Origin of the sequence: Sphingobium fluviale, from assembly GCF_004122115.1 — a bacterium.
Taxonomy (GTDB): Bacteria; Pseudomonadota; Alphaproteobacteria; order Sphingomonadales; family Sphingomonadaceae; genus Sphingobium; species Sphingobium fluviale.
Genome location: NZ_SBKP01000018.1, coordinates 1 through 43,511, shown reverse-complemented (window position 1 = coordinate 43,511; position 43,511 = coordinate 1). Strand labels below are relative to the sequence as shown.

The 43,511-nt window shown below is 62.2% G+C and carries 46 protein-coding genes, 1 tRNA gene and 2 pseudogenes; 24 read left to right on the top strand and 25 right to left on the bottom strand.

Annotation, left to right across the window (positions count from 1 at the left end; genetic code table 11):
* Positions 1–109: pseudogene (locus tag EQG66_RS15670) on the top strand (IS110 family transposase); the annotation flags it as partial.
* Positions 110–112: 3 nt separating this feature from the next.
* Here the strand turns inward: EQG66_RS15670 and EQG66_RS13755 are convergent.
* Genes EQG66_RS13755 through EQG66_RS13745 form a run of 3 tightly spaced genes read right to left on the bottom strand, consistent with a single transcriptional unit; the run spans position 113 to position 3,109 of the window.
* Positions 113–877 carry an alpha/beta hydrolase gene (locus tag EQG66_RS13755; RefSeq protein WP_129405124.1) on the bottom strand — a complete coding sequence of 255 codons (765 nt, stop codon included), beginning with the start codon at positions 875–877 and terminating at the stop codon, positions 113–115.
* 30 nt (positions 878–907) lie between these two features.
* A complete protein-coding gene (locus EQG66_RS13750) occupies positions 908–2,023 on the bottom strand; it encodes a M48 family metallopeptidase (protein ID WP_129405123.1) in 1,116 nt (371 codons plus the stop codon).
* Positions 2,024–2,029: 6 nt separating this feature from the next.
* Positions 2,030–3,109: a YjgN family protein gene (locus EQG66_RS13745; protein ID WP_129405122.1), complete on the bottom strand. Its 1,080-nt coding sequence runs from the start codon at positions 3,107–3,109 to the stop codon at positions 2,030–2,032.
* A 162-nt stretch (positions 3,110–3,271) separates the two neighbouring features.
* Between EQG66_RS13745 and thrS the strand changes: the two genes are divergently transcribed.
* From thrS to EQG66_RS13730, 3 genes are all read left to right on the top strand, one after another.
* A complete protein-coding gene (gene thrS / locus EQG66_RS13740; protein ID WP_129405121.1) occupies positions 3,272–5,269 on the top strand; it encodes a threonine--tRNA ligase in 1,998 nt (665 codons plus the stop codon).
* 133 nt (positions 5,270–5,402) lie between these two features.
* Positions 5,403–5,936, top strand: coding sequence for a translation initiation factor IF-3 (infC, locus tag EQG66_RS13735; protein ID WP_129405120.1), 534 nt, complete (start codon positions 5,403–5,405; stop codon positions 5,934–5,936).
* Complete coding sequence (locus EQG66_RS13730; RefSeq protein WP_220428672.1) at positions 5,933–6,562, top strand: alpha-ketoglutarate-dependent dioxygenase AlkB family protein; 630 nt, start codon at positions 5,933–5,935, stop codon at positions 6,560–6,562. Before infC ends, EQG66_RS13730 begins: the two co-directional genes overlap by 4 nt.
* Here the strand turns inward: EQG66_RS13730 and EQG66_RS13725 are convergent.
* The 3 genes from EQG66_RS13725 to pabB all read right to left on the bottom strand — a co-directional run bounded on the left by EQG66_RS13725 (position 6,555) and on the right by pabB (position 9,648).
* On the bottom strand, positions 6,555–7,757 hold the full coding sequence (locus EQG66_RS13725) for a pyridoxal phosphate-dependent aminotransferase (protein ID WP_129405119.1): 1,203 nt from the start codon (positions 7,755–7,757) through the stop codon (positions 6,555–6,557). The genes EQG66_RS13730 and EQG66_RS13725 overlap by 8 nt on opposite strands.
* Positions 7,758–7,847: 90 nt before the next feature.
* Entirely contained in the window at positions 7,848–8,474 is a 627-nt protein-coding gene (locus EQG66_RS13720; RefSeq protein ID WP_129405118.1) for an aminotransferase class IV, read from the bottom strand.
* Positions 8,461–9,648, bottom strand: coding sequence for an aminodeoxychorismate synthase component I (gene pabB / locus EQG66_RS13715; protein ID WP_129405117.1), 1,188 nt, complete (start codon positions 9,646–9,648; stop codon positions 8,461–8,463). Before pabB ends, EQG66_RS13720 begins: the two co-directional genes overlap by 14 nt.
* 107 nt (positions 9,649–9,755) lie before the next feature.
* On the opposite strand from pabB, the gene EQG66_RS13710 reads away from it, so the two are divergent.
* Entirely contained in the window at positions 9,756–10,139 is a 384-nt protein-coding gene (locus EQG66_RS13710; RefSeq protein ID WP_129405116.1) for a DUF983 domain-containing protein, read from the top strand.
* A gap of 34 nt (positions 10,140–10,173) precedes the next feature.
* On the opposite strand, the gene EQG66_RS13705 is transcribed toward EQG66_RS13710, so the two are convergent.
* Positions 10,174–10,800, bottom strand: a complete 627-nt coding sequence (locus EQG66_RS13705; RefSeq protein WP_129405115.1) for an ankyrin repeat domain-containing protein — start codon at positions 10,798–10,800, stop codon at positions 10,174–10,176.
* A gap of 75 nt (positions 10,801–10,875) precedes the next feature.
* Between EQG66_RS13705 and EQG66_RS13700 the strand changes: the two genes are divergently transcribed.
* Genes EQG66_RS13700 through EQG66_RS13690 form a run of 3 tightly spaced genes read left to right on the top strand, consistent with a single transcriptional unit; the run spans position 10,876 to position 12,666 of the window.
* Complete coding sequence (locus tag EQG66_RS13700; RefSeq protein WP_129405128.1) at positions 10,876–11,514, top strand: SCO family protein; 639 nt, start codon at positions 10,876–10,878, stop codon at positions 11,512–11,514.
* Positions 11,515–11,519: 5 nt separating this feature from the next.
* Positions 11,520–11,963, top strand: a complete 444-nt coding sequence (locus EQG66_RS13695) for a YcgN family cysteine cluster protein (protein WP_129405114.1) — start codon at positions 11,520–11,522, stop codon at positions 11,961–11,963.
* A gap of 16 nt (positions 11,964–11,979) precedes the next feature.
* Positions 11,980–12,666, top strand: a complete 687-nt coding sequence (locus EQG66_RS13690) for a M48 family metallopeptidase (RefSeq protein WP_129405113.1) — start codon at positions 11,980–11,982, stop codon at positions 12,664–12,666.
* 5 nt (positions 12,667–12,671) lie between these two features.
* Here EQG66_RS13690 and EQG66_RS13685 read toward each other — a convergent pair whose 3' ends face one another.
* The 6 genes from EQG66_RS13685 to EQG66_RS13660 form a co-directional block, all read right to left on the bottom strand.
* Entirely contained in the window at positions 12,672–14,693 is a 2,022-nt protein-coding gene (locus EQG66_RS13685) for a transglycosylase domain-containing protein (RefSeq protein WP_129405112.1), read from the bottom strand.
* An 81-nt stretch (positions 14,694–14,774) separates the two neighbouring features.
* Entirely contained in the window at positions 14,775–15,167 is a 393-nt protein-coding gene (msrB, locus tag EQG66_RS13680; RefSeq protein ID WP_129405111.1) for a peptide-methionine (R)-S-oxide reductase MsrB, read from the bottom strand.
* Between the two features lie 46 nt (positions 15,168–15,213).
* Positions 15,214–16,239 carry a DNA polymerase III subunit delta gene (gene holA / locus EQG66_RS13675; protein ID WP_129405110.1) on the bottom strand — a complete coding sequence of 342 codons (1,026 nt, stop codon included), beginning with the start codon at positions 16,237–16,239 and terminating at the stop codon, positions 15,214–15,216.
* Positions 16,236–16,775, bottom strand: a complete 540-nt coding sequence (gene lptE, locus EQG66_RS13670; RefSeq protein WP_129405109.1) for an LPS assembly lipoprotein LptE — start codon at positions 16,773–16,775, stop codon at positions 16,236–16,238. Before lptE ends, holA begins: the two co-directional genes overlap by 4 nt.
* Positions 16,772–19,288 carry a leucine--tRNA ligase gene (gene leuS / locus EQG66_RS13665; protein WP_129405108.1) on the bottom strand — a complete coding sequence of 839 codons (2,517 nt, stop codon included), beginning with the start codon at positions 19,286–19,288 and terminating at the stop codon, positions 16,772–16,774. Before leuS ends, lptE begins: the two co-directional genes overlap by 4 nt.
* A 76-nt stretch (positions 19,289–19,364) precedes the next feature.
* Entirely contained in the window at positions 19,365–19,811 is a 447-nt protein-coding gene (locus tag EQG66_RS13660) for a DUF3576 domain-containing protein (RefSeq protein WP_129405107.1), read from the bottom strand.
* Positions 19,812–20,016: 205 nt separating this feature from the next.
* On the opposite strand from EQG66_RS13660, the gene EQG66_RS13655 reads away from it, so the two are divergent.
* Complete coding sequence (locus EQG66_RS13655; RefSeq protein ID WP_129405106.1) at positions 20,017–20,733, top strand: hypothetical protein; 717 nt, start codon at positions 20,017–20,019, stop codon at positions 20,731–20,733.
* 151 nt (positions 20,734–20,884) lie between these two features.
* Here EQG66_RS13655 and EQG66_RS13650 read toward each other — a convergent pair whose 3' ends face one another.
* Positions 20,885–21,484, bottom strand: coding sequence for a thiamine phosphate synthase (locus tag EQG66_RS13650; RefSeq protein ID WP_245988100.1), 600 nt, complete (start codon positions 21,482–21,484; stop codon positions 20,885–20,887).
* Here EQG66_RS13650 and EQG66_RS13645 point away from each other — a divergent pair.
* On the top strand, positions 21,483–22,163 hold the full coding sequence (locus EQG66_RS13645) for a YggS family pyridoxal phosphate-dependent enzyme (protein ID WP_129405105.1): 681 nt from the start codon (positions 21,483–21,485) through the stop codon (positions 22,161–22,163). The two genes, EQG66_RS13650 and EQG66_RS13645, sit on opposite strands and share 2 nt — an antisense overlap.
* 63 nt (positions 22,164–22,226) lie before the next feature.
* Here EQG66_RS13645 and EQG66_RS13640 read toward each other — a convergent pair whose 3' ends face one another.
* The gene (locus EQG66_RS13640; RefSeq protein WP_129405104.1) at positions 22,227–25,022 is read right to left on the bottom strand and encodes a TonB-dependent receptor; all 2,796 of its coding nucleotides are present in this window, start codon (positions 25,020–25,022) and stop codon (positions 22,227–22,229) included.
* 203 nt (positions 25,023–25,225) lie between these two features.
* On the opposite strand from EQG66_RS13640, the gene trhO reads away from it, so the two are divergent.
* Entirely contained in the window at positions 25,226–26,104 is an 879-nt protein-coding gene (gene trhO, locus EQG66_RS13635; RefSeq protein WP_129405103.1) for an oxygen-dependent tRNA uridine(34) hydroxylase TrhO, read from the top strand.
* A 227-nt stretch (positions 26,105–26,331) separates the two neighbouring features.
* Here trhO and pgmG read toward each other — a convergent pair whose 3' ends face one another.
* From pgmG to EQG66_RS13620, 3 genes are read right to left on the bottom strand one after another with little or no spacing between them, the layout of a single operon-like run.
* Entirely contained in the window at positions 26,332–27,714 is a 1,383-nt protein-coding gene (pgmG, locus tag EQG66_RS13630; protein ID WP_129405102.1) for a phosphoglucomutase/phosphomannomutase PgmG, read from the bottom strand.
* A gap of 57 nt (positions 27,715–27,771) precedes the next feature.
* A complete protein-coding gene (locus tag EQG66_RS13625) occupies positions 27,772–28,209 on the bottom strand; it encodes a J domain-containing protein (protein WP_129405101.1) in 438 nt (145 codons plus the stop codon).
* A complete protein-coding gene (locus tag EQG66_RS13620; protein ID WP_129405100.1) occupies positions 28,209–29,012 on the bottom strand; it encodes a division plane positioning ATPase MipZ in 804 nt (267 codons plus the stop codon). Before EQG66_RS13620 ends, EQG66_RS13625 begins: the two co-directional genes overlap by 1 nt.
* Before the next feature lie 79 nt (positions 29,013–29,091).
* On the opposite strand from EQG66_RS13620, the gene panC reads away from it, so the two are divergent.
* Together panC and EQG66_RS13610 are read left to right on the top strand one after the other, a co-directional pair.
* Complete coding sequence (gene panC / locus EQG66_RS13615) at positions 29,092–29,940, top strand: pantoate--beta-alanine ligase (RefSeq protein ID WP_129405099.1); 849 nt, start codon at positions 29,092–29,094, stop codon at positions 29,938–29,940.
* Between the two features lie 96 nt (positions 29,941–30,036).
* Positions 30,037–30,339: an SEL1-like repeat protein gene (locus EQG66_RS13610; RefSeq protein WP_129405098.1), complete on the top strand. Its 303-nt coding sequence runs from the start codon at positions 30,037–30,039 to the stop codon at positions 30,337–30,339.
* Here EQG66_RS13610 and EQG66_RS13605 read toward each other — a convergent pair whose 3' ends face one another.
* Genes EQG66_RS13605 through EQG66_RS13595 form a run of 4 tightly spaced genes read right to left on the bottom strand, consistent with a single transcriptional unit; the run spans position 30,340 to position 33,134 of the window.
* Positions 30,340–31,506, bottom strand: a complete 1,167-nt coding sequence (locus EQG66_RS13605; protein WP_129405126.1) for a GNAT family N-acetyltransferase — start codon at positions 31,504–31,506, stop codon at positions 30,340–30,342. It abuts the gene before it with no gap.
* Complete coding sequence (locus EQG66_RS13600; RefSeq protein WP_245988099.1) at positions 31,499–32,236, bottom strand: glycerophosphodiester phosphodiesterase family protein; 738 nt, start codon at positions 32,234–32,236, stop codon at positions 31,499–31,501. The genes EQG66_RS13605 and EQG66_RS13600 overlap by 8 nt, the downstream gene beginning before the upstream one ends.
* Positions 32,233–32,859, bottom strand: coding sequence for an HAD family hydrolase (locus EQG66_RS15665; RefSeq protein WP_245988098.1), 627 nt, complete (start codon positions 32,857–32,859; stop codon positions 32,233–32,235). The genes EQG66_RS13600 and EQG66_RS15665 overlap by 4 nt, the downstream gene beginning before the upstream one ends.
* On the bottom strand, positions 32,856–33,134 hold the full coding sequence (locus tag EQG66_RS13595; protein ID WP_129405096.1) for a DUF3572 family protein: 279 nt from the start codon (positions 33,132–33,134) through the stop codon (positions 32,856–32,858). The genes EQG66_RS15665 and EQG66_RS13595 overlap by 4 nt, the downstream gene beginning before the upstream one ends.
* 59 nt (positions 33,135–33,193) lie before the next feature.
* Between EQG66_RS13595 and EQG66_RS13590 the strand changes: the two genes are divergently transcribed.
* On the top strand, positions 33,194–33,571 hold the full coding sequence (locus EQG66_RS13590; protein WP_164975691.1) for a response regulator: 378 nt from the start codon (positions 33,194–33,196) through the stop codon (positions 33,569–33,571).
* 53 nt (positions 33,572–33,624) lie between these two features.
* Here the strand turns inward: EQG66_RS13590 and rpmG are convergent, their stop codons facing one another.
* Positions 33,625–33,792: a 50S ribosomal protein L33 gene (rpmG, locus tag EQG66_RS13585; RefSeq protein ID WP_129405095.1), complete on the bottom strand. Its 168-nt coding sequence runs from the start codon at positions 33,790–33,792 to the stop codon at positions 33,625–33,627.
* A gap of 222 nt (positions 33,793–34,014) precedes the next feature.
* Here rpmG and EQG66_RS13580 point away from each other — a divergent pair, with 222 nt between their 5' ends.
* The 3 genes from EQG66_RS13580 to EQG66_RS13570 all read left to right on the top strand — a co-directional run bounded on the left by EQG66_RS13580 (position 34,015) and on the right by EQG66_RS13570 (position 35,563).
* Positions 34,015–34,338 carry a hypothetical protein gene (locus EQG66_RS13580; protein ID WP_129405094.1) on the top strand — a complete coding sequence of 108 codons (324 nt, stop codon included), beginning with the start codon at positions 34,015–34,017 and terminating at the stop codon, positions 34,336–34,338.
* Between the two features lie 33 nt (positions 34,339–34,371).
* Positions 34,372–34,938 carry a hypothetical protein gene (locus tag EQG66_RS13575; RefSeq protein WP_129405093.1) on the top strand — a complete coding sequence of 189 codons (567 nt, stop codon included), beginning with the start codon at positions 34,372–34,374 and terminating at the stop codon, positions 34,936–34,938.
* A 112-nt stretch (positions 34,939–35,050) separates the two neighbouring features.
* Complete coding sequence (locus tag EQG66_RS13570) at positions 35,051–35,563, top strand: Dps family protein (protein ID WP_129405092.1); 513 nt, start codon at positions 35,051–35,053, stop codon at positions 35,561–35,563.
* A gap of 93 nt (positions 35,564–35,656) precedes the next feature.
* Here the strand turns inward: EQG66_RS13570 and EQG66_RS15730 are convergent, their stop codons facing one another.
* Both EQG66_RS15730 and EQG66_RS13560 read right to left on the bottom strand, forming a co-directional pair.
* On the bottom strand, positions 35,657–36,442 hold the full coding sequence (locus EQG66_RS15730) for a cold-shock protein (RefSeq protein ID WP_129405091.1): 786 nt from the start codon (positions 36,440–36,442) through the stop codon (positions 35,657–35,659).
* Between the two features lie 165 nt (positions 36,443–36,607).
* Positions 36,608–37,873 carry a glutamate-5-semialdehyde dehydrogenase gene (locus EQG66_RS13560; RefSeq protein ID WP_129405090.1) on the bottom strand — a complete coding sequence of 422 codons (1,266 nt, stop codon included), beginning with the start codon at positions 37,871–37,873 and terminating at the stop codon, positions 36,608–36,610.
* A 119-nt stretch (positions 37,874–37,992) separates the two neighbouring features.
* Here EQG66_RS13560 and EQG66_RS13555 point away from each other — a divergent pair, with 119 nt between their 5' ends.
* The 7 genes and pseudogenes from EQG66_RS13555 to EQG66_RS13525 all read left to right on the top strand — a co-directional run bounded on the left by EQG66_RS13555 (position 37,993) and on the right by EQG66_RS13525 (position 43,169).
* Positions 37,993–38,610, top strand: a complete 618-nt coding sequence (locus tag EQG66_RS13555) for a ribonuclease D (RefSeq protein WP_129405089.1) — start codon at positions 37,993–37,995, stop codon at positions 38,608–38,610.
* Between the two features lie 7 nt (positions 38,611–38,617).
* A complete protein-coding gene (gene lptC, locus EQG66_RS13550; protein WP_129405088.1) occupies positions 38,618–39,262 on the top strand; it encodes an LPS export ABC transporter periplasmic protein LptC in 645 nt (214 codons plus the stop codon).
* A gap of 2 nt (positions 39,263–39,264) precedes the next feature.
* A complete protein-coding gene (locus EQG66_RS13545; protein ID WP_129405087.1) occupies positions 39,265–39,825 on the top strand; it encodes an LptA/OstA family protein in 561 nt (186 codons plus the stop codon).
* 143 nt (positions 39,826–39,968) lie between these two features.
* Positions 39,969–40,760: an LPS export ABC transporter ATP-binding protein gene (gene lptB / locus EQG66_RS13540; RefSeq protein ID WP_129405086.1), complete on the top strand. Its 792-nt coding sequence runs from the start codon at positions 39,969–39,971 to the stop codon at positions 40,758–40,760.
* Between the two features lie 21 nt (positions 40,761–40,781).
* Entirely contained in the window at positions 40,782–42,302 is a 1,521-nt protein-coding gene (rpoN, locus tag EQG66_RS13535) for an RNA polymerase factor sigma-54 (RefSeq protein WP_129405085.1), read from the top strand.
* A gap of 154 nt (positions 42,303–42,456) precedes the next feature.
* Positions 42,457–42,547, top strand: a tRNA-Ser gene (locus tag EQG66_RS13530).
* Positions 42,530–43,169, top strand: a pseudogene (locus tag EQG66_RS13525) (IS6 family transposase). The gene EQG66_RS13530 and the pseudogene EQG66_RS13525 overlap by 18 nt, the downstream one beginning before the upstream one ends.
* Positions 43,170–43,511: the final 342 nt, after the last annotated feature.

Below are 43,511 nucleotides of genomic sequence, written 5' to 3'. Positions count from 1 at the left end.
TGCCGGAAAACCCGCCAAAATCGCCATCACAGCCATCATGCGAAAGCTCATCGTCACCGCAAATGCGCTACTCAGGGCAGATCGTCTCTGGACCACAGCATGCGCTTGACCATCACGGATACTCTAAAGCCAGAACGCCATCGACCAATCCGAGCAGCAGCATGATGTCGGCCTCGCGCGAAAGGCGGTGGTCACCCTCTTTCACCAGCAACAGCTGAACATCCCCAGAGCGCAGACGCGCCGCCACTTTTACCGCGATCTCCCATGGCACAACATCGTCTGCCTGCCCATGCAGCAAGCGCACCGGGCAATCGAGCGCGATCTCACTTCGCAAAAGCCGGTTCGCCTCGCCCGATTCCCAGAAGGCCAGCGTTGTCACCATGCCGCCACCCTCATATTCCGATGGCTCTATGATGCGGCCATGGCGGCGCAGCGCGGCTTTCTGCGTCTCCGTAAAGCCCCAATCGGTAAAATCCGGCGCGGCGGCGATGCCGATCAGGCCTGCCGCACGCTCTGGCATTTGCAAGGCCAACAACAGCGCCAGCCACCCGCCCATCGAGGAACCGATAGGGATGATATCACCTTCCGGCCAGACATGGCGGATCAGCGCCAGCGCGTCGTCGCGCCATATATCCAGCGTACCGTCCTCGAATCGGCCTCCGCTCGATCCGCAGCCCGAATAATCGAGTAGCAGGCACGCCCGCCCGCCCGCGCGCGCATGAGCGAACACCGCCTGCGCCTTGCCGCCTTCCATGTCGGAGCGGTAGCCAGGCAGAAATACCAGCAGCGGCCCTTCGCCCTGTGCATAGCGATAGGCGAGCCTGATCCCGTCGGCGCGGGTGAAAAACGATGGGGCAGCAATCTGGGATTCTGTCATATCATATCTATGACGGGAGCCACCCCGACCTTACAAGCCCATTCCCATCGCAGGTTTCACATTTCGGTCACGCTTGCACATTGTCTTCAGCGCCTGCCACTGGACTGAGTCAAGAGCAGGCGTATAGGCGCGCCCCTTGACGTGCGCTTTGGTGAACAACTCCGCCCGGCTGCGCGATGTCGGATGACTGCCAAACCAGTTTGCGGCTTCTACGGCTTCAGATTCCACCGACCCGTCTTTGCCCGCTTTTTTATCGTCGCGCCTGTCGTCATCCAGAGGATCGAGGCGTTGAAAGAAATCAGCGGTGGGCAGTGGCGAGATGTTTGCCGCCTTCATTCTTTCAATAGCACTCAGGTCAGCAGAATGTTCCGCCTCCCGCCCATAGCTCAGACTGAGTAGCGCGTTGAGGTTGGAGCCCGCCGTTCCGTTCATCCCGCCAAGCAGCACCGAAAGACCCAGCTGCCGCAACAAGGCGGCCATCGTATCGCGATGTTCGACATGGCCCATCTCATGCCCCAGCACCCCGGCCACTTCATCGGGCGATTTGGCCTCCGCAATCAGGCCATCGAAAAGGATGATCCGGTGGCCGGGAAGAGCAATCGCGTTGACCATAGGAATATTCGCGATTTCGATTGTGCGGGCCTGCCCTTCAGGATCGACCTTGGCGATGAGCGCGTTGAGCGCAGCGTCCCCTTCCGGTGTGCGGCAGATCCGCCCCCCGAAATCACCGACCATTGCATCGCCCAAACCGTCTTCCCAGCTCTGCGGCACAAGCGGAGCGATCCACCCTGGCGCCTTCAGTCCGACAAACAGCGCCGCAGCCGCAACCGCAGCAAACGCCATGCTGGCCTTGCCCAGCCCAATGCGGTCGATAAATCCACCATAGCGAGCACGCTGCGGCAACAGCGGCACGATGTCCGCCGGGATCACGCCATCGGCAAAGCCGATGCGCCACCCCGGCTCGGTGGCATGGCCGAACACGGCATCCCGCCCGGCAATATCGAGCGCACGGAGATCGACCCATGCCCACGGCCCGCTCTCCCACCCCTCGCCGATCAGGCGAAAGGATGCCGCATCGCCGACAAGGCGCGGGTGCCAGCGATTGGCGTTGCGGCCATCATAATGCCAGACTGCGGTCTCGATCATGACAGCTCAGAACGCGCCGACATCCATTGCATCGAGCAAGCCCTCGCCATGCCTGGATTCGCGTGTGCTCGATTGCGTAAGGGCATCAAGGTCTATCTCGCCATAGGCTTCGAGGTGGGTGATGAAGAACTTCCAGTGGCGATATTGGAGGAAAAGCCAACCAACACCCAGTGTTGCGACTACAAGCAATATATCTCCGAAAAACAGCTTCAGCCAGTCGTCGGTCGTCGCCTCAAAGCGAAAGTCAATATTTTCCAGCCTGAGCGCCCCTATCCCTTCCCGCAGGAACGCGGCGTAATAAGCAAGCGCTATCAGACCAAGCAAGGCGTAGACGCCCAGAATGATCACCAACATCGCAATGAAGGCAATGGCTGGCGGATAATTCGTATGCAGAAATGTCGAACCAACCCACGTGCCCCGCGTCGCGAGCACCGCGAAGACACCCAGAGCGAGAAGGAAAGGGGCAAGGTAAAACAAGAGAAATCGCATGAATACAGGACGTACTTTTGCTTCAGCTATAAAACCGTGAGGCCCAAAAGACATCTTGTTCCAGCGTTCGTTCCACAGCGAGATCATCGACCATGGGACCATCAGATAGAGGGGCACCATCCCGCATATAGTCTTCCAGATATACGACCAGCCATATTTCCAGCCGCCATCATCCGCGCCGCCGCGGATGCCATGCCAGTATGTGCGGCTGAGACGATAGCGCAGCGCCCGGAATCTGGCGACGCCGCCGAGATAGAAGATCAGGAACACAGCGCTAACTGCTAGCGCACCTGCTACCCCGCCCATGCCACGGATCACCAGCGCCTGCACGCCGAACTGGAGGAATAGAAACGGCAAGCCGATCAGCGCCAGCACCATCAGGAAACCCTTGAACAGCTCTAGCCCCGTGCCGGTCCATTCCAGACTATCGTCAATGAAACGGGTGCGGGACCATAAATAGCGCCGTGTGCGGGTGGTCGCCCAAAACCGATAAAAGCCCAAAGTCACGATCGTCAGCAACAGGTTGCTGAATGCTATCGGCGCATATTCCTTCCAGCTGCCTTCAAACGCGAAGGCGCTGCCGCTGTGCTCGTCCATCCTTACCCCCCGGTATATGTGTGGGCGGAGTGAACTGCGCCTTGCCCCCTTAGTCAAGCAATAACGGGTCGCGGGCCGGCGAGGGGCTGCTTTATATTGACACTAGCCCGTGTCCGCTTAAGGACCGCGATGGACCAACCCCGCATTTGCAAGCGATACATCATGACCGCGCTCATCACGATCACCCTGCCCGATGGTTCCTCCCGCGAAGTAGCGCCGGGCACAACCCCGGCGGATATTGCCGCGGCCATCGGCCCCGGCCTTGCCAAGGCGGCGCTGGCGGCGCGCGTGGACGGCGCGCTGGTGGACATCACCCTGCCGCTGGAGCGCGACGCAAGCCTTGCGCTCGTCACCGCGCGGGATGAGGCCGATGCACTGGAGCTGGCGCGGCACGACTATGCGCACGTGCTGGCGGAAGCCGTGCAGGCACTGTGGCCCGATACGCAGATCACCTTCGGCCCTTCGACCGACGATGGCTTTTACTATGACTTCGCGCCGGGTGCGCACGGCCCGTTCACAGAGGATGATCTACCGGTCATAGAAGCGAAAATGCGCGAGATCATCGCGGCGGACAAGCCTCTGCGCCGCGAGGTTGTGGCGCGCGACGATCTCATCGCCAAATGGCGCGCGGCGGGCGAGATGTTCAAAGCCGAATGGGCGGAGGAATTGCCGCAGGATGAGGAACTGAGCATCTACTGGTCTGGCGACAATTGGTCCGACATGTGCCGTGGCCCGCATCTCGCCTCCACCGGCAAGCTCGATCCCGCCGCCTTCAAGCTGATGCGCGTATCGGGCGCATATTGGCGCGGCGACCAGAAGAATGCCCAGCTCTCGCGTATATATGGCACCGGCTGGCTCAACAAAAAGCAGCTCGATGCGCATCTGACGCGCCTTGAGGAGGCCGCGAAGCGCGACCACCGCCGGCTGGGGCAGGATATGAACCTGTTTCACCTCCAGTCCGAGGCGCATGGCAGCGTGTTCTGGCATCCGAAGGGCTTCGTGATCTATCGCGAGCTGGAAGCCTATATGCGCCGCGCGATTGATGGCGCGGGCTACAAGGAAGTCAAAACCCCGCAGGTGATGGACGCGCGCCAGTGGGAGCAGTCGGGCCACTGGGGCAAATATCGCGAGAATATGTTCGTCATCCCTGACGAGGTTCCGAACACCGAGGACGAAGGGCCGATCATCTCCGGCGATGCCGACTGGATGGCGCTGAAGCCGATGAACTGCCCCGCGCATGTGCTGATCTTCCGGCAGGGCATCAAGAGCTATCGCGATCTGCCGCTGCGGCTCTACGAAAACGGCTGTTGCCACCGCAATGAGCCGCATGGCGCGCTCCATGGCCTGATGCGCGTGCGTCAGTTCACGCAGGACGATGCGCATATCTTTTGCCGCGAGGACCAGATTGTCGAGGAAGTGCGCGCCTTCTGTGCGCTGGCGGATCGGATCTATCAGGATTTCGGTTTCAGCTATTCGATCAAGCTGGCGCTGCGGCCAGAGCAGCGCTTCGGCACCGAAGAAATGTGGGATAAGGCCGAAAGCGAGCTGCGCGAGGCAGTGCGCTCCGCTGGCCTCGCCAGTGCCGAGCATGGCTGGGAAGAGCTGCCCGGGGAAGGCGCTTTTTATGCGCCCAAGCTCGAATGGCACCTGACCGACGCGATTGGCCGCACCTGGCAGGTCGGCACCATCCAGTCGGACCGGGTGCTACCCGACCGGCTCGACGCCGCTTATGTGGGCGAGGATGGCGACAAGCATCGCCCGGTGATGCTCCACCGCGCGATTTTCGGCAGTTATGAGCGGTTTATCGGCATATTGATCGAGCATTATGCGGGCAAGCTGCCGCTGTGGCTCGCGCCGGTGCAGGCTGTGGTCGCGACCATCGTGTCTGACGCGGACGACTATGCGCAGCACGTGGTAGAGTGCCTGAAAGCGGCAGGCATCCGCACCGAGATCGATCTGCGCAACGAGAAGATCAACTACAAGGTGCGCGAACACAGCCTCGCCAAGGTGCCCAATCTGCTGGTGGTAGGCAAGCGTGAGGCCGAGGAAGGCAAGGTTGCGCTGCGCGTGCTCGGCGCTGATCAGCCGCAGCAGATCATGACGCTGGATGAGGCGGTCACAGCCCTTGCTAACGAGGCATTGGCACCCGATATGCGCTAAGGCGATGATGCGCGGCAGCAACAGCCGCGCTTTTCCGGTGTGCCAAAGTGCATGCCCCCTTTCCGTATGCGCGGAAAGGCGCTAAAAGCTGGCTTTCGTAACCACAGGAGACACTGCTATACCACCCCCGACGATGCGCCGCCCGCTGGCGCCGCCCCCACCCAAATCTGGCCCCCGCTATAACGAGTTCATCACCGTCCCCAAGGTACGCGTGATAGACGAAAACGGCGAAAATCTGGGTATTCTCTACACCCGCGAAGCGATTGAGCAGGCCGCAGAAGTGGGCCTGGATCTGGTTGAGGTGTCCCCCACGGCAGACCCGCCGGTCTGCAAGTTTCTCGATATCGGCAAGTTCAAGTACGAGGCGCAGAAGAAGGCGAATCTCGCGCGCAAGACCCAGCGGACGCAGGAGATCAAAGAGATCAAGATGCGCCCGAACATCGATGATCATGATTATGACACCAAAATGCGGTCGGTCGTGAAGTTTCTCGGCGAGGGTGACAAGGTGAAGGTGACGCTGCGTTTTCGCGGGCGTGAGCTGTCTCACCAGCAACTTGGCATGGCGCTTCTTCAGCGTGTGGCGGAAGAAACGGCCGAAACCGCCAAGGTAGAGGCTTATCCGCGCATGGAAGGCCGACAGATGCTGATGGTGCTATCACCTAAGTGAGCGAACTTTGGGGCGGCTTTGCCTTGCCGGACACCGCCCCCCATCTTCCTCCCGATGATTTCCTGATGCTCCGATACCCAAAATCGGGCGCGCTGCTACGCGAGCTGTTTGTGCGCCTTGCGGCTGAGATTCCCTGGCGGCAGGAAAGCATTATCCTCTACGGCAAATGTCACATGCAGCCGCGCCTGTTATGCTGGATGGGTGATCCTGAATGTGCTTATCGGTATTCTGGGATTCTGCACAAGCCCCAGCCATGGCATCCGCTGGTGAGCGGCATACGCGCGCATGTGGAGGCGCTGGCCGGCGCGCGCTTCAACTGCGTACTGCTCAACCACTATCGCGACGGGCAGGACAGCATGGGTTTTCATGCCGATGATGAGCCGGAACTGGGCGCGCAGCCGGTGATCGCCTCCTTGAGCCTCGGTGCGGCGCGCGCAATGCACCTGCGGCATCGGCGGGACCGAGCGCTGCCAACGCAGAAACTCGTTCTAGCCGATGGTGACCTGCTTGTCATGCGCGGCAACAGCCAGTGCGACTGGAAACACGCCATCCCGAAGTCGCGCAAGGCTTTAGGGCCGCGGATCAACCTGACCTTTCGGCTGATCCGCTTCCCGTCCCTTACTTGAGGGCGGAGCAAGCTTCCTGGATGCGGGTGCAGGCCTTTTTCAATACCTCTTCCGACGTTGCATAGCTGATGCGGAAGGCGGGCGAGAGGCCGAAGGCTCCGCCATGCACTGCCGCGACCCGCGCCTCGTCCAGGAAATAGCCGATCAGCTCTTCGTCGGTGGTAATCTTCTGCCCCTTGGGCGTGGTCTTGCCCATGAGGCCGCTGGCATCGGGATATACATAAAACGCGCCCTCCGGCACCGGGCAATCCAGGCCAGGTGCGTCGTTCAACATCGCTACCACAATGTCGCGCCGCTTCTTGAAGGCCGCATTGCGCTCTTCAAGAAAATCCTGATCGCCGGTCAGCGCCGCAACCGCCGCTGCCTGGCTGATCGAGCAAGGGTTGGAGGTGGACTGAGACTGAAGCTTGCTCATCGCCTTGATGATCCACTCCGGTCCGCCCGCAAAGCCGATGCGCCAGCCGGTCATCGCAAACGCCTTGGAGCAGCCGTTGACGGTGAGCGTGCGCTCATACAGATCAGGGCATACCTGCGCGATCGTGGCGAAAGGGGTCTGCGCGTACCAGACATGCTCATACATATCATCTGTCATCACCAGCACATGCGGGTGGCGGAGCAGCACCGCGCCCAGTTCTCTCAGTTCCTCAGCGCTATAGGCCGCGCCCGACGGGTTGGATGGAGAGTTCAGCAGCACCCATTTTGTGCGCGGGGTGATCGCCGCCTCAAGCTGGGCCGGGGTGATCTTGTAGCCCTGGCTCGCCGGGCCTTCTATGAACACCGGGGTGCCGCCCGCGAAGTTCACGATGTCTGGATAGCTCACCCAATAGGGCGCAGGGATGATAACCTCGTCACCCGCGTCAACAGTGGCCACCAGCGCGTTGAACAGCGTGTGCTTGCCGCCAGCGTTCACGCTGATCTGGTTCCGGGCATAGACGAGGCCATTGTCTCGCTTGAACTTGTGAGCAACCGCATCCTTGGCTTCAGCCGTGCCGTCGACATCGGTATATTTCGTCTGCCCACCACGGATCGCGGCAATCGCCGCATCCTTGACGAAATCGGGCGTGTCGAAATCCGGCTCGCCCTGAGAGAGACCTATAACGTCGACACCCTCGCTTTTCAGCTTGTTGACCCGCGCACTCATCACGAGCGTCGCGGAGGGTTGGATACGGCCGAGTGCGGCGGAGGTCCGGGTCATTATGGGGCTTTCTCTATGGAAGTGCTAATGATGCTGCGCCCTTTAGCGCCGGTTGGCGGCGGGAGCAACCATGCTGCGTCTGCGAAAGTGTCAGCGCAGGAGTTGGGCGGAGACCATCCCCCGTGCGGCATTGCCGATAAAGAAGCCTCGCTCCAGATCATAGGGCCGTAAATCACCCTCTACCGCCTCTCCCAGCGCGATCAGGCTGGCGCGCAACACGCCGGGCAACAATCCTCGCGCAAGCGGCGGCGTCACCAGTCGGTCGCCACGCTCAACAAAAATATTGGTGAAGCTGCCCTCTGTCAGATAGCCCTCATCATCAGTCAGCACCACTTCATAGGTGCCACCGATGGCCAGCGCGTCACGATAGGGACCACGCTCGGTCGTCTTATGTCTCAACCTCCAGTCACCGGCGGGGACGGGGCGCTTTACCAGCGCCACTTGCATGATTGGCTGGGGCCAGGTGAGATGCCTGCGCACCTCTGTCGAAAGCGCGCCGCCGCGTGAGGCGAGCAGGCGGACCCGGCTCCGTTCGCGTAGGCGGAAGGTTGCTGCCTGAAGCTCGTTGCGCGCACCATGCCTGTCAAAGGCGAAACCCAGTTCATCGGCGCTGCGCTTGATTCGGGCAAGATGATGCTCCAGCAGCGGCATGCCCTCGGCGGGGTCGAAAGCGATGGTCTCCACCAGGTCAAACGGGACGGATTCAGCCTCTGTCATTCACGCCCCCGGTGAGGAACCGCGACTTGTCCAGACATTCTTGCCACTCACTTTCCGCTTCGGAGTCTGCAACCAGGCCCGACCCAAGCCCGATCACCCCCTGCTTTGCTCCCTTTTTGACGCAAATCGTACGGATGGCAACATTGAAGGAGGCATTTCCGGCCTGATCAATCACGCCGATCGTCCCGGTATAGGGGCCGCGTGCGCAAGTTTCGGTCGCGTGGATAATCTCCATCGCCCTGATCTTGGGCGCGCCGGTGATCGAGCCGCACGGGAAAAGGGCGATAAGCGCGTCCACCGCACCCAGCCCGCCGCGAATCTGCGCTGTAACGGCGGAGGTCATCTGGTGCACTGTGGGATAGCTCTCGATAGTGAACAATTCAGGCACGGCAACGCTGCCCGGAGCAGCGATGCGGGAAAGGTCGTTGCGCAGCAGGTCGACAATCATCAGGTTCTCAGCGCGTTGCTTGGGGTCTGCCTGCAGCGCAGCGGCATTGGCGGCGTCTCTTGTGGGGTCGACGTTACGCAGCGCGGTGCCCTTCATCGGGCGGGTGACGAGATGCTCCCCCTCCAGCGCAAAAAACCGCTCCGGTGAGAAGCTTAAGAGCCAGTGATCTCCGGTGAACAGGAGTGCGCCATGCCCCGCTGCCGCCTGGGGGCGGATCGCGCTATAGAGAGCTGCCGGGTCGTCTCCCACATCCACTCGGCAGGGAAAGGTGAGGTTCGCCTGATAGATGTCGCCCGCGATGATGCTGTCCCGGATTGCGGCGAAGGCGGTAGCATAATCTGCGTACGCCAGCAGCGGCGCCGCTGTTGCCGGCGTGCTGGCCGCTTGTGCAGAAAAGAGCGCTGGAACATGCTCTGGCGCGATGTCTTCGACCCGTGAGAACAATCCGAACCACAAGAGCGGCGGGTCATCTTTTCTCCGGCGCGTACTCAGCCCGGCAAGGCGCGGTTCGAGCGCATAGCCCGCTTCATAGCCCATAAAACCTGCCGCATGCAGACCCTCCCCTTGCGCCGCGCGCAGACGCTCCAGCGCCGGGGCGACATCTGCTATCCGCTCCGCGCGCACGATGGCCGCCGGATCGGTATAGAGCCGCGCCGGACGAGTGGCGCTGCCGGGGCGGGCGTCATCGAGCAGTACGAACGGCGTGGAAGGAAGGCGCGAACCCATATATTGCCCTATCGCAGGCCACTCCCTGCCATTCCAGCATTATTTGCCCTGCTCTCTGGCCCCCGCCAGGCCTTGCCTAGCCGCACGCACCAGCCTATCGCGGGGGCATGTCTTCTGACGAGCCAAAGCCTGCCCGCCCCTTGTGGCCTGCCCTCAGGCATGGGCTTGCCGGTCGGTGCCCCGCATGCGGTGAAGGCCGGTTGTTCGCGCGCTTCCTAAAGCCCGTAGCGGCTTGCCCTCGCTGCGCAGAGGCACTGGAGGGTCATCAGGCCGATGATTTTCCTGCCTATATCGTCATCATCCTGCTCGGCCATATCCTGGTGCCGACGATGATTGAAGTGAACTATCTGTTCGCGATCCCGCTGGGTTGGCAGGCGGCAATCTGGCCCACACTTACCGCCGTGCTGGCGCTGGCCATGATTCAGCCGGTGAAGGGCGGCGTCATCGCCTATCAGTGGGCGCGACGCATGCACGGATTTGCGCGTGGCTGAACGGCGAACCCCATAATCATATTAGAGGCTGACCCTAAAAGCTCGGTCCCTGTACCGCGCCAGAGGGGGACTTCCTGGGCTGCGCGCTCTTGAAAATGTCGAGGATCGCGGGGCTGCGGCCATCGCGCACCGCATATTCGCGGGCTGACAAGCCCGCCATCAGGTCTTTCTTGTCCGGGTTCGCGCCCTTGGATACGAGCAGGCGCACCAGCGCTACGTCGTTAAGGTGAACCGCACGGATCAGCGGGGTCTCGCCGCTGCTGTTTGCCTTGTCTACTTGCGCGCCCTTGTCCAGCAGTGCCTGCGCGCCTTCCGCGAAACGAAGCTGTGCCGCAATCATCAGCGGCGTTGCTCCGCCGCCATCGGTAAGATTGGGGTTCGCGCCCTTCGCCAGCAGAAACTCGATCCAGCCTAGATCCCTGCGGGCAGTAACGATATGCAGCGCCGTCTGGTTGGTGCTCACATCGCGCGTGTTGATGATGGTGGAGCCGGGCTTGCCGAGATATTCCATCACCTTGCCGCCGTCCTGATCGCGCACGGCCTTGAGGAAATTATAGCTGTCCGAAAACTGCGCCTGCGCCAGCGCGGGCCAGATCAGCAACGATACGAGCACAGCAAGAAATATATTGCGCAGGGCGAAGGGAGCGAGCTTGGTGGCCATGGATCAGTTATGCCGCTTTTGATGCACGATTGGCAATTGCCAATTGCACCGTGACATTGCAAGGCTGGCTGCATGATGAACAAACCGATTTTACTCGCAGGGATTGGTAGCGCACTTTTACTGGCCGGGTGTAATCCGCCGGACGGAGGCTCTAATACGATGACCGCCGCGCCCGCCGAGACGGACCTGCGCGGCGCCAGCATCGGTGGGCCGTTCACCCTCACCGATCAGGATGGCAAGCCGCGCAGCTGGACCGATTTCAAAGGGCAGTACCGCATCGTCTATTTCGGCTATATTTATTGCCCCGATGTCTGCCCGGTGGATTTGCAGCGCATAGCCCAGGGCTTAAAGCTGTTCGAACAAAAGGCGCCGGAGCGCGCGGCGAAGGTGCAGCCGATCTTCATTTCGGTGGACCCGGAACGGGACACGCCTGAAACGATGAAGACCTATGTGGCGGCCTTCCATCCGCGTCTCATCGGCCTCACGGGCACGCCCGACCAGATTGCCGCTGTCGCGAAGCAGTACGTCACGGTCTACAGCAAGGTCGAACAAAAAGGCACCTCCGGCTATCTTATCAGCCACACGCGCACACCCGCGCTGTTTAGCCCCGATGGCGCGCCGCTCGTCATGTTGCCGGTGGACGACACCACCACATCGCAGGCGGAAGGCACGCCGCAGCAGATAGCCGACGGGCTCGATCGCTGGGTGAAATAGCGCAGATGAGCGCAGCCCTGCGCCCCCGCTTCTGGGAGTTGCCGCTTGATGCGCTCTCCAGTGCGGAGTGGGAGGCGCTGTGTGACGGGTGCGGCAAATGCTGCCTGCACAAGGCGGAGGATGAGGACACCGGGCGGGTCTATTTCAGCGATATTCGTTGCAAGATGCTGGATGGCGACTGTGGGCGCTGTACAGACTATGCGCACCGGCACGCGCATGTGCCCGATTGCGTGACGCTGACGCCAGAGACCGTTGGGGAGATCGTCTGGCTGCCGCGCACCTGCGCATACAGGCTGCGGCACGAGGGGACGGCACTGCCTCCATGGCACTATCTTCTCTGTGGAGACAGGGAGGCGGTGCATACGGTGGGCGAATCGGTGCGCGGCTGGACCGTGGCCGAGGCGGAAGGGCAGGACATTGAGGATCATCTCGTTTCGCGCCCGATCTGAAGGGGCTACTCCGCCTATGCTTGATGTCGCGGGGCGGGCAATGCCCATCATCGTGCGGCGCCATGTGCAGGCCAAGGGATACAGGCTGCGCTATGATGCGGCGCGGGAGGAGCTGCGCCTCACCATGCCCGCGCGTGGGCGGCTGCGCGCGGCGCTTGACTGGGCGGCGACCCAGAAAGGGTGGATAGCGGCTCAGATAGACACCTCGCCGCAGCCCGTGCAGCTGGCTGCGGGCGTGACCGTGCCGGTGGAGGGGCTGGAGCGGGAGATCATCTGGAACAGCGCACGCCCGCGCGCGCCAAGGCTGGAGGAGGGGTGCATCATACTCGGTGGGCCGGAGGACACGGTTGGCCCGCGCGTCGTCCGCTGGCTCAAGGTCTGTGCGCTGGAGCGGCTGCGCGCTGAAACCTATGACATGGCAGAGGGGGCGGGACTGACGGTGGCGTCCGTCTCGGTCGGCGATCCGCGCGGGCGCTGGGGCAGCTGCGCGTCATCAGGCGCGATCCGCTATAGCTGGCGGCTGATCCTCGCTCCGCCCGATGTGCGCCGTGCCACGGTGGCGCATGAGGTGGCGCATCGGCTGCACATGGATCACAGCCCCGCCTTCCACGCCGCGCATCGCGACCTTCTGGGCGAAGACCCCGCGCCCGCGCGGCAATGGCTTCGCGAGCATGGCCGGGCGCTGCACCGGTTTATCGGATAACTCGTTTACGGCTTCGGCTGGCGTGGCCTGCCCAGCACATCGTCGATCCAGCGCTGATCGAGCTTGCCTTGCCGCGGTTCGTCGACAGGATCGAGGTTGCCATCCGGGTCATTCGGATAGCGGTCTTGCGGGCCGTTGGGCAGCGGATTGCCGTCCTCGTCAGCATAGCTCACGTCGTCCGCATTGCCGTAATACGCCTCGTTGTCCGGCTCCAGCTGCCATTCCGGTAATGTCACCTCGGTCTCGAACTGCTCGACCGGGCGCTTCGCCACCGCCGCGCGCATGAACTGTGCGAAGGCGCGGGCCGGGGCCGCGCCGCCCTGAAGGCCAGGGATGGCCTTCGCCTTGTCGTTGCCCATCCATACGCCAGTGGTGATCCCGCTGGAAAAGCCGAGGAACCAGCCGTCCTTGTTGCTTGTCGTCGTTCCGGTCTTGCCCGCCACGGGGCGGCCGATCTGCGCTGCGCGGCCGGTGCCGATGTTGACCGCGGTTTGCAGCAGGTCCGTGATCCCCGCCGCCACCCAAGGCGCGACAAGCACGCGGCTGGTGTCGTCCTTGTGGGTGTAGAGCAGGCGCCCGTCCGCCGTCGTCACCTTCGTGATGCCATAGGGCGCTACCGCAATGCCCTTGCGCGCGACCGAGGCGAAGGCGCGGGTCATGTCGATAAGCCGCGCGTCTGACGAGCCGAGCACCATCGAGGGATGGGTGTTGACCTCGGTGCTGATGCCAAACCGCCGCGCCATGTCCGCGATGGTGCCGAAGCCCACCTCTTGCCCCAGCTTGGCGGCGACCGTGTTGATCGAATAGGCAAAGGCGGTGCGCACGTCGATCTCGCCCGCGTTCTTGCCGTTGCTGTTGCGCGGGGTCCAGCCGTCGATCTCGACCGGCTCGTCCACCACATGGGTATCCGGGCTGTATCCGCCCTCCAGCGCAGCGAGATAGACGAACAGCTTGAAGGCGGAGCCGGGCTGGCGCACGGCGGTCGTCGCGCGGTTATAGTTGGAGCTGACATAATCCAGCCCGCCGACCATGGCACGCACGGCGCCATCCCGGTCCAGCGCGACAAGCGCCGCCTGCGCGTTTTTGGGCGCGTTGCGGGTGAGGGACTGGGTGGCCGCGCGCTGCATGTTGAGGTCTATCGTGGTATAAACCTCCAGCGGCTCGATCGGCTCGTCGATCAGCATATCGAGCTGGGGCAGCGCCCAGTCGGTGAAATAGCGCACGCTGTTTTGCGGGGCTTCGGGCGCGAGCGAGACATGATCGAGCTTTGCCGCCTCCAGCTCGCGCTGAGAGATGACGCCGTTCTTGCGCATCACATCGAGCACGACCGAGGCGCGACCAATCGCCGCCTTGGCGTCTGCCGTGGGGCTATAGTTGGACGGTGCCTTGACCAGACCGGCGATGATCGCGGCTTCGGGCAGGCTCAAGGATGTGCCCGGATGGCCGAAGAACTTGCGGCTCGCAGCATCCACACCATAAGCCCCGCCGCCGAAATAGACCTTGTTGAGATACATCTCAAGAATCTGGTCCTTGGAGAATTTGCGCTCCATCGCGAGCGCGAGAATCATCTCCCGCGCCTTGCGGCCAAAGGAATAGCTGTTGTTGAGGAAGATGTTGCGCGTGAGCTGCTGTGTGATCGTCGATGCGCCCTGAAGCCGCCGCCCGGTGCCGCGATGCTGGACCGCGAACCAGCCCGCCCGCGCCATGCCGATGGGATCGACGCCGGGGTGATAATAGAAACGCTTGTCCTCGACGCTGACCATCGCGTCTTTCATGACATGCGGGATCTGATCGATGCTGAGCCAGCGGCCAAAGCTGGGGCCGAGCGAGACGATGACGGTGCCGTCGGCTGCATGGACGCGGATCATCTGGCCATTGGGCGAGGATTTGAGGCTCTCGAAACTGGGGAGAGACTGCATCGCCACCAGCACCGCCGCCACCAGCGCGATAAGGCCGGCAACTGCTGAAATTACGCCAATTTTCAGGAGGCGGACCAGCCATATCTTCACACGCTGTGCCTTCGCCATGCCCATCCGTCTCGCGTCATCTTACTCAATGCGGCTTACTCTTTCACTGAATCCGCCGCAAGCGAGATATGGGCCGCTTGCTTAACCCGGCTTGAACTCTAAAGCACCGCTGTTGATGCAATAGCGCAAGCCGTTCTCGCCTGGCCCATCGGGAAAGACATGGCCAAGATGTCCGTCGCAGCGCGAACAGCGCACCTCTACGCGGCGCATGCCGTGGCTGGTGTCCTCGTAATTGTCGATCGCCTCGTCCGCTATCGGCGCGGTGAAGGCGGGCCAGCCGCAGCCGCTGTTATATTTCTCGCCACTGCCGAACAGTGCGGTGCCGCACCCGGCGCAGAGATAGGTGCCATCGGCGAACGTGTGGTCATATTCGCCGGTGAAGGCGCGCTCGGTGCCTGCCTGGCGGAGGATGTGATATTGCTCGGCGGAGAGTTTCGCGCGCCATTCTTCGTCGGTGAGGGTGATCTTGTCCATGCGCGGCAATATGGAGGCGGGGCCGCGCGCGCGCAAGGGGTGGGCATCAGCGGCTGCGGGCGGCCTGCCGCGTTATCGTCAGCAACTCCTGCCGCACGGCGGTGTCGCCGGGACCGAGCGAGGTGCGGGTCATGCGCTCGGCCTCCAGCAGGCGCTCGATCAGCCTGCCAGCCTTGTCACCGCTCCAGATGCGCGCCTGCTTCTGCACCGCGCCTTTTTCTTTCCAGAAGACAGCCTTGCCTTCCGTTTCCATTGCTTTTTCCATGTTGCCAGTGCGCTCGAACGCCGATCCTATTTGCGCGACGAGCAGCGCCCGGTTGAGCAGCGGGCGGGTGATGCTGGCGAGCGGCGTGGCGCTTGCCTGAAGCTGTGCCAGCTCGTGTTGGAGCGCGGCGGCATTGCCTTCCAACACGGCGTTGACCAGCGGGCCGACATCGCTCTCGCTCGCCCCGGCGGAGAGGGCGTCGAGCGCTTCCGCCGTCGCTTCGGCGGGATGCTCCGGCGCGGCATCGAGATAGAGCGCGATCTTCTCCACCTCGCCCGCCATCAGCGCCCGGTCGTTGCCGGTGAGGTCTGCGATGCGCCGCGCCAGCTCGGTAGAGAGGCGCAGGCCGCGCTCACGCGCCAAGCCTTGCGCGATCTGCGCCGCCTCGCGCTCGTCCGGCGCATAGCTGGCGAAGGCGAGCGCGGCGGGCGAATCGAGGCACAATTTGGCGAGCTTCGATGTCGCGCGGATCGCGCCCGCCACCAGTATCACCGGATTGCCCGCCTGAGGCGCTTCCAACAGCGCGGCTAGAGCAGGCGCGCTCTCCTCGCCCGCGCCCATCACCCGCACCCAGCGCTTGTCACCAAACATTGAGAAGGAAGCGGCTTCGTCTGCCAGCCGCGCGGGGTCCGCCTTCAGGCTGGCGCCATCGAGGTCTATGCGCTCTGCCCCCTCGCCCATGGCGCGCTCCAGCCGCTTGAGCAAGGCCATGCTGCCCGCCTCATCGGGGCCATAGAGCAGGAAAACGCGCGTTGCGGCTGTGGGCGCATCCAGCGCCTTTTCGATCTGGGCGCGATTGGCCTTCACGGGGCTGGAGGCGGAGCGGAAACAGGAGCCGCGCTCTGCTCGCTCGCCAGCTTTTGCGCCATGCGCGTGACGATCTGGTCCGCTACAATCTCGGACAGCCGCTCCAGCGCGGTATCTTCCGCCGCGATGGTCGCATATTCGCTGCTGGCGACATCAAGGCCCGCGTCAGACCCGGCGGTCGCGTCCATCACCAGCGCGCCCGTCGCGCTATCGAAGAGCTGATAGCGCGCACGCAGCGCACGGCGCTCGCGCGATACGATGTCGCCAGCGCGCACGCCAAAGCCGGTAATGCGGTCATCCAGCTCGACATGCAGGCGATAGCTCGGCCCCTCTCCGCCGGAGATGGCGGCGAGGCGTTCATTGAGAGCATTGCCCACCAGCCAGCCCGCCTTGCCCTCAATCGCATCGACCTGCACCGTGCCGATGGCGCGCGCCACCGGCCCATGAGTGCCACTGCCATAAAGCGGGCGCAGGCCGCAGGACGATAGCGCGGGCAGGGCGGCGAGAGCCAAGGCGAGGGCGGCGATGCGCTTCATATCACTATGTTGACCAGACGATCCGGCACCACAATGATTTTCTTCGGGGTTGCGCCATCCATGATGCGCGCGACATTGGGCGCGGCGAGGGCGAGGGCTTCCAACTGATCCTTGGGCAGCCCCTTCGCCACCGTGATCGTATCGCGCAGCTTGCCCATCACCTGACAGGCGATGGTTACTTCATCCTCGACCAGCAGCGCGGAATCGACCTCTGGCCACACGGCATCGGCGATCAGCCCCGTCTCACCCATATCGGCCCATGCTTCCTCGGCCAGATGCGGCACCATCGGCGCGACGAGCAGCGCGAGCGCGCGGATCGCGGCGGCGCGGCTGGCGGAAGGCGCGGCTTTCTCGATCGCGTTCGCCAGTTCGTATATCTTCGCCACCGCCTTGTTGAACGACAGCGCTTCTATGTCTTTCGCTATGCCGTCGATGGTCTGATGCAGCTTGCGGTCCAGCGCCTTATCGGCTTCGCCCGCGCCCGTCTCGCCCGCCGCGCCGAACAATCTCCAAAGACGATTCACGAAGCGCCACGATCCTTCGATGCCGCTCGCTGTCCATGGCAGGTCGCGCTCCGGCGGAGAGTCCGACAGCATGAACCAGCGCACCGCGTCCGCGCCATATTGATCGATGATGTCATCGGGATCGACGACATTCTTCTTCGACTTGGACATTTTTTCAACGCGGCCCAGCGTGACCAACGCGCCGCCGTCCATCATCACATAACCGTCGCCGCGCTTCTCCACCTCTTCGGGCGCGAGCCATTTGCCTTCAGGCGATTTATACGTCTCGTGCGTCACCATGCCCTGCGTGAACAGGCCGGCGAACGGCTCTTTCACGTCGATCTTGCCGCAATAGTTCAGCGCCCGCGTCCAGAAGCGGGCATAGAGCAGGTGGAGGATCGCATGCTCGATCCCGCCGATATACTGGCCGACGGGCAACCATTGCTCCGCCACGGCCTTGTCAAACGGCTTGTCATCCGGCTGGCTGGCGAAGCGGATGAAATACCAGCTTGAGTCGACGAAGGTGTCGAGCGTGTCCGTCTCGCGCCGGGCGGGCTTGCCGCATGTGGGGCAGGGGGCGTGCTTCCATGTCGGGTGCCGCTCCAGCGGGTTGCCGGGGATCTCGAAGCTCACATCTTCGGGCAGCACGACGGGGAGCTGATCTTTCGGCACCGGCACCACGCCGCACTCGTCGCAATGGATGAACGGAATCGGCGTGCCCCAATAGCGCTGGCGCGAGACGCCCCAGTCGCGCAGGCGCCACACGGTCGTGCCCTTGCCCCAGCCCTCGGTTTCGGCGCGGGCGATGACGGCGGCCTTGGCGGCCTCAACCTCCATGCCGTTCAAGAAATCTGAATTGATGAGCGTGCCCGGCCCGGTATAGGCTTCCTCGTTGACCGGCGCATCCTTGCCATCGGCCGAGACGACGCGGGGCGTGGCGAGCATATATTTGCGCGCGAAATCGAGGTCGCGCTGGTCGTGCGCGGGGACGGCCATCACCGCGCCGGTGCCATAGTCCATCAGCACGAAATTGGCGACGAACAGCGGCAGCGTGGCGCCACTGAACGGGTGGATCACCGAAACGCCGGTGTCATAGCCCAGCTTTTCCTGCGTTTCGATCTCGGCGGCGGCGGTGCCGGTCTTGCGACATTCGTCGGCAAAGGCGGCGAGATTGGCGTCGGCCTTCGCCAGTTCCAGCGCGATCGGATGATCGGCGGCGATGGCGGCAAAGCTCGCGCCGAAGATGGTATCGGGCCGGGTGGAGAACACCTCCAGCCTGTCCGCATCGCCCACCGCACGGTCCAGCTTGAAGCTGAATTGCAGTCCGACCGATTTGCCGATCCAGTTCTCCTGCATCAGCTTCACCTTGTCCGGCCACTGATCGAGGCTGCTCAAGCCATCGAGCAGATCGTCCGCGAACTGGGTGATCTTGAGGAACCACTGGCTCAGCTTGCGCTTTTCCACCGGCGCGCCGGAGCGCCAGCCCTTGCCATCGATCACCTGCTCGTTCGCAAGCACGGTCATGTCGACCGGATCCCAGTTGACCGCGCTTTCCTTGCGATAAACGAGGCCCGCCTCATAGAGATCGAGGAACAGCGCCTGTTCCTGCCCGTAATAGTCCGGCTCACAGGTCGCCAGCTCCCGGCTCCAATCGAGCGCGAAGCCGAGGCGCTTCAATTGCGCCTTCATGTTGGCGATGTTGGACCGTGTCCAGTCGCCGGGATGGACCTTCTTTTCCATCGCGGCATTTTCGGCCGGCATGCCGAACGCGTCCCAGCCCATCGGGTGCAGCACCTCATAGCCGCGCATCCGGCGGAACCGGGCCAGCACATCGCCCATCGTATAGTTGCGCACATGGCCGATATGGATGCGGCCAGAAGGATAGGGGAACATCTCCAGCACATAAGAGCGCGGCTTGGCCGAAGCGTCATCCGCGCGAAAGCTCTGGCGCTCGTCCCAGATGCGCTGCCATTTGGCGTCCGCGTCAAGCGGGTTGAAGCGCCTTTGCATTGTTCGTCATGCTCCCTGCCGGGCGCATTCGCCGATGCCCCGGCCTATTGTAACACAAGGGTAAAGCGGAGGAAGATCAGTCCTTCTCGCCGATCGCCATGCGGCGCAGATCGCGCGCCTTGGTGAGGATGATCTCCTCCAGCTTTTGCACCGTGGCGGCCTGCACCGGCGCATCGACCCACTGGCCAGCCTGGTTCACCTGGCGGCTGGCGGCAACGCGCAGCGCATCGGCGCGCAGATCCTGATCGAGGATCGTCACCGTCACCTTCATGCGCTCTCCCGCCGCATTGGGGTTGGCATACCAGTCGGTCACGATCACGCCGCCATTCGAATCGGTCTGGACCAGCGGCATGAAAGACAGCGTCTCCAGGCTTGCGCGCCACAGATAGGCGTTGACACCGATTGTCGTTACCTTGGAGGCCGCAAGGTCTGCCTTGGGGCGCTTGTTGCCGCTCGAACAGGCGGCAAGCGCGGCAATGACCGCGACGCTGGCAAGGAGACGGGTGGGGAACTGCAATGTCATGGCGCACTTTCCAGTCTTGGCGGCGGGCAGGGGGCAGCCGCAGCACGAGTTTGCTGCTTCTATAGCCGCCCGGCATCATTCGGCAAGCCTTAGACCCAATTGCTGCGTCTAATGTGTAACAGCCGAAAAATATTCCGCGAAATGCTGGCGTTTTTTCGCACTTTGGCATAGGATAGTGCTGGTAAAGCCATAAGAGTCGGAAGAGATGGCCGGGTTCAGGGAATATATCGGCATCACACTGATCGCAGGCGCGGCGCTTGTGATAGCGGTTCCTGCGCTCGGCGCGGCGGGAGAGCTGCTTCGTCTGCGCAGCACGGTGCCGGTGTCGCTCGGTGAACTGGGCAGTATCGCTTCCTTCACTCCCGCCATTCATGATCCCAAGCTGTCTTCGGCCTATGCCCGCGCGGTGCTCAAGCGTGGAGGCAATCAGTTTCGTTTCACGCCGACGAGCGGTTCTCTGAGCGGCCGTCGCTCGATCACGGTGCTGGTGCGGGCGGACAGGGGCAGTGCGCGTGCGGATGAGCGATCCACCGCGCCGCTGGGCATCGCACCACTGGCGTTCAACCTCGATGCGTCGCGCGGTTGGCGCAAGTTCGCCCTGCCAGACAAGATGGGCAACAAGCCGCTCGATCCGGTTTTTGCCGATATGCCCGCTGCCAGGAACTTTTCTCTGGAAAGCAAGCCTTCACGCCTGAAGGCGGATGTCCAGCTTGATGCGCGGCGGGATGTCGGCACCGCGCCGCAGACCCTTGCCGGGGAGAGCAAGCTTAGCGTGGCCATCGGCAGCAGCTATTCGTTGACCCGCAATATCAACGTCACGGCGGGTGTGCGCTACAAGGGACATGACAACCGCCTCGCACCGATTACCGATGGCAAGCAGGATGATCAGGCGGTGTTTGTCGGCACCAAGTTCAAATTCTAGGGACTGCCGGGGTTTCAGGCCATACGGGCCTGCAAAGCCCGATTTGTTGCGCTCCGATGCTCACGACCCTCAAGGTCGCTGCGCTTCGGTGCTCGCAAATCAGGCTTTTCGCCTCCATCTGACCTGAAACCCCGGCAATCCCTGCCTCGATCTATATCAGGGCGTCGATGGCGGCCCAGCCGTGGGCGCCTAGTGGCTTGAGGCGGCGGAAATGCGCGGTATTCATGCCACCGAGGGCGATCACCGGGCAGCGCGCCTGTCGTGCCAGCGCGGCGAAGCCCCATAGGCCCAGCGTCCGTCCGCCAGGATGAGAGCGGGTGGGGAATACCGGCGAAACAAACACGAGGTCTGCACCCGCGCGATGGGCGGCGGCCAGTTCGCGCATGCTATGGGCAGAGGCGGAGACAAGATCGCGCTGCCCCGCTGCACAAACGCGGCGGGAATAATGAGAGGAGTGGTGAACCCCGTTCCCCCTCCTGCCCAGCCGTTCTCCCGCCTCCAGCAGGATCAGGCCGTGCCGCCGGGCAAGGGCTGCGATCTGCTCTCGCACCGCAGCCCGCGCCTCGCGCTCCAGCCCGTAATGCCGGAATACCACGCCAGACCCGCGCGGCAGCCGGGCGATCGCGCGCATCAGCGCCTCCTTCGCCACGCGCTCATCGGTAAACAGCCACAAAGCCGGCAGGGCGCGAGTATGGCGCGGGCCGAAAGGGGGCTGGCGGCGAGGCATATCGCCCTCTATAGCGGCGCGCATGGACCAATCCAGCCCCCAAACGCCCGCCGTTACACCGCTCGCCGAGGTGCAGGGCCGCATTGCGCGCGCCGCCCTGCTTGCCGGGCGCAGCGCCGATGACGTAACGCTGATCGCTATCTCAAAGACTCATGATGCGGATGCGATCTTGCCTTTGCTGGGGCAGGGCCAGCGCCATTTCGGCGAGAACCGGGTGCAGGAGGCGCAAGGCAAATGGCCCGATCTGCGCGCGCGCTATCCGGACGTCACGCTGCACCTCGTCGGCCAGCTCCAGAGCAACAAGGCGGCGGAAGCGGTGGCGCTGTTCGATGTGATCCACTCGCTCGACCGCCCTTCGCTGGTTGCGGCGCTGGGCAAGGCGATGGCGGCAGCGGGCAGGCGCGTGCCTTGCTTCATTCAGGTCAATATCGGTGCTGAGGCACAGAAGGGCGGTTGCGCGATTGCCGATGTGCCGGGCTTGCTCGATGCCGCGCGCGAAGCGGAGATCCCGGTTGCGGGGCTGATGTGCGTGCCTCCAGCCGACGTAGAGGCCGCGCCCTATTTCGCGCTGTTGGCGAAAATTGCGCGGGAGCAGGGGCTGGCGGGTCTCTCTATGGGTATGTCCGGCGACTATGAGACGGCGGTGATGCTCGGCGCGACCCATGTGCGCGTCGGCTCCGCACTGTTCGGCGCGCGGGGATAGAGTTTACACGAAAAAGGCCGCCCCTTGCGGAGCGGCCCCTTCCTTCCATCGCCCACAATAGGGTCAGAACTTGCCGCGAATGGTAATGCCATAAGTGCGGGGTTCGGCGAGATAGGCGGAGAAAAGCTGGTTCCCCGCCGCGAAATTGGGCGCTGTGGGGCTGGTTGGCGCGCCGAAGGCCTGCACCTGTGCGATAGACCCGCTGCCTTGCAACGGCGAGTTGAACGCCACCTGCGTATATTTGGCGTTGAAGATGTTCTGGCCCCAGAACTCTACCGCCCAGCGCTGCTCCGGTCCGCGAATACCAATGCGCGCGTTCCACACATCATAGCCGTCTTGTGTCTTTTCCGGGAAGATGTCTGAGCCGGTATTATAGTCTCCGGTCATGCGGCCATCGATATAGAACAGGCCGGAGAGGCCGCTGGAGCCGATGTCCGGCGTCCAGGCGAAACTCGCCGTGGTGACGAACTCCGGCGCGTTGCTGTTAAGGTTGCCAGGTAGCAGGAACAGCGCCGTATCGAGCGGGGTTTGTCCATCGCTGCTGCCGACGAGCCGCTTGGCGAACTTCGCCTTGGCATAAGTGAGGCCGCCACTCACGCGCACATTGCGGATGGGCGAGGCGCTCAGTTCAACCTCCACGCCCTGGCTGATGAGGCCGGGCTTCACATCCTTCTTGGCGCAGGTGCGCCCCGCTGTGAGCGCGGTGGAGCAGCCGTTGATGTTCTGCACGACGAAGCCTGTGCCGTTAAACGTATTGAGCTGAAAGTCTTTGAACTCCTGCCGGAAGGCGGCGATGCTGACGTTCCATTGCCGTGCGGCATATTTCATGCCCACCTCGAAAGAGTCCACTTTCTCCGCAGCGAAGCGCAATGATGGCGCATCGGCATTGGAGCGAGGCGAGAAATAGGGGAACGGCGATGACGTTAGCGGAGAAAGCCCGGTGTTGCCCAGCTCAAACCGGTCAAGATTATAGCCGCCCGCCTTATAGCCGCGCGAGTAGCTGGCGTAGAGCAGGGTTTCGCGGGAGGGCTTGAACGAGAGAACGGCCGTGCCGGAAAACTCGCCATCGCTGATCTTGTCGCGCAGCGCGAGGTTGTTGAGCCCAGGTACGCCGGGGATGCCGGCGCTGCTGTTGCCAAGGCAGGCAAAGGTGAGAATGCCGCGTGCTGCCGCAGCTGACGCCGGGTTGGTAAGAGCGGGCGCCAATGCAGTTTGCAAGCTGGGACAGATGACGTTGTTATTGTTGAAGCTGGCTGAAAAATCCTTGCTTTCATGCGTGTAGCGCAAGCCGCCGGTGAAATCGAGCGTGTCCGTAATGTGCACGATGTTGTGGGTGAACAGCGCCCAGTTCTTGCTTTTCTGGAAATAGCGGCTGTGCACATCGCCCGTTCCAGATGGAATGTTCGTCAGCGCGGTAAACGCGCCTGCCAGAGCTCCGGTCCCAGCAATCAGCGGAGCGAGCCCAGCGGAAGATCCGCACGCAGCATAAGGAAAGTTTGAGAGGTTTAGTGGCGTGCTTGTTGCTGTCAGATTACCAGTCAGAATCCGGCACGTAGCAAACCTGCCATAGTCGGCGCCAAAGACTATGTTATCTTCCAGCGTCAGCTTCTCGTTGGCGAGATAGCCGCCGACAAGCCAGTCTAGCTTGCCCTCGAAGGCCTCGCCCTGCAGGCGAAGTTCCTGTGTGAAGGTCTTGAACTGGCGATAGGTGTTGGGATCGCGATAGAGAATGTCCGCCGCGGAATAATCATAATCGCCGTAGTCGTTCGATTTATAGTCGCGATAGGCGGTAATGCTGGTCAGCTTTGCGTCACCGAAATCATAGTTGATTTCGCCTGACAGCCCCCAGTCCTTCAGTTTGCTCACATAGGGACGGTTGGGTGATGTATAAGCTGTGCGCGAATAGGGGTTGGGCGTTGTGGGCACGGAGCCGGGCTTGATACCGTTTAATACCCGCACGATACGATTAAATGGGCTAGCAGTCGCGTCCCCAGCCACCCCCGGCGTCGGATCCGCCACTTCCCGCGTAGAAATATACACCGCCGCGCAGCAGCTTTCGTCGCGGTTGGTATAGTCGCCGATGAGGCGGATGGAGAGCGCGTCATTCGGCTCGATCAGCGCCTGCCCGCGCAGGAAATAGCGGTCGCGGTCGTTCGCATCGCCTGTCTTGTTGCCCGCCGCGTCGACAAGCTTCATGAAGCCATCGCGCTGGCTCCACACGCCATCCATCCGCAGCGCGATCTTCTCGCTCACCGGGCCGGTGACGCTGCCCGACACGCGCCAGAAATCATAGTTGCCGTAGGTGATCTCTCCCTTGGCGCCGAAGGTGAACTCCGGTCCCTTCGAGACGATGTTGATGAGGCCGGCGGAGGCGTTGCGGCCGAAAAGTGTGCCCTGCGGACCGCGCAGCACCTCGATACGCTCGATCTCGCCCAGGTCGGTCAGGCCCGCGCCGGTACGCGAGCGGTAGACGCCATCGATGAACACCGCGACCGAGCTTTCGAGGCCGGGATTGTCGCCCACCGTGCCAACGCCGCGAATACGCGCGGAGCCATTGGCTTCGGAGCCGGTAGAGGAAACCAGCAGCGACGGCGCAAGCTGATTGAGCTGGCGTATGTCGTTCGCGCCGCTGTTTTGCAGGCTGGCGGCGGTGACGGCGGAAACGGCGATCGGCACATTGGACAGCGGGCTGGCGCGCCGGGTTGCGGTGACAATGATGACGCTTTCGTCCGGCACCTCCGGTGCGGCTGCCTCTTCGGCCGGGGCGGGCGGTGCTGCCTCCTGAGCGTGGGCTGAAAGGCTGAAGGCGATGGTTGCTACCGCAGCGCCGCGAGTGAAAATCTCAAGGCTCTTCTTCATGATGCACCCTTTCCTAAACATGACCTCTAACGGATCATCCGGTTTGGTTGTGAGATGAGTATGATCCATTTTATTACCAAAGCAACAAGCATGACTGGAATTTACAGCGAATTTACTCTCTTTCGCTTTGTTGTCGTACATATTGGCAACAGTGACGCACGCCAACTTGTCATCTGGCGCCTGCATGGCCTAACGCAAAAAGCATGACAGCAACGGACGAGCGGGGAAACCCGGTAACAACCCCTATCCGCATCGCGGCGCTCTATCGCTTTGCGCATTTCGACGATCCTCCCGCAATCAGGGCGGTGATAACCGGCTGGTGTGCGGAGCTTGGCATGCGCGGAACGTTGTTGCTGGCGCGCGAGGGCATTAACGGCACTATTTCCGGCACAGAAGCGGCTGTTGAGGCGCTGGTGGCGCGGTTGCGCACCTTGCCAGGATGCGCCGGACTGGAGGTGAAATATGCCTGGGCGCAGGCGCATCCCTTCGGCAAGATGAAGGTGAAGGTAAAGCGCGAGATCGTGACTATGAACGCGGGGGAGCTGGACCCTGCCCACAATGCCGGGCTGTATGTGGAGCCGCAGGACTGGAACGCGCTGATCGCGGACCCGGAGACGATCCTCATCGATACCCGCAACGATTATGAGGTTTCGGTCGGCACCTTCGCGGGTGCAATAGACCCGAAAATCCGCACCTTCAGCGAATTTCCCGGCTGGTTTGCCCGCGAAAAAAAGCGCTGGGCTGAGGAAGGCCGCGCCGCGCCCAAGGTCGCCATGTTCTGCACCGGCGGCATACGCTGCGAGAAATCGACGGCACTGGCACGGGAAATGGGAGTGGAGGAGGTGTATCACCTCAAGGGCGGCATCCTGAAGTATCTGGAAGAAATTCCTGAAAATCAGAGCCTTTGGCAGGGCAACTGTTTTGTGTTCGATGAGCGTGTGTCGGTGAAGCATGGATTGGCAGCATCGGGCGACACAATGTGCGAGGAGTGCGGATGGCCCTTTGGCGCTGAGGACGACCATGACTGCGCAGGGAATGAAGGCAAAAAAAAGCCGCCCCGGAGGGCGGCTGAAAGTTTTTAGGAGAGGATGCCTGAAAGGCACAGCCCTTTTGGGTTCTGACCTGTTTTTCCGCAAGTGCGAAAAGAAGCCTCACGATTGCAAAATCTGCAATCGACCGATTTTTCTTTCTATTTCGTAGAGTTAGCCTGCGAACAATCCCCAGCCGCGAATTAACAATCCGTTAAATTCGCGTTTCGTGAGGGGGCCGGGCAGCAGCGCAAATCTGCCGCCCGGCGCTGTTTCGCGAATCAGTGCCCTGCCTGCGGGCCGCGCTTGATGCCGGAGAGGCCGAGCTGCTCGTCTATCTGCGCCATCAGCCGCTCAAGACCCGCTTCGTCCTTCGCCTCCGCCCGCGCGACCAGCACGTCCTGCGTGTTGGACGCGCGCAAGAGCCACCAGCCGTCCGCCGTGTTCACCCGCGCGCCGTCGGTATCGTTCACCTCAGCGCCCGATGCCTTGAGCCGGGCCAGCACCTCGTCCACCGCCGCGAACTTGCGGCTCTCATCGACCTGAAAGCGCATTTCGGGCGTATTGACCATAGCGGGCATCTCGCCGCGCAGCTGCGTCACGCTCTTGCCCAGCGTGGATGCGGCGCGAATCAGGCGGATCGCGGCATAAAGCGCGTCGTCAAAGCCGTAATATTCATGCTTGAAGAAGACATGACCGCTCATTTCCCCCGCAAGCGGGCTGCCCGTTTCCTTCATTTTGGACTTGATGAGGCTGTGGCCGGTCTTCCACATCAGCGGCTGTCCGCCCAGCTCCGCCACGCGGTCATACAGCGCCTGGCTGGCCTTCACATCCGCGATAATCGTGGCACCGGGCACTTCGCGCAGCACCGGCTCGGCATAGATGGCGAGCAGCTGATCGCCCCAGATCACCCGGCCTTCTCCGTCGATCGCGCCGATTCGATCGCCATCGCCATCGAAAGCTACTCCGAAATGGAGATTCTTCTCCGCGACAAGCGCCTTGAGATCCTGCAAATTCTTCTCTTCGGTAGGATCGGGGTGATGGTTGGGGAAGTTTCCGTCAACATCGGTGTACAGCGTGAAATGCTCGCCGGGCAGCAGCTTGACGAGCTTGTCGACCACCGGCCCGGCGGCGCCGTTGCCCGCGTCCCAGCCGATGCGCAGCGCCTGCCCGTCAAAGCCCTCAAGCAACCGCGCGACATAGCGGTCCATGATGTCGATCTGGTTGGAACCTGCGTTGCCGGAGACCCAGTCTCCCTCCGCCGCCATCTTGCCGAGGCCAAGGATGTCCGCGCCGAAAAACGGGCGGCCCTGAAATACCATCTTGAAGCCGTTGTAATTGGCGGGATTATGGCTGCCGGTTATCTGGATGCCGCCATCCACCTGCTCCGTCGCCTCGGCATAATATAGCATCGGGGTCGGCCCCATGCCGACGCGCACGGCATGGATGCCGCTGTCGTTGAGGCCTTTCACCAGCGCCGCCTCCAGCACGGGAGAGCTGACGCGCCCGTCATAGCCCACAGCCACGCTCTTGCCGCCCGCGCGAGCGATCAGCGTGCCAAAGCCGCGGCCTATGGCATAGGCGTCGTCCTCGCCCAGCGTCTCGCCGATGATGCCGCGGATGTCATATTCGCGAAGGGTGGTGGGGTGGAAGTTGTGGGTCATCGAAATCCTGCTTGTCTTATGGTCGGTTATGGGCGGATGCGACTTGTTGGTATGATTTCAAACGTCTTTTGCCGAGAGATGTTGCAACAATATGGACCGGGCCTCGTTAATTTTCTCTGCCAAAGCCTCGGTGCCCCCGGCATCGGGGTGAATTTTCGCGATCAGGCGGCGGTGGGCGGCGCGAATGTCTTCAGCGGTAGCGTTGGCTTCCACCCCCAGCAGCGCGCGCGCCTCTCGCACGGCTTCCGGCTCCGGCACTGAAGGAGGCGGCGCAAACGCCTTGCGCGGGTTGGCGGCAGACCAGCGCCTCAGCGCATAGAGCGCGGCAACCCCCAGCGGGATCGCGCCCCAGATTGTGCTGCCGCGCGCCGTCATCACCGCGCCGACAATCGCCAGCCCCAGCATCGCGCCATCCTTGCCGGTCATGCGGGAGAGCTTGCCGCTGAAAATCAGCCAGCCCGCCACGCCAATCAGGACCAGCGCGAGAAAGCCCATCAGGCAGCGCTCATCCCGGCTTCGGCGCGTTGCTCGACCAGCGGTAGCGCGAGGCCCGTCACCATCTCGCGCAGTTCCTGCCGCGCAGCGAGGTGGGAAAAGCCGAGATCGCCCAACTGCCCCTTGTCGAGCAGGGTGAGCCCGGAAGGGAACAGCTCGCGGAACACCACCCGCTCTGACAGGCCGGGGATCACGCGGAAGCCGACGCGCTTGGATAGCTCGATCAGCGCCTCACCCACCCGGCGCATGTTGCGCGCTTCCAGATGCTGCAGGCGGTTCCTCAGCACCACCCAGTCGATCGTCACGCCATCCGCCTTGGCGCGGGTCTTGCGCGCCTCGAAGATCAGCTCGGCGTAGAAGGACAGGCGCTTCACCTTGAAGCTCTCGGCATCGACCTGGCCAATCAGGTCGAAATCGACGAAGCTGTCGTTCATCGGGGTGACGAGCGTGTTGGAACGGGCGGCCATATATTTGGCATAGGCATCGTCGCGTCCCGGCGTATCGACGATCAGGAAATCCATGCCCTCGGCCAGCTCTTTATAGGCCGCGTCAAGATCATCCTCGCGTGCGCCGTCAAAAACGCGGAATATGGGCGTCGGCAGGTCTATGCCCCGGCGGCGCGCAGTTTCGGCGCGGTTTTCGAGATAGCGCGTCACGGTGCGCTGGCGCGGGTCAAGGTCCAGCATCGCCACCTTGTGGCCCATGGCTGAAAGCGCGACTCCGGTATGCACGGCGGTGGTGGATTTGCCGGTGCCGCCCTTTTCATTGGCAAAAACGATGATATGCGCTTGCGAACCCGACATGCTGACTTCCGTCTCCCCCCGGTGATGGCTATGCAGTGCGACAGCACTGTGTCAGACCCTTAACGGAGGCATTCCGCCCGTGCAAATAGTCCGTGACGTTCATGTCCTCCGCACTGCGATTTCCGGCTTGAAGGCGGGCGGCAGGCGGGTGGCGCTGGTGCCGACGATGGGTGCGCTGCATGCGGGGCATATGCGCCTTGTCGAGCGCGCGCGTGACCATGCCGATCATGTCGTCGCCTCGATCTTCGTCAACCCGATGCAATTCGGCAAGAACGAGGATCTGGATGCCTACCCAAGGCAGGAGACGCGCGACGCGGCGATGCTGGAGGCGGAAGGCGTTGCGATACTCTGGGCGCCCGCGGTGGAGGCGATGTATCCTACAGGCTTTGCCACAACGATTTCGGTGAGCGGCGTGAGCGAGGGGCTGTGCGGCGCGGCGCGGCCCGGCCACTTCGATGGCGTGGCGACGGTGGTGTGCAAACTGTTCAACCAGGTGCGGCCCGATATCGCGCTGTTCGGCGAGAAGGATTATCAGCAGCTTGCCGTGATCCGGCGGATGGCGAGCGACCTTGATCTGGGGCTGGAGATCATCGGCGTGGAAACGGCGCGGGCGGAGGATGGCCTCGCGCTCTCGTCGCGCAACGCCTATCTGAGTGCGCAGGAGCGGGCGACGGCAGTCACTCTGCCCGATGGGATGCGCGCAGCGGTCAGCGCGCTCGAAGCCGGCGCGGAGGCAGAGGGCGTGTTGGGGCAGCTACGCGCCCGGCTCAGCGCGGTCGGCTTTGGCCCGATCGATTATGTCGAACTGGTCGATGCGGGCAGCCTCCAGCCCGTCCGCACCCTCGCCGCGCCTGCCCGGCTGCTCGTCGCGGCGCGGCTGGGCAAAACCCGGCTCATCGATAATTTTCACGTAAACGCAACGATTTGAAGCTATTAGCATAAGCTCGTCGCAAATCCCGGCGTCGTTAACCTTATCTTAGCCATGATTCGCAAATCTCCCCCCATTCGGAGTGAGGAGACGCTTGTGGCAAATAGCATAAAATCCGCACAGTTCCTGATCGAAAGCCGCCTTGCGGACGCGGCGCGTGGTGACGCGCAAGCCTGTTATGAACTCGGCATCGCCTATAGCTGTGGCACCGGCGGGGTCGAGATTGATCTGATTGAGGCGCATAAATGGCTGAACCTTGCCGCGCTCGCGGGCAGCGAGGAGGGGCAAGCGCTCCGCGCCGAAGTGGCCGAGGAAATGACCGCCCGCGAAATTGCCGAGGCTCAGCGCCTCGCCCGCGCATGGCTGGGCGCGACCTCCGCCAGCCGCTACGCCGCCTGATTATTCCTCTTTCCTGAAAGGCGTCCGGCTGGACAGCCATTCGCGGTCATGGCTGACCGCCGCGCGCTCTTGGCGCAGAAATTGCGCCACTGCCCGCCGGAAATCCGGGTGCGGAATATAGTGCGCAGACCATGTCGCCACCGGCGCATAGCCGCGCACCAGCTTGTGGCCACCCTGCGCGCCCGCCTCTACCCGTTTTAAGCCCCGCGCCAGCGCGAAGTCTATCGCCTGATAATAGCACAGCTCGAAATGGAGGAAGGGCACGTCCTCCACACAGCCCCAATAGCGGCCATAGAGCGTATCTGCCCCTATGAAATTGAGCGCGCCCGCAATCGGCTTGCCATCCCGCAAGGCGAGGATCAGCAGGATGCGCTCGCTCATACGCGCGCTTATGAGGTCGAAAAAACGCCTTGTGAGATAGGGCGTCCCCCATTTGCGCGATCCGGTATCCTGATAAAAGACCCAGAACGCGTCCCAATGCTCCGGTTTTATGGAATCGCCGGTGAGGTGAACGATGTCCAGCCCTTCCTGTGCCCGCACCCGCTCCTTGCGCAGCGTCTTGCGCTTGGCGCTGGAAAGGCGGGCCAGAAAGTCGTCGAAATCGGCATAGCCGTCATTCTCGAAATGGAACTGGCTGTCTTCGCGGATCAGCCAGCCCGCCGTCTCGAACAGTGGCACCTCCTGCGGCGCGATGAAGGTGGCGTGGGCGGAGCTGAGACCCTGTTGCGCCACCAGTTGCTCTGCGGCGGCGATGAGCGCGGGGGCGATGGCAGGCGGGGCGTCGTCGCGCAGCAACAGCCTGCGCCCGGTCGCCGGGGTAAAGGGCACTGCAATCTGGAGCTTGGGATAATAGTGCCCGCCAGCGCGCTGCCATGCGTCCGCCCATGCGTGGTCAAACACATATTCGCCCTGGCTGTGGCCCTTGAAATAGGCGGGGAGGGCGCCGAGCGGCGCTCCCGCGGCATCCTCGATCACGATGGGCGAGGCCTGCCAGCCGGTGCCGGGGCCGACGCTGCCCGACTCTTCCAGCGCGCAGAGAAAGCTGTGGGAGAGGAAGGGGTCTTCGGCCCCCGCGCAGGCATCCCAAAGCGCGGCATCGAGCGCCGAAACCCCCTCCAGCGTGCGCGCGATGAGGCTGCCCTCCGGGGCTGGCTCGCCTTCAGCCATGGCGCGGTTGGGCCTCGCCTTCAAAGATCGCGCCGTCGGCGTGTTGACGCACCGTTTTCCAGTTTTCGGGCCTGCGTACCGTCCAGCTCAGCACAGGGACACCCCTCAGCCGGGCGCGCGTGGCGAACGGGCTTGGCAGATCGCGAATATCATAGGCGAGGAAGTCTGGCTTGGCGTGGCGCATAGCCAGCGCGCGCTTCAGATGGCCCCACCAGCCTTTGCCGCCCTCCTCGGTGACGACCAGCCCGCGCACGACCTGAGGCGCGTGGGCGGCGAACCAGCGCCCCACGCGCGGATCGAACGACATGATGGCGACCGGCCCGGTATATCCGCGCAGATCCGCCTCGACCGCCGCGCACAAGGGGGAGACTGGCTCGACCCCGTCGATCTTGATCTCGATCAGCAGCGGCTGACGCCCTCCCACCATTTCCAACAGCGCGCGCAGTGTTGGAATAGGCCCGCCATTTCCATGGAGCGGTATTGCGTCGAGCTTTTGCGCTGAACACCGCCCAAAAGCCCCGGTTTCGGAGGTCAGCCGATCCAGCGTTTCATCGTGGAAAACATAGACGATTCCATCCGCAGACAGGCGGACGTCACACTCCATCCCTAGCCCCGCGTCGAGCGCGGCGGCAAAGGCGGGCAGGCTGTTTTCGATGAGGCCTTCGCCCCCGCCATGCAACCCGCGATGGGCATAATCGCATCGGGTCAGGAACTCTGCCCGTCCGCTCACGCCGCCGCCCTGCCCTGCGCCAGCCGCTCCCTGATCCAGCCTTCCGCCGCCGCCCAGCTGTCTATCCGCGCATGCGCTGCCGGGGCCGGGGGGATGTGCGGCGCCATCAAAGGCTCGCCCACCATATGCAGCCGCCATGCCTCAGGGGCGTGCTCCGCCACGGACTCGTGGTGCTGGGCGAGGTCGTCAACGAACAGCACGGCGCTGGGCGCATATTCATCGATCAGGCGGCGGGCAGGCGCGCCCTTGCCGCCCTGGTTCCAGAATACCGGATGCTCGACGCCGAGCTTGCGCAACTGCTCGATCCGTCCTTCATGCTCTGCCTCGCCGATATTGGTGAGCACCACGACGTCAGCGATGGCGGAAAGGCGCGCGAGCGTCTCCAGCGCGCCATCGATGGGGTATTGCCGGTGCATCTCCGTGCCGAAGAAGGCGCGCAGCATCGTCCACACTTCCCCCACCTCCAGCACCGTGCCGCAGGCCTTGCGGCGCAGCGCATCGACGAAGCTGTGGTTTGAGAGATCGAAGTGCACGTCGTGCACCTCGTCCAGCCAGTCGCGGAAGGGCACGACCATGTGCAGCAGCACCTCGTCGCAATCGGTGATGATGAGGGGGCGGCTCATGCCTTCAGTTCCCGTCCCAGGTTCGCCAGACGCTCCGGAGCTACGTCCAGCTCGCGCGCGCATGCCACAAGATCGGGCTCATGCGCGCGCAGGAAGCCTATGACAGCGCGCAGCGTCGCGGCTTCGCCAGCGTGGCGTCGCAGGTCTTCCGCCTCAAGCCCCGTGAGCGCCAGCAGTCGCTGCGCACGCCGGTCGTCGCACAAAACCCACCCAAGGGCGCGCAATGCCAGCGTCTCGGCCTCCTCTGCATTGCCATTTTCCGTAAGCGGGCGCATGAAAACCTCTCTGCTGTGGGCGTGGATGACGGCATCCGCCGCCGAACTTCGGGTGACAGGTGACGAAACGCATTCTTGTTGTCGAGGACAACGAACTCAACCTCAAGCTTTTTTGCGATCTGTTGAAGGCGCATGGCCATGAAACGCGCGCGGTTTCCGACGGGCGTGTCGTACTCGATGAAGCGCGCGCGTTCCGCCCTGATCTCGTCATCATGGATATTCATCTGCCGCATATCAGCGGGCTGGACCTGATAGTAGCCTTGAAAGATGACGCCGAGCTGGCCGGGGTTCCAGTGATGGCGGTGACGGCCTATGCGGGCAAGGGCGATGAAGACCGCATCCGCGCGGCCGGAGCGGAGGCCTATGTCTCGAAGCCGATATCGGTGATGAAATTTGTCGACAGCGTCGATGGCTTGCTGGATCGGGTCACGCAATAAAAAACCCGGCGCGGAGGCCGGGTTCCATTGGTTCAGTAAAGCGGGGATCAATGTTACTTGATCTTGGCTTCCTTGAACTCGACATGCTTACGCACGACCGGATCATATTTGTTGAAGCTCAGCTTCTCGGTCTTGGTGCGCGGATTCTTCTTGGTGACATAGAAAAAACCGGTGTCGGCGCTGCTGACAAGCCGGATCTTGACGGTGGCTGGCTTCGCCATGACCTGATTCCCTCTAAAAAAGTCGTTCGAAAAAATAAGGCGGCATAAGCCCGCCGCCTCTTTCAGGCCGGGCTCATGCGGCAGAATCGCCGCGATGTCAACCGGCAGCGGCGCGGCGGCACCAAATTCGCCATAAAAATTGCGCCGCAACGTCGCGGTAACTCTCAGGCTTTACGGGCCGTTAATGCTTTGGTCGCATCTTGTCTGCGGGGCAGGGAGACAATGATGATCCAGCATGATGCGATGAACATGGTCCGGTCCGGCCTGATGGCGCGAATCGACGCAATAGCCGCCCAAGGGGGCACAATCAGCCTTCCGCGCATCTGCGAACAGATCGACATCATCCGCCACGATGCCCGCGCTTACGGGCTTGAACCGCTGGAGCGCCTCGCTTCCACGCTGGAGAGTGCTCTGGCGCGCCATGGTCTTGGCCCAGTCGTGCTATCCTATCTCGATCTCATGCGCGACGCGGTGGAGAGCGAAGATACCAGCCCGGAGGCGAGCCAGGTGTTCCTCGCAGCATTGTCCTTACGCATCGGGCATTAACCGATCCTTCCTTCATCGCTATAGATGCGCCCTATGGACGCGTTGCTCTTATCCTTGATCCTGTGTGCATTGGTGGAAGGCGTGGGCAATACGGCGCGGCGCTACGCCGGGCTGGTGGCGCGTTCTGGGTATGATGGCACTGGCGCGGTGACGGTTGGGATGGTTGCTGCGTGTGCGGCAAATGCACTTATTGCGGCGCTGGTGGGTCTGTGGATCGCCCCAATGCTGACGCCGGAAGCGCGCGCGCTGTTCCTCGCCGCTGGGCTGATGATGGCGGGAGGCGGGTTGTTGTTTGTGTCCCGACGCTTTGATTCTATGGAAGGTGGAGCGACGGTGCGTGCGCCCTTGCTCATTGTGCTCGTGACGCTGTTCGTCACCGGTATCAGCGGCAGCGCTCCTTTGCTCATCGCTACCATCGCCGTATATTTTGCCGATCCTTGGATGGCGGGCATTGGAGGGGCGCTGGGTAGCGCGGCGGGCTGCTATGCTGGAAGGGTGGCTAAAGAGGCCGTCTGGATTCGGGCAGGTCGTTTTGGGATGGGGGCGCTCCTGATGCTCGGCGCCTTTAGTATGGCGATGGGCGCGCTCCGGCTCATCTGATCGATTTAAGCGATTACATTGGAATAAATCATTCATTTTACCGATGAAACGACTCGTCGTATGATTGCGTTATTCCACCGTCACCTTCCGTCATGCACAAGAGGAGAGTCCTATGGCCCCGAAGAAACGGAAACCCGTACCCGAAAAGCTGAGAACGCCTGCGAACCTCAATCGCAACGATACAGTATCCGTAGCTGAAGCGTTGAACCGTGTTCTGGCGGATAGCTATGCCCTCTACCTCAAGACCAAGAATTTCCACTGGCATGTGTCTGGCCCACATTTCAGGGATTATCACCTGCTGTTCGACGAGCAGGCGGCACAAATTTTGCTGGTGACAGACCTTATCGCCGAGCGGGTGCGCAAGACTGGCAATGTTACGCTGCGCTCTATCAGCGATATTTCACGCCATCAGACGATCCGTGATAATGATGCCGACTTCGTCAGCGCGAAAGACATGCTGGAAGAGTTGCGGGCAGACAATCTCGCTCTGGTCGAGGGCTTTCGCGCAGTCAAGAAGGCGGCGGGGGATGCGGGCGACAATGCCACTGAGGGGGTTGTCGATGACTGGACGGATCAGGCCGAGCAGCGCGCCTGGTTTTTGTTTGAGGCTGGCAGGGGCGCCTGAGGCTATAACATGGCCTGCACATTCAAAGGGCCGAGACTCGTATGAGTCCCGGCCCTTTGAATTTCGCCTGCCTATAGTGGGTCAGGTTGACTATTATTCCGAGCGCGCCTGCAGGTTGACGGCGGCATATTTGCCGCGCTGATCGACCTCGATATCGAAATCGAGCCGGTCGCCCTCGTTGAGGCTGGAAAGACCGGCACGTTCCACCGCACTGATGTGTACAAACGCATCGGGCTGGCCATCGTCACGCTGGATAAAGCCGAAGCCTTTCATCGCGTTGAAGAACTTGACCGTGCCGCTGGAGTGTTCGCCAGTGAGCTGACGGCGCGGGCCACGCTCGGCCCCACCGCGATCACCGCCGCCAAAACCACCCGGACGCGGCTCACGCGGTTCGCGCGGGCGGTCCGTGACAGGCAGCGGTTCTCCCTCAATCTTGAGATCGGTCGCGGAGATCTTTCCGCCACGATCTACAAGGGTGAAGCCCAGCGGCTGTCCTTCGGCAAGGCCGGTCAACCCGGCCTGCTCCACAGCGCTGATGTGAACAAACACGTCTTCGGCGCCGTCATCGCGCACGATGAAGCCAAAGCCCTTCTGACCGTTGAAGAATTTTACGACGCCCGTGCCTTCGCCAACAACCTGCGCGGGCATGCCGCCCCGTGCGCCACCGCCAGCGCCACCGCCGCGGAAGCCACCGCCACCGCCTGCGCGATCGCCAAAGCTGCCGCCGCCAAATCCGCCGCGATCACCAAAACCGCCACGGTCACCAAATCCGCCGCCGAAGCGCCCGGCGCCAGGATCGGGGAAACCGCCAAAATCGTCGCCGCCGAAACCGTCCCGCTTATCTTTGCCGCGTCCGCGGCGTCCCCTGTCGAAACTCATCCCTGATAGTCACTTTCGCTTCGCCCAAATAAAAGCCGGATGAACATGTCGGACGAAGAACATGCAGAATCCGCCGCACAATACGGTCAGAGAATCACTATAAACATGATTCCTTCCAAGAGCGAACTATTTTCTGCATGAATGCGGCAAGTTATGCAGTACTGATCACGGCCTTGTCTGACCTGTGCCGCGAACGATCCATTTATAGGTCGTCAGTCCTTCGAGCGCGACCGGGCCGCGCGCATGCAGGCGACCTGTAGAAATGCCGATTTCCGCACCGAGGCCGAACTCACCGCCATCCGCAAACTGGGTGGAGGCGTTCCACATCACGATGGCGCTATCGACCGCGTTGAGGAAGCGTTCCGCTGTGGCGGGGTCTTCGGCAATGATCGCATCGGTATGGTGGCTCGAATGTGCGGCGATGTGGGAGAGTGCGTCGTCCAGCCCGCTCACCACCGCAGCAGAGACAATGGCGTCGAGATATTCTGTATCCCAGTCTTCCTCGCTGGCTGGGGTAACGCGGCCATCCATCGCCTGCACGACGGCGTCGCCGCGTACGGCGCACTTCGCGTCGAGCAGGGCGGCGACGATATCCTTGCCCGCGCCGAAGCCGGAGTCGAACAGCACCGTCTCGGTCGCGCCGCAAATGCCCGTGCGCCGCATCTTGGCGTTGAGCACGAGCGCGCGCGCCATCTCCGGGTCCGCCGAGGCGTGAACATAGGTTGTGTTCATGCCATCGAGATGCGCGAGCACAGGCACTCGCGCTTCCTCCTGCACCCGCGCGACGAGCGACTTGCCGCCGCGCGGCACGATAAGGTCTATAAGGCCGGACGCGCGCAGCATAGCGCCCACCGCTGCCCGATCCGTCGTGGGGACGAGCTGGATCGCGTTGACAGGCAGACCCGCTGCACTGATCCCTTCGGCCATGGCCGCATGGATCGCACGGTTGCTCTCGATAGCCTCGCTGCCGCCGCGCAATATGGCTGCATTGCCCGCGCGCAGGCAAAGAGCGGCCGCATCCGCCGTCACATTGGGCCGGCTTTCATAGATGATTCCGATCACGCCAAGCGGCACGCGCACACGCTGGAGGATCATGCCGTTCGGGCGCTGCGTCTCGTCGATGATCTCACCCAAGGGATTGGGCAGATGCGCCACCTGTTCCACACCCGCCGCCGTCGCCTCGATCCGGCCCGTATCGAGCCGCAGCCGGTCCAGCAGGGCAGGGGAGAGGCCATTGGCAGCGGCATTTTCCATGTCCTTCGCGTTAGCGCGTACAATATCGCCCGCATGGTCGCGCAGCGCCTGCGCCGCCAGCTCCAGCCCGCGCGCCTTGTCCGCATCGCTCGCCAGCGCGAGGATAGCCCCTGCCTCCTTGGCGCGCGCAGCCATCGCACCGATCAGCATTTCCGGGGTCTGTGTCAGGTCGTTCATGATATACTCGTTATCCGTTAATCGCCTTCGCTCTATCATGTCTCGCCCTTGACCGAAAGAGCGCGCCGGACTGACATTGTTCCGTTGAGTCTTTCCCTCCGGGCGGATAAGGGGAGGGGATGACAGTCTATTTTCACGAAGAAGATCTGCCCGCCGGTGTGCTGGCGGATGGCCCGGTCGCCATCGATACCGAGACGATGGGCCTCATCACCCCACGAGACCGGCTCTGCGTAGTGCAGATCAGCGATGGCAGGGGAGACGAGCATCTGGTTCGTTTTGCGCCGGACAGCGACTATGAGGCGCCCAACCTCAAAGCGGTGATCGCCGATCCCGCGCGGCTCAAGATTTTTCATTTTGCCCGGTTCGATATTGCCGCCATCAGCCATTATCTCGGCATTGACTGCGCGCCGGTCTATTGCACCAAGATCGCCTCGCGCCTCGTGCGTACGTATACCGATCGTCACGGCCTTAAGGAACTGGTGCGAGAGCTTTTGGGCCAGGAGATCAGCAAGCAGCAGCAAAGCTCTGACTGGGGCGGCCCAGTACTCTCCGACGCACAGAGGGAATATGCCGCATCGGATGTGCGCTATCTTCATGCCATGAAGGACGAACTGGACCGCCGTTTGGCTCGCGAAGGGCGGATGGAACTGGCGCAGGCATGCTTCGATTTTCTGCCGGCGCGCGCGCAGCTCGATCTGGCCGGCTGGCCTGAGATCGACATCTTCGCGCACATCTGAATCGGTCATGTCCCGTCTGGCAGACAATCAGCGCAGCATTCGCCAGTTATGGGCGTTGCCGGGCGGAGCGCATGACCGGACGGTGCGATTGCTCAAATCAGCTCTGCCGGCAGGCGTAGGTGTGCTGGCCGCATTTCTCTTTACCGCGCCCTTCACGATGCAGGGTGAGGTCAGCTTCTTGCTCGATAAGCGCGAAGTCGATCTGGCCGGAGAACGCATGAAGGTAAACGAGGCGCTCTACAGGGGGCAGGACGGCAAGGGCCGCCCCTTTTCCATCCGGGCCGGGTCGGCTGTTCAGAAAACCTCGCGCGAGCCAGTGGTGGAGATGAAGGATCTCACCGCCCGTATCCTGATGAAGGACGGGCCAGCGCTGCTTACAGCCGGGACGGGGCGCTATTATCTGGAGACCGAGCAGGTTGGCATTACCGGCCCTGTTCAGCTGGATGCCGCCGGAGGATACCGGCTCACAACACGCGATGTGGATATAAGCCTCAAACAGCGCAGGATGAACAGCCACGGCGCGGTTAACGGCCGTATGCCGCTGGGTACGTTCAGCGCCAGCCATTTCGAGGCCGATCTTGAAGCACGGACAGTTATGCTGAATGGCAATGCCCGCTTGCGTATCGAGCAGATTCGCCGCAAAGGGCGATGACTATGACTAGGCCGCTGTTGATCGCATCCCTCTCATTCCTGCTTGGCAGCGCCGCTCTGATCGGCGCGGGCCTGACCGGCGGAGAGCCTGCGCAGGCGCAGCTTATGCGCGGCCATGACAGCAGCGCGCCGGTCGATTTCTCGGCTGACCGGATCGAGGTGCAGGACCGCGCGGATCGGGCTGTTGTCTCTGGCAATGTTCATGTGACGCAAGGCGATCTGGTGCTGGATGCCGCGCGTATGACAATTGCCTACAAGAATGTCGGCGGTGTCGAAATCCAGCGCATGGATGCGGCAGGAAATGTGCGCGTTACGCGGGGGCAGGACCGCGCGACAGGTGATGTGGCGATCTACGATCTCAACACCCGTATCATCACCATGCTCGGCGATGTTCATCTCTATCAAGGCACCAATCATCTTGCGGGCGGCAGATTGGTTATGGATCTTAACACAGGCCTCTCCAAGGTTGATGGTCGTGCGGCATCTGGTGCTGGGGCAACAGGCAGCGGCCGGGTGAGTGGCAGGTTTACCGTGCCCAAGCGTGACGAAACGGCCCCGAAATAATCGCGTATCCGTGCGCTTCGGCCTTAAATGATGCCTATTAGGGTTGACTGCCAGGTTCTGGCATGCACAAAGCTTGCCAGTTTTCGAGAACTCCGCAAATTTTCATTTCTCCTTAACCTTGTTTATGCGAACAGAGATGCGTCATGGATGATGTTGCAGTGATCGACAGGCTGAGCCAGACGGGCGCGCTGGCGGATGAAGCGCTGAAGGCGCGCGGCGGGCTTGAGGTCGTTTCGCTTGCCAAAAGCTATGACAGGCGCCCGGTACTCGCCGATGTGTCCCTCACCGTGGCGAAGGGCGAGGTCGTCGGACTGCTCGGCCCCAACGGTGCTGGCAAGACCACCTGTTTCTATTCGATCATGGGCCTTGTGCGGCCGGACAGCGGGCGCATCGCGCTCGATGGGCATGATATTACCGGCCTGCCGATGTATCGTCGCGCAATTCTGGGCCTCGGCTACCTGCCGCAGGAAACGTCCATCTTTCGCGGCATGACGGTGGAGCAGAATATCCTCGCCGTGCTGGAGCTGGCCGAGCCGGACGAGGCCGAGCGGGCACGCAGGTTGGAGGAACTGCTTGCAGAGTTCGGCCTTCTGCGCCTGCGCGATGCTGCCGCGATGGCGCTATCGGGCGGTGAACGCCGCCGGTGCGAGATCGCGCGCGCGCTGGCGGCCAATCCCTCTATCGTGCTGCTCGACGAGCCATTTGCGGGCATTGATCCACTGTCCATCGCTGACATCCGCGATCTGGTGAAGCAATTGCGCACGCGCGGCATCGGCGTACTGATTACTGACCATAATGTGCGTGAAACGCTGGAAATCGTCGATCGCGCCTGCATCATATACGATGGCAAGGTGCTGTTTGCCGGTAGCCCGGAAGAACTCGTCGCCAACGCCGATGTCCGCCGCCTGTATCTGGGCGAGAGCTTCTCGATGTAGCATGGCGGGGCGCGCAATATAATGGCTCTCGCCCCCCGCCTCGATCTGCGGCAAAGCCAGTCGCTGGTGATGACGCCGCAATTGCAGCAGGCGATCCGGCTGCTTGCGCTCTCCAACATCGAAATAGAGGCGTATATTGCCAGCGAGCTGGAGAAGAATCCGCTGCTGGAGCTTGCGCGCGGTGCCGCCGGAACCGATACGGATAGCGCGCCTGAGCCATTTGCAGATGATGACGCGCCGCGACCGCCGACCGAAGCCGCGAGTGACGCTATGCTGCGCGATGGCTCCGTCGGCTCCGAAAGCCCGCTGGATGTCGATGGCGCCGGCGATGTACGCGGCGATGGCGAAGACGCGATGGCAGGGGCACCTTCGCGTGGCGAGGGCCTAGGCATGGACACCATGGGCGCCTCGTCCGGGGGCTTTAGCGAGGATGGCCCGGATTTCGAGAATTTCGCCAGCACCGGCATCGGGCTGCATGAGCATCTGATGGATCAGGCGCGGCTGCGCTTTTCCGGCGCTGAGTTGCTCATCGCCAGCCAGCTCATCGGCCAGATCGACGAGACCGGGTATCTGGAGACGGAACTGCTGCCGCTCGCTTATGCGCTCAAGGTGCCGCTGGTGCAGGTGGAGGCCGTGCTGGCCGAGATCCAGACCTTTGACCCTGTTGGCGTGGGCGCGCGGTCGCTTGCCGAATGTCTTGCGCTGCAGGCGAAGGAGGCAGACCGGCATGACCCAGCGATGGCGGCGCTGCTCGCCAATCTCGATCTGCTGGCAAAGGGTGCGTTGCCCCAGTTGCGGCGCATTTGCGGCGTGGACGAGGAGGATCTGGCAGATATGATCCGTGAGCTGCGCGGCTATGATCCCAAGCCCGGCCTGCGCTTTTCCGCCAATGAGACCCAGGCTGTCGTGCCCGATATATTCATCACCCCGCAGGGCAAGGGCTGGGCGATTGAGATCAACAGCGCGACCCTGCCGCGCGTACTGATCAACCGCTCTTATTATACCGAACTTTCCGGTGGCGTGCAGGACAAGACATCGAAAGCATGGCTGTCGGATTGCCTCGCCAGCGCCAACTGGCTGGTGAAGGCGCTCGATCAGCGGCAGAAAACCATCGTCAAGGTGGCGACCGAAATCGTGCGCTGCCAGGAGGAGTTCTTCCGCCACGGCGTCGCGCACCTGAAGCCGCTGACGCTGCGCACCGTCGCAGAGGCGATTGGTATGCACGAATCGACCATCAGCCGCGTAACCAGCAACAAATATCTCTCCTGCCCGCGTGGCCTGTATGAACTCAAATATTTCTTCACCAGCGGTATCGCGTCGTCCGAAGGGGGCGAGGCGGTATCTGCCGAAGCGGTGAAAAGCAGGATCAAGGCGCTCATTGGCGCGGAAGACCCCGCCAAGATCCTGTCCGATGATACCTTGGTGGAAATGCTGCGCGCAGAGGGGTTTGACCTCGCCCGTCGCACGGTCGCGAAATATCGCGAAAGCATAGGCATCGGCTCCTCGGTGCAGCGTAGGCGGCAAAAGGCTCTGGCGGGATAGCGGTTGCGTGGCGCAGGGGAAAAGCGCGGCATAACCCGAACCTGCCGCTTGCCAGCGCCCACATCAGTCGTTAGACGCGCCCATTCCAGTGCGATTGGATAATCGCCTGATTCACGCTTCACGCCTTTTGGCGCGCAGCTATCAGGCAAAATGCGGAGCGGTGGCCGAGTGGTCGAAGGCGCTCGCCTGGAAAGTGAGTATACGTCAAAAGCGTATCGAGGGTTCGAATCCCTCCCGCTCCGCCATTACCGTTTCGATACTTCAATTCTGCACCTGAGGTGATTCTTACAGCGGTGATGCTGTATATTCGATATCCTTAGTCGCTACGAAACGTCGAAGATCTGCTGTTTGAGCGCGGGATCGAGATTTGTCACGAAACGGTGAGGTATTGGTGGAATCGATTTGGTCCGATGGTTGCGGCAGAGATACGTCGAAAACGCGTTTCTCACCTGCGTGGTTTCCGTCACTGGCGGTGGCATCTTGACGAGATGTACGTCAAGCTGAACGGAGAGATGGTTTATCTCTGGCGGGCCGTTGATCATGAGGGTGAGATCCTGGAGTCCTTCGTCACGAAGAAACGGTACAAATTGGCGGCCTTGACCTTTATGAAGAAGGCATTGAAACGCCATGGCAGAGCCAAGAAGATCGTCACCGACGGGCTGAAATCATACCCGGCTGCGATGCGTGAAGTTGGCAATGTCGAACGTCAGGAAGTGGGGCGATGGGCCAATAACAGGGCCGAAAATTCGCTTCAGTTCATCATCCTTCTACAATCTCTTCAATTCCCAACAACACCTCGTCGGCCGTAAAGTTTGTAAGTATATGCGTTCGGAAGCCCCCGTTGAGTGGCAGAATCTTGCGGCCTGATGAGGAGAGCCCCTGGCCACATTTCACCATGTGGAGACAAGTTAGCGTTAGACTGACGGCGTCTATATTAGCGCAGTTTCCGCTTTGAACAGATTCTGCCGTGACCTGGGGCGCTACACGCTTGGACACGGAGTGCGGCTTGCTTGATTTTATAGGGGCGAGCACATTTCAACGCCGCTTGACCGCGCCTCAGTAAAACAGGATGCAGGCAATCGTGTTGATTTTCATTGAGAGTTGACCCGGTGTTTTCACTGAGAAGTGACCCGTCTTGTGATTATGTTTCGATTAATTCCTGTGGGTCAAGATAGTGCTTTCTCCTTTTTGGGTTTTGCCTGCTGGGCA

Coding starts and splice junctions, on each gene's coding strand:
- EQG66_RS13755 (WP_129405124.1), bottom strand. CDS start 877: ATGACAGAATCCCAGATTGCTGCCCCATCGTTTTTCACCCGCGCCGAC.
- EQG66_RS13750 (WP_129405123.1), bottom strand. CDS start 2,023: ATGATCGAGACCGCAGTCTGGCATTATGATGGCCGCAACGCCAATCGC.
- EQG66_RS13745 (WP_129405122.1), bottom strand. CDS start 3,109: ATGGACGAGCACAGCGGCAGCGCCTTCGCGTTTGAAGGCAGCTGGAAG.
- thrS (WP_129405121.1), top strand. CDS start 3,272: ATGACCGCGCTCATCACGATCACCCTGCCCGATGGTTCCTCCCGCGAA.
- infC (WP_129405120.1), top strand. CDS start 5,403: ATGCGCCGCCCGCTGGCGCCGCCCCCACCCAAATCTGGCCCCCGCTAT.
- EQG66_RS13725 (WP_129405119.1), bottom strand. CDS start 7,757: ATGACCCGGACCTCCGCCGCACTCGGCCGTATCCAACCCTCCGCGACG.
- EQG66_RS13720 (WP_129405118.1), bottom strand. CDS start 8,474: ATGACAGAGGCTGAATCCGTCCCGTTTGACCTGGTGGAGACCATCGCT.
- pabB (WP_129405117.1), bottom strand. CDS start 9,648: ATGGGTTCGCGCCTTCCTTCCACGCCGTTCGTACTGCTCGATGACGCC.
- EQG66_RS13710 (WP_129405116.1), top strand. CDS start 9,756: ATGTCTTCTGACGAGCCAAAGCCTGCCCGCCCCTTGTGGCCTGCCCTC.
- EQG66_RS13705 (WP_129405115.1), bottom strand. CDS start 10,800: ATGGCCACCAAGCTCGCTCCCTTCGCCCTGCGCAATATATTTCTTGCT.
- EQG66_RS13700 (WP_129405128.1), top strand. CDS start 10,876: ATGAACAAACCGATTTTACTCGCAGGGATTGGTAGCGCACTTTTACTG.
- EQG66_RS13695 (WP_129405114.1), top strand. CDS start 11,520: ATGAGCGCAGCCCTGCGCCCCCGCTTCTGGGAGTTGCCGCTTGATGCG.
- EQG66_RS13690 (WP_129405113.1), top strand. CDS start 11,980: ATGCTTGATGTCGCGGGGCGGGCAATGCCCATCATCGTGCGGCGCCAT.
- EQG66_RS13685 (WP_129405112.1), bottom strand. CDS start 14,693: ATGGCGAAGGCACAGCGTGTGAAGATATGGCTGGTCCGCCTCCTGAAA.
- msrB (WP_129405111.1), bottom strand. CDS start 15,167: ATGGACAAGATCACCCTCACCGACGAAGAATGGCGCGCGAAACTCTCC.
- lptE (WP_129405109.1), bottom strand. CDS start 16,775: ATGAAGCGCATCGCCGCCCTCGCCTTGGCTCTCGCCGCCCTGCCCGCG.
- leuS (WP_129405108.1), bottom strand. CDS start 19,288: ATGCAAAGGCGCTTCAACCCGCTTGACGCGGACGCCAAATGGCAGCGC.
- EQG66_RS13660 (WP_129405107.1), bottom strand. CDS start 19,811: ATGACATTGCAGTTCCCCACCCGTCTCCTTGCCAGCGTCGCGGTCATT.
- EQG66_RS13655 (WP_129405106.1), top strand. CDS start 20,017: ATGGCCGGGTTCAGGGAATATATCGGCATCACACTGATCGCAGGCGCG.
- EQG66_RS13645 (WP_129405105.1), top strand. CDS start 21,483: ATGGACCAATCCAGCCCCCAAACGCCCGCCGTTACACCGCTCGCCGAG.
- EQG66_RS13650 (WP_245988100.1), bottom strand. CDS start 21,484: ATGCGCGCCGCTATAGAGGGCGATATGCCTCGCCGCCAGCCCCCTTTC.
- EQG66_RS13640 (WP_129405104.1), bottom strand. CDS start 25,022: ATGAAGAAGAGCCTTGAGATTTTCACTCGCGGCGCTGCGGTAGCAACC.
- trhO (WP_129405103.1), top strand. CDS start 25,226: ATGACAGCAACGGACGAGCGGGGAAACCCGGTAACAACCCCTATCCGC.
- pgmG (WP_129405102.1), bottom strand. CDS start 27,714: ATGACCCACAACTTCCACCCCACCACCCTTCGCGAATATGACATCCGC.
- EQG66_RS13625 (WP_129405101.1), bottom strand. CDS start 28,209: ATGGGCTTTCTCGCGCTGGTCCTGATTGGCGTGGCGGGCTGGCTGATT.
- EQG66_RS13620 (WP_129405100.1), bottom strand. CDS start 29,012: ATGTCGGGTTCGCAAGCGCATATCATCGTTTTTGCCAATGAAAAGGGC.
- EQG66_RS13605 (WP_129405126.1), bottom strand. CDS start 31,506: ATGGCTGAAGGCGAGCCAGCCCCGGAGGGCAGCCTCATCGCGCGCACG.
- EQG66_RS15665 (WP_245988098.1), bottom strand. CDS start 32,859: ATGAGCCGCCCCCTCATCATCACCGATTGCGACGAGGTGCTGCTGCAC.
- EQG66_RS13595 (WP_129405096.1), bottom strand. CDS start 33,134: ATGCGCCCGCTTACGGAAAATGGCAATGCAGAGGAGGCCGAGACGCTG.
- rpmG (WP_129405095.1), bottom strand. CDS start 33,792: ATGGCGAAGCCAGCCACCGTCAAGATCCGGCTTGTCAGCAGCGCCGAC.
- EQG66_RS13580 (WP_129405094.1), top strand. CDS start 34,015: ATGATGATCCAGCATGATGCGATGAACATGGTCCGGTCCGGCCTGATG.
- EQG66_RS13575 (WP_129405093.1), top strand. CDS start 34,372: ATGGACGCGTTGCTCTTATCCTTGATCCTGTGTGCATTGGTGGAAGGC.
- EQG66_RS13570 (WP_129405092.1), top strand. CDS start 35,051: ATGGCCCCGAAGAAACGGAAACCCGTACCCGAAAAGCTGAGAACGCCT.
- EQG66_RS15730 (WP_129405091.1), bottom strand. CDS start 36,442: ATGAGTTTCGACAGGGGACGCCGCGGACGCGGCAAAGATAAGCGGGAC.
- EQG66_RS13560 (WP_129405090.1), bottom strand. CDS start 37,873: ATGAACGACCTGACACAGACCCCGGAAATGCTGATCGGTGCGATGGCT.
- EQG66_RS13555 (WP_129405089.1), top strand. CDS start 37,993: ATGACAGTCTATTTTCACGAAGAAGATCTGCCCGCCGGTGTGCTGGCG.
- lptC (WP_129405088.1), top strand. CDS start 38,618: ATGTCCCGTCTGGCAGACAATCAGCGCAGCATTCGCCAGTTATGGGCG.
- EQG66_RS13545 (WP_129405087.1), top strand. CDS start 39,265: ATGACTAGGCCGCTGTTGATCGCATCCCTCTCATTCCTGCTTGGCAGC.
- lptB (WP_129405086.1), top strand. CDS start 39,969: ATGGATGATGTTGCAGTGATCGACAGGCTGAGCCAGACGGGCGCGCTG.
- rpoN (WP_129405085.1), top strand. CDS start 40,782: ATGGCTCTCGCCCCCCGCCTCGATCTGCGGCAAAGCCAGTCGCTGGTG.